Source organism: Staphylococcus sp. TE8, assembly GCF_000692055.1.
GTDB classification, from domain to species: domain Bacteria; phylum Bacillota; class Bacilli; order Staphylococcales; family Staphylococcaceae; genus Staphylococcus; species Staphylococcus capitis.
Genome location: NZ_JMGB01000002.1, coordinates 461,371 through 519,041, shown reverse-complemented (window position 1 = coordinate 519,041; position 57,671 = coordinate 461,371). Strand labels below are relative to the sequence as shown.

50 protein-coding genes and 2 pseudogenes (2 of these 52 only partly in view) are annotated in these 57,671 nt (G+C 33.4%); 37 read left to right on the top strand and 15 right to left on the bottom strand.

Annotated elements, in window-relative coordinates:
* The 3 genes in view from CM54_RS08840 to CM54_RS08830 are tightly spaced (at most 35 nt apart) and all read left to right on the top strand, a layout consistent with a single transcriptional unit that may run on beyond the window.
* On the top strand, window positions 1-320 hold the 3' end of the coding sequence (locus CM54_RS08840; protein WP_030062689.1) for an ABC transporter substrate-binding protein. It extends 721 nt beyond the left edge of the window; 320 of the gene's 1,041 nt are visible here — the last part of the coding sequence; the start codon falls outside the window, past its left edge; it ends in the stop codon at window positions 318-320.
* Between the two features lies 1 nt (window position 321).
* Window positions 322-1,971, top strand: coding sequence for an ABC transporter permease (locus CM54_RS08835; protein WP_037550685.1), 1,650 nt, complete (start codon window positions 322-324; stop codon window positions 1,969-1,971).
* Between the two features lie 35 nt (window positions 1,972-2,006).
* Window positions 2,007-2,624 carry a metallophosphoesterase gene (locus tag CM54_RS08830; RefSeq protein ID WP_030062687.1) on the top strand — a complete coding sequence of 206 codons (618 nt, stop codon included), beginning with the start codon at window positions 2,007-2,009 and terminating at the stop codon, window positions 2,622-2,624.
* 72 nt (window positions 2,625-2,696) lie between these two features.
* On the opposite strand, the gene CM54_RS08825 is transcribed toward CM54_RS08830, so the two are convergent.
* Window positions 2,697-3,125: an organic hydroperoxide resistance protein gene (locus CM54_RS08825; RefSeq protein ID WP_030062686.1), complete on the bottom strand. Its 429-nt coding sequence runs from the start codon at window positions 3,123-3,125 to the stop codon at window positions 2,697-2,699.
* Between the two features lie 251 nt (window positions 3,126-3,376).
* Between CM54_RS08825 and CM54_RS08820 the strand changes: the two genes are divergently transcribed.
* Together CM54_RS08820 and CM54_RS08815 are read left to right on the top strand one after the other, a co-directional pair.
* Window positions 3,377-5,341, top strand: coding sequence for a hypothetical protein (locus CM54_RS08820; protein WP_037550683.1), 1,965 nt, complete (start codon window positions 3,377-3,379; stop codon window positions 5,339-5,341).
* A 151-nt stretch (window positions 5,342-5,492) separates the two neighbouring features.
* On the top strand, window positions 5,493-6,053 hold the full coding sequence (locus CM54_RS08815) for an isochorismatase family cysteine hydrolase (protein ID WP_037550681.1): 561 nt from the start codon (window positions 5,493-5,495) through the stop codon (window positions 6,051-6,053).
* 165 nt (window positions 6,054-6,218) lie between these two features.
* Here CM54_RS08815 and CM54_RS08810 read toward each other — a convergent pair whose 3' ends face one another.
* Window positions 6,219-8,315: an amidase domain-containing protein gene (locus CM54_RS08810; RefSeq protein WP_030062683.1), complete on the bottom strand. Its 2,097-nt coding sequence runs from the start codon at window positions 8,313-8,315 to the stop codon at window positions 6,219-6,221.
* Window positions 8,316-8,607: 292 nt separating this feature from the next.
* Here CM54_RS08810 and CM54_RS08805 point away from each other — a divergent pair, with 292 nt between their 5' ends.
* Window positions 8,608-11,460 carry a YhgE/Pip domain-containing protein gene (locus tag CM54_RS08805; protein ID WP_037550679.1) on the top strand — a complete coding sequence of 951 codons (2,853 nt, stop codon included), beginning with the start codon at window positions 8,608-8,610 and terminating at the stop codon, window positions 11,458-11,460.
* Between the two features lie 67 nt (window positions 11,461-11,527).
* Here CM54_RS08805 and manA read toward each other — a convergent pair whose 3' ends face one another.
* The 3 genes from manA to CM54_RS08790 form a co-directional block, all read right to left on the bottom strand.
* Window positions 11,528-12,463 carry a mannose-6-phosphate isomerase, class I gene (manA, locus tag CM54_RS08800; protein WP_030062681.1) on the bottom strand — a complete coding sequence of 312 codons (936 nt, stop codon included), beginning with the start codon at window positions 12,461-12,463 and terminating at the stop codon, window positions 11,528-11,530.
* A 13-nt stretch (window positions 12,464-12,476) separates the two neighbouring features.
* Window positions 12,477-14,453 carry a fructose-specific PTS transporter subunit EIIC gene (locus CM54_RS08795; RefSeq protein WP_037550676.1) on the bottom strand — a complete coding sequence of 659 codons (1,977 nt, stop codon included), beginning with the start codon at window positions 14,451-14,453 and terminating at the stop codon, window positions 12,477-12,479.
* A gap of 79 nt (window positions 14,454-14,532) precedes the next feature.
* On the bottom strand, window positions 14,533-16,410 hold the full coding sequence (locus tag CM54_RS08790) for a BglG family transcription antiterminator (RefSeq protein WP_030062679.1): 1,878 nt from the start codon (window positions 16,408-16,410) through the stop codon (window positions 14,533-14,535).
* Window positions 16,411-16,758: 348 nt separating this feature from the next.
* Between CM54_RS08790 and CM54_RS08785 the strand changes: the two are divergent.
* Window positions 16,759-17,478 (top strand): annotated as a pseudogene (locus CM54_RS08785) (MFS transporter); the annotation flags it as partial.
* A 42-nt stretch (window positions 17,479-17,520) separates the two neighbouring features.
* Here CM54_RS08785 and CM54_RS12935 read toward each other — a convergent pair.
* The 3 genes and pseudogenes from CM54_RS12935 to CM54_RS08780 form a co-directional block, all read right to left on the bottom strand.
* Window positions 17,521-17,607: pseudogene (locus CM54_RS12935) on the bottom strand (recombinase family protein); the annotation flags it as partial.
* Window positions 17,608-17,722: 115 nt separating this feature from the next.
* Window positions 17,723-17,821, bottom strand: coding sequence for a type I toxin-antitoxin system Fst family toxin (locus CM54_RS12605; RefSeq protein ID WP_121909925.1), 99 nt, complete (start codon window positions 17,819-17,821; stop codon window positions 17,723-17,725).
* A gap of 162 nt (window positions 17,822-17,983) precedes the next feature.
* Complete coding sequence (locus CM54_RS08780; RefSeq protein ID WP_030062677.1) at window positions 17,984-18,343, bottom strand: hypothetical protein; 360 nt, start codon at window positions 18,341-18,343, stop codon at window positions 17,984-17,986.
* 167 nt (window positions 18,344-18,510) lie between these two features.
* On the opposite strand from CM54_RS08780, the gene CM54_RS08775 reads away from it, so the two are divergent.
* Complete coding sequence (locus tag CM54_RS08775) at window positions 18,511-19,290, top strand: (S)-acetoin forming diacetyl reductase (protein WP_030062676.1); 780 nt, start codon at window positions 18,511-18,513, stop codon at window positions 19,288-19,290.
* Between the two features lie 51 nt (window positions 19,291-19,341).
* Here CM54_RS08775 and CM54_RS08770 read toward each other — a convergent pair whose 3' ends face one another.
* Complete coding sequence (locus CM54_RS08770) at window positions 19,342-19,902, bottom strand: hypothetical protein (protein ID WP_030062675.1); 561 nt, start codon at window positions 19,900-19,902, stop codon at window positions 19,342-19,344.
* Between the two features lie 267 nt (window positions 19,903-20,169).
* Between CM54_RS08770 and isaB (CM54_RS08765) the strand changes: the two genes are divergently transcribed.
* The 16 genes from isaB (CM54_RS08765) to CM54_RS08680 all read left to right on the top strand — a co-directional run bounded on the left by isaB (CM54_RS08765) (window position 20,170) and on the right by CM54_RS08680 (window position 38,750).
* Entirely contained in the window at window positions 20,170-20,712 is a 543-nt protein-coding gene (gene isaB / locus CM54_RS08765) for an immunodominant staphylococcal antigen IsaB family protein (protein ID WP_023351002.1), read from the top strand.
* Window positions 20,713-20,774: 62 nt separating this feature from the next.
* Complete coding sequence (isaB, locus tag CM54_RS08760) at window positions 20,775-21,296, top strand: immunodominant staphylococcal antigen IsaB family protein (protein ID WP_037550674.1); 522 nt, start codon at window positions 20,775-20,777, stop codon at window positions 21,294-21,296.
* Window positions 21,297-21,739: 443 nt separating this feature from the next.
* A complete protein-coding gene (locus CM54_RS08755; protein ID WP_030062674.1) occupies window positions 21,740-22,978 on the top strand; it encodes an ArgE/DapE family deacylase in 1,239 nt (412 codons plus the stop codon).
* A 204-nt stretch (window positions 22,979-23,182) separates the two neighbouring features.
* Window positions 23,183-24,022 (top strand): M23 family metallopeptidase, encoded by an 840-nt coding sequence (locus CM54_RS08750; RefSeq protein WP_037550672.1) that lies wholly within the window; start codon window positions 23,183-23,185, stop codon window positions 24,020-24,022.
* 332 nt (window positions 24,023-24,354) lie between these two features.
* The gene (locus CM54_RS08745; protein WP_030062672.1) at window positions 24,355-25,875 is read left to right on the top strand and encodes a M4 family metallopeptidase; all 1,521 of its coding nucleotides are present in this window, start codon (window positions 24,355-24,357) and stop codon (window positions 25,873-25,875) included.
* A gap of 745 nt (window positions 25,876-26,620) precedes the next feature.
* Window positions 26,621-26,824 carry a hypothetical protein gene (locus tag CM54_RS08730; protein ID WP_030062669.1) on the top strand — a complete coding sequence of 68 codons (204 nt, stop codon included), beginning with the start codon at window positions 26,621-26,623 and terminating at the stop codon, window positions 26,822-26,824.
* A gap of 26 nt (window positions 26,825-26,850) precedes the next feature.
* Window positions 26,851-27,051 (top strand): hypothetical protein, encoded by a 201-nt coding sequence (locus CM54_RS08725; protein WP_037550670.1) that lies wholly within the window; start codon window positions 26,851-26,853, stop codon window positions 27,049-27,051.
* 201 nt (window positions 27,052-27,252) lie between these two features.
* Window positions 27,253-27,714: an arginine repressor gene (locus tag CM54_RS08720; protein ID WP_002436164.1), complete on the top strand. Its 462-nt coding sequence runs from the start codon at window positions 27,253-27,255 to the stop codon at window positions 27,712-27,714.
* 337 nt (window positions 27,715-28,051) lie between these two features.
* Window positions 28,052-29,287 carry an arginine deiminase gene (gene arcA, locus CM54_RS08715; protein WP_037550668.1) on the top strand — a complete coding sequence of 412 codons (1,236 nt, stop codon included), beginning with the start codon at window positions 28,052-28,054 and terminating at the stop codon, window positions 29,285-29,287.
* Window positions 29,288-29,411: 124 nt separating this feature from the next.
* Window positions 29,412-30,419, top strand: coding sequence for an ornithine carbamoyltransferase (gene argF / locus CM54_RS08710; protein ID WP_030059225.1), 1,008 nt, complete (start codon window positions 29,412-29,414; stop codon window positions 30,417-30,419).
* A 375-nt stretch (window positions 30,420-30,794) separates the two neighbouring features.
* Window positions 30,795-32,225, top strand: coding sequence for an arginine-ornithine antiporter (gene arcD / locus CM54_RS08705; RefSeq protein WP_037550666.1), 1,431 nt, complete (start codon window positions 30,795-30,797; stop codon window positions 32,223-32,225).
* Window positions 32,226-32,243: 18 nt separating this feature from the next.
* Window positions 32,244-33,188, top strand: coding sequence for a carbamate kinase (gene arcC / locus CM54_RS08700; RefSeq protein ID WP_037550664.1), 945 nt, complete (start codon window positions 32,244-32,246; stop codon window positions 33,186-33,188).
* 160 nt (window positions 33,189-33,348) lie between these two features.
* Window positions 33,349-34,035: a Crp/Fnr family transcriptional regulator gene (locus CM54_RS08695; protein WP_023351014.1), complete on the top strand. Its 687-nt coding sequence runs from the start codon at window positions 33,349-33,351 to the stop codon at window positions 34,033-34,035.
* Between the two features lie 304 nt (window positions 34,036-34,339).
* Window positions 34,340-36,187 carry a YSIRK-type signal peptide-containing protein gene (locus CM54_RS13080; protein ID WP_037550662.1) on the top strand — a complete coding sequence of 616 codons (1,848 nt, stop codon included), beginning with the start codon at window positions 34,340-34,342 and terminating at the stop codon, window positions 36,185-36,187.
* A 113-nt stretch (window positions 36,188-36,300) separates the two neighbouring features.
* Window positions 36,301-37,059, top strand: a complete 759-nt coding sequence (locus tag CM54_RS08685; protein WP_037550659.1) for an alpha/beta hydrolase — start codon at window positions 36,301-36,303, stop codon at window positions 37,057-37,059.
* Between the two features lie 542 nt (window positions 37,060-37,601).
* Complete coding sequence (locus CM54_RS08680; RefSeq protein ID WP_172969460.1) at window positions 37,602-38,750, top strand: CapA family protein; 1,149 nt, start codon at window positions 37,602-37,604, stop codon at window positions 38,748-38,750.
* Window positions 38,751-38,813: 63 nt separating this feature from the next.
* On the opposite strand, the gene CM54_RS08675 is transcribed toward CM54_RS08680, so the two are convergent.
* From CM54_RS08675 to CM54_RS08665, 3 genes are all read right to left on the bottom strand, one after another.
* Complete coding sequence (locus CM54_RS08675; RefSeq protein ID WP_002436243.1) at window positions 38,814-39,179, bottom strand: DUF4870 domain-containing protein; 366 nt, start codon at window positions 39,177-39,179, stop codon at window positions 38,814-38,816.
* 143 nt (window positions 39,180-39,322) lie between these two features.
* Window positions 39,323-39,592: a Txe/YoeB family addiction module toxin gene (locus CM54_RS08670; RefSeq protein ID WP_002436254.1), complete on the bottom strand. Its 270-nt coding sequence runs from the start codon at window positions 39,590-39,592 to the stop codon at window positions 39,323-39,325.
* The gene (locus CM54_RS08665) at window positions 39,585-39,842 is read right to left on the bottom strand and encodes a type II toxin-antitoxin system Phd/YefM family antitoxin (RefSeq protein WP_002436168.1); all 258 of its coding nucleotides are present in this window, start codon (window positions 39,840-39,842) and stop codon (window positions 39,585-39,587) included. Before CM54_RS08665 ends, CM54_RS08670 begins: the two co-directional genes overlap by 8 nt.
* Window positions 39,843-40,026: 184 nt before the next feature.
* Here CM54_RS08665 and CM54_RS08660 point away from each other — a divergent pair, with 184 nt between their 5' ends.
* A complete protein-coding gene (locus CM54_RS08660; RefSeq protein WP_002454139.1) occupies window positions 40,027-40,884 on the top strand; it encodes an ABC transporter substrate-binding protein in 858 nt (285 codons plus the stop codon).
* Window positions 40,885-40,993: 109 nt separating this feature from the next.
* Here the strand turns inward: CM54_RS08660 and CM54_RS08655 are convergent, their stop codons facing one another.
* On the bottom strand, window positions 40,994-42,634 hold the full coding sequence (locus tag CM54_RS08655; protein WP_030059216.1) for an alpha-keto acid decarboxylase family protein: 1,641 nt from the start codon (window positions 42,632-42,634) through the stop codon (window positions 40,994-40,996).
* A 172-nt stretch (window positions 42,635-42,806) separates the two neighbouring features.
* On the opposite strand from CM54_RS08655, the gene CM54_RS08650 reads away from it, so the two are divergent.
* From CM54_RS08650 to CM54_RS08640, 3 genes are all read left to right on the top strand, one after another.
* The gene (locus tag CM54_RS08650) at window positions 42,807-43,262 is read left to right on the top strand and encodes a MarR family winged helix-turn-helix transcriptional regulator (RefSeq protein ID WP_002436214.1); all 456 of its coding nucleotides are present in this window, start codon (window positions 42,807-42,809) and stop codon (window positions 43,260-43,262) included.
* Between the two features lie 372 nt (window positions 43,263-43,634).
* Window positions 43,635-45,215, top strand: coding sequence for a poly-gamma-glutamate hydrolase family protein (locus tag CM54_RS12775; protein WP_030059214.1), 1,581 nt, complete (start codon window positions 43,635-43,637; stop codon window positions 45,213-45,215).
* Between the two features lie 212 nt (window positions 45,216-45,427).
* Window positions 45,428-46,273 (top strand): poly-gamma-glutamate hydrolase family protein, encoded by an 846-nt coding sequence (locus CM54_RS08640; RefSeq protein ID WP_049427929.1) that lies wholly within the window; start codon window positions 45,428-45,430, stop codon window positions 46,271-46,273.
* 103 nt (window positions 46,274-46,376) lie between these two features.
* On the opposite strand, the gene CM54_RS08635 is transcribed toward CM54_RS08640, so the two are convergent.
* Window positions 46,377-47,003 (bottom strand): FMN-dependent NADH-azoreductase, encoded by a 627-nt coding sequence (locus CM54_RS08635; protein ID WP_037550654.1) that lies wholly within the window; start codon window positions 47,001-47,003, stop codon window positions 46,377-46,379.
* Between the two features lie 271 nt (window positions 47,004-47,274).
* On the opposite strand from CM54_RS08635, the gene CM54_RS12375 reads away from it, so the two are divergent.
* A complete protein-coding gene (locus tag CM54_RS12375) occupies window positions 47,275-47,376 on the top strand; it encodes an SE2200 family small protein (protein WP_016898541.1) in 102 nt (33 codons plus the stop codon).
* Window positions 47,377-47,559: 183 nt separating this feature from the next.
* Window positions 47,560-49,101: an NAD(P)H-binding protein gene (locus CM54_RS08630; RefSeq protein WP_023351027.1), complete on the top strand. Its 1,542-nt coding sequence runs from the start codon at window positions 47,560-47,562 to the stop codon at window positions 49,099-49,101.
* A 193-nt stretch (window positions 49,102-49,294) separates the two neighbouring features.
* Here the strand turns inward: CM54_RS08630 and CM54_RS08625 are convergent, their stop codons facing one another.
* A complete protein-coding gene (locus CM54_RS08625; protein WP_037550653.1) occupies window positions 49,295-50,779 on the bottom strand; it encodes an alkaline phosphatase in 1,485 nt (494 codons plus the stop codon).
* A gap of 326 nt (window positions 50,780-51,105) precedes the next feature.
* On the opposite strand from CM54_RS08625, the gene CM54_RS12770 reads away from it, so the two are divergent.
* The 7 genes from CM54_RS12770 to CM54_RS08595 form a co-directional block, all read left to right on the top strand.
* Window positions 51,106-51,258, top strand: a complete 153-nt coding sequence (locus CM54_RS12770) for a hypothetical protein (protein ID WP_002436229.1) — start codon at window positions 51,106-51,108, stop codon at window positions 51,256-51,258.
* A 30-nt stretch (window positions 51,259-51,288) separates the two neighbouring features.
* Window positions 51,289-51,954 carry a response regulator transcription factor gene (locus CM54_RS08620; protein WP_002436233.1) on the top strand — a complete coding sequence of 222 codons (666 nt, stop codon included), beginning with the start codon at window positions 51,289-51,291 and terminating at the stop codon, window positions 51,952-51,954.
* A gap of 5 nt (window positions 51,955-51,959) precedes the next feature.
* Window positions 51,960-52,856 (top strand): sensor histidine kinase, encoded by an 897-nt coding sequence (locus tag CM54_RS08615; RefSeq protein ID WP_037550651.1) that lies wholly within the window; start codon window positions 51,960-51,962, stop codon window positions 52,854-52,856.
* A gap of 109 nt (window positions 52,857-52,965) precedes the next feature.
* On the top strand, window positions 52,966-53,715 hold the full coding sequence (locus CM54_RS08610; protein ID WP_030059205.1) for an ABC transporter ATP-binding protein: 750 nt from the start codon (window positions 52,966-52,968) through the stop codon (window positions 53,713-53,715).
* A 1-nt stretch (window position 53,716) separates the two neighbouring features.
* On the top strand, window positions 53,717-55,732 hold the full coding sequence (locus CM54_RS08605; protein WP_037550649.1) for an FtsX-like permease family protein: 2,016 nt from the start codon (window positions 53,717-53,719) through the stop codon (window positions 55,730-55,732).
* Between the two features lie 225 nt (window positions 55,733-55,957).
* A complete protein-coding gene (locus tag CM54_RS08600; protein ID WP_037550647.1) occupies window positions 55,958-56,830 on the top strand; it encodes a DUF4064 domain-containing protein in 873 nt (290 codons plus the stop codon).
* 307 nt (window positions 56,831-57,137) lie between these two features.
* On the top strand, window positions 57,138-57,671 hold the 5' end (the start) of the coding sequence (locus CM54_RS08595; protein WP_037550645.1) for a solute:sodium symporter family transporter. The gene runs 1,059 nt beyond the window's last position; 534 of the gene's 1,593 nt are visible here — the first part of the coding sequence; the start codon lies at window positions 57,138-57,140; the stop codon falls past the right edge of the window.

Sequence of the window (57,671 nt, the reverse complement as noted above, 5' to 3'; positions counted from 1 at the left end):
TGGTATATGCAGCGAAAGCAAAAGGTGAACCGGTAGACATCAAATATCCTAAATCAGGGACAGCGATTTCACCGCGTCCAGCATTTATTCTAAAATCATCAAAACATAAAGAGTTAGCTAAAAAATATATGAACTATGTCACTAGTTCTAAAGGCCAAAAGCAAGTGGATGATCACTATTTAATTCCAGCAGACAAAACAGCAGAGAAGAAAAAAGGTAAAGCTAAACTTAAAGATATCAAAGAGTATAAATATGATTGGAATCATTTAAGTGATAAGAGTGAAAAAGTATTGAAAAAGTTCACGGAATTGATGAGATAATATGCGACATCATTCTTCATTCTATCGTGTGAACCAAGTACTAGCAGTCATTGTGTTGTTCCTCCTCATCATCTTGCCCTTATGTTTAATACTTTTTAAAGGGTTTGTGTCTAGTGAGGATGGCACATTTGGGGAACACATCCAACAACTAGGTCAACCTTACCACCTTAAAATATTATGGAACTCAGTTATTTTAGGTATTTCAGTCGTCATATTATGCACAATCATTGCACTACCACTGAGCTATATTATGACAAAGACGTCACTTTCTAAACATCAATGGTTAGATCTTGTTATTATGATTCCATTTATGACACCACCTTATATCGGATCAATGGGATGGATGCTAACAATGCAGAGAAATGGGCTGTTGGAACAACTCAGCCCCATTTTCTCACGTGTGACACCATATTTCTTTAGCTTTTTTGGGATGGTGTTGATCATGAGTTGCCACTTGACACCATTTTTATATATTATTTTGAAAAATGCACTCATGACAATTCATCAATCACAAGAAGAAGTAGCTGAAATTTACGGAGGTACATTCTTTTATCGTTTTCGTAAAATTATAGCGCCACTTTTTGCATCAGGATATAGTATGGGAGCATTGCTTATTTTCGTTAAAACAATCGGAGAATTTGGTACACCAGTCACAATGGGAAACAGAATAGGCTTTCAGGTATTAACCTCAGAAATTCATCATAGTGCTTCTATATGGCCGATTGATTTTCAAAGAGCAGCGTTATTATCTACTTTATTATTAGCTGTGAGTATGACAGTATGGGCATTTCAACAATGGTTTCAATCGCGAAATCACTTAAGTTCTAATGCTGGAAAAGGACATAAAGTGAAAGTTCATTCTCGCAGTAAGTGGAATATAATATGTTATGTATTTATTATTTGTGAAATTATCGTTACTATCGTTTTACCTTATGCAAGTATCTTTATGAATGCCTTTATGAAACAGTTATCGTCAGGATTTCATCTAAGTAACTTTACTTTGCAAAACTTTGTTAATGTATTATCGGGTAATGGTGGCATAGCTTTATTTAATAGCATCATGTTAGCTACTATTTCGGCTACGTTAGCAAGTTTAATTGGTCTATGGGTTGTATTAATCACACGAAGACGTAATTCTTTAGGTCGGGTGATTGACTTTTCAAGTTTATTACCAAACACAGTACCTGGTATTATTGTGGTTATTGGGCTAATCCTTTTCTGGAATAATAAACATAATCCCTTACCGGTTTATAATACAATCGGAATATTAGTCGTTGCTTACACAGTGCTTTATATTCCATACGCTGTTCAAAACATAAGAACGGTTGATCAACGTTTAAGTAAAAATCTTATTGAAGCAGCTCAGATTTCAGGTAGTAAAGGATGGACATTGTTCAGAACAATTACATTTCCTTTGTTAAGACCAGGCATTATTTCTGGATGGATACTTATATTTTGCATATCTATGAGAGAATTAGTTGCTTCGTTAATGTTGAGACCACCTAATACGGATACATCTTCAACGTTTATTTACCGTCAATTTGAGCAAGGAGATTCTGCCCAAGGTATGGCAATGGCAATAATGTCTATAGGTATTACTTCAATCATTTTATTCATATTAGAAACGTATCAAAGAAAGAAAAAGCTTTAAGAGTTCAGTAGTAGTGAGAGGAGCGTGATGCACAGATGCCTAAAAGATTATTAGCAGTATCGGACATTCATGGGCATGGTAAGTCTCTAGCGCGATTGCTGAAAGCAGCTCACTATGATGCAAAAGATGACCAACTAGTACTTATCGGAGACTATGTCAATAATGGTCCAGATTCAGTGGGGACATTAAAATTTGTAAAACAATTAGTAAACGACGGGGCTATCGCGTTAGTGGGGAATCATGAATTAAGATGGCTCGAACGTAAAGACAAACCAGCGATACAGTGGCATCAATTTATCAACGAACTTCCATATTATAAAGTCATTGGTCAATATATTTTTGTACATGCAGGAATTGATACAAGTAAGTCGATGCGCAAACAATCAAGAGCAGTTGTTACAGGCCATGCTCCAGAAAATTTAAACCACTTCTTACCTAAAAATAAAGTTATTGTTCACGGTCATGTGCCGAATTATAGATTAGGATATAAGAAAGATCACATTCATATTGAACCTCGTGTCATAGATATTGATACTGGCGCAGGTCATAATCAATACTTAACATTACTAGATTTAACATCGCAGAAACAATATTCTGTGAAGGTTTCTGATGATGATGCTAAAATTCAAGAGCGTCGCGTTAAATTAAAGTAGGATAAACAAAGAATCCCCTTACTACTGGTGATAGTAAGGGGATTTTTTAATGGCTTGGCTTTACCGTATTTTTTATTGTGCTGTTACTTCTAATTGCACGTCGATGTTACCTCGTGTTGCTTTAGAATAAGGACAGAATTGATGAGCTTGTTCTACATATTTTTCAGCGTCTTCTTGTGAGATATTTTCAAGTGTTACTTTGATATCTGCCGCAAGTTTAAAGCCATTGTCAGTGTCATCTTTAATTAATTCAATAGTGATTTCTACTTCTGGGTTAGCATCGTTTACTTTGTTTTGAGATAAAATTAATGATAAAGCACTGTTAAAGCATGCACTATATCCAGCAGCAAATAATTGTTCAGGGTTCGTGTCATTACCACCTTGACCACCCATTTCTTTAGGTGTGGCTAGATTTTGAACGAATGTATTATCAGGGCTAAATACGCGACCATCACGGCCACCATTTGAAATCATTGTCGTAGTATATAAAGGTTTTGCCATTTTGAGAACTCCTTACCTTATTTGATTACGCTTGATTAGATATTTTGTTTAACTAATCAAGGTTATAACGAAGTATAATACCATTTAAGTCAAACTTACAAGAAATGTGATTTTATATTTAATATTATTTTTAAATAATCTACAGAAATCTAAAAGAGTGTAATAAAAATGATAAGTGTATCTTTATGTAAAATGGTATATAATGGCATTGAATTGAGTAATTGGGAAATCTATAGAAGGAGAGTAAATATATGAAGAGAACACGTGTACACCAACTTAGCGGATATTTAAAAATCTCATGTACAGCACTACTTGTCAGCGGGACAATCATTGGTTATGGATTTACCCACAATACACACGCAGATTCTACAGAGACATCTCGTACGATGACACAATCGCAAGATCAAAATCATTCTTTAAGTAAACACATTAAAGAAGCTAAAGATAAATTAAATCACTTAAAAGACTTATCAAAAGAAGATATCAAAGATTATCAAACTCGTATAGATCGTGCCAAAGATGACTCTAAAATAGATGCTATTATTGAAGATGCGAGACAACATAATGAAAAGTTAGTAAATTCAACGGTCTCTAATGATAGTAACAACAATTCAAAAGCGTCTAAGGAGTTAGATCAATTTTTAGAAGATTTGGATGCCATTTCTAATAATGTTGATAACTATCAACAAAACAATGGTGTAAATGAAGACCATCCCAATAAAGACGCTATTCATAAAGAAGATACACAGAATACAGAAGCTAAAGACAATGATACTAAAGCACAGGCGAATGATACGACCATTTTCAAGAAATTAGACTCTATCAAAGATGATGTGGATTCTCTCCGCTCAAATGAAAGTTCTAGTACGAGTCAAAGTGATAAAAAGACTTCAAATCAATCTGATAACAAAGAGCGTCAAAATCAAATTGAGCATGATATAGCAACACTAAAATCAGAAGCTAATCAAAATAGGGATAATGCTGAGGATACGATTGGAAAAATCACTAAGGACTTACAAGGTAGTGATAAAATCACACATGCGCTTGCACAGAGACAATCACGACAAAATGATAATAATGAGAACTATCTAAGTCGTAAATTGAATGATTTAGGTGCTTTAGAAAGCAAAGTTAAGGAAGATAACCATTTATCCGACGATAATAAGCAAAAATTAAAACGTGAAATTGATCGAGCGCATCAAAAACTTGATGGACAACAAAACGCGATATTAAATCAACTTAAAAATGATAAAGATAAAGCTAAGACCACTGAAAATATACTTCATAGCATCATGAGTAACAATGAAGCTCAACGTGCATTGAAAAACATTAAAATTAAAGGTCAATCTGATAAAGACATTGCTAATCAAATCGCGAAGCAGATTGATGGCGTTGCCACTACTTCAAGTGATGATATTCTTAAATCAATGTTGGATCAATCACATAATAAAGAAAAATTGATTAAAGAACTATTATCTACGCGACTAGGAAACAATGAAGCTTCTCAAATAGCAAAGAAATTAGCCAATGGTCACTTTAGTCAATCTCAAATTGTTGATCAATTAAAACACTATTTTGATAAAAATGGTCACGCAACAGCAGATGATATTTTAAATGGCGTATTAAATAATGCTAAAAATAAAAAAGAAGCAATCGAAACGATATTAGCGACACGATTGAATCAAGATAAAGCGAAAATTTTAGCAAGTGTCATTACACGTATTCAAAATGATAAAACAGATGCGTTACAACTGATACAATCCGCTTTAGATGGTAAAGCAAATGACTTATTGCAACTTCAAAATCGTGTTAAACGAGCTAAAGGTGATTTAAATTATATTTTATCACCAATAAAAGATCGCCCATCATTACTTGATAGAATCCATGGTAATCATCACAACAGTAGTCAACTCGCTGATATATTAAACCAACTCGCAGGTTTAACAAATGGATCAGGTATATTAGATAATTTAAACTCTAAAGATTCTATACTAGATGGTATTGGTAATATGGATACACCATCCCCAGAGAACAATTTATCATTAGGTTCAGGTGATGGCTTATTGAGTGGAATATTAAATGACGACGGCAATATCTCTTTACCAGCTGCAGGTAAAGTTCTTAAATTGAGTGTTTTACCATTTGCAATCATTGCTTTAGTGATTGGAAGCACGTTGATTTGGGTAAGTCGCCGTAAGAAACATCATGCATCATAATTAATAAATTTAGTCACCCGGACGTCTTAAAATTGTTAAAATGTTTGGGTGACTTTTCAATGGAAATAAATATAAATAATTGGAGAATGAGTATCTCATATCGTTATAATGTAGAAACTGTTCATGAAAAAAGAGTTAAAGGAGTATGACTATGACAAATCAAACAGCTCTATTAGTGATGGATATGCAAAAAGGTATCGCAAATAATGTGCCACAAATTAATAGTTTAATTAAAGCAAATCAACGTGCAATAGAAGCAGCACGCGCACACCAAATTCCGGTAGTCTTTATGCGTGTTGCATTAGAGAAAAACTTTGCAGACGTTTCACCTCATAATCGTGTGTTCTCAAGTTTTAAACAACGCGGTATATCCATGACAGAGGATGATGCGTTTGAACAAATTCTTGAGGAATTAGAACCTGCAGAGGATGAACCAATCATGACTAAACGACGTTTTAGTGCGTTTACAGGTAGTGGTTTAGAGGTCTTCTTGAATGCGAATCAAATTAATCACCTTGTTTTAACAGGTATTTCGACAAGTGGAGTGGTGCTAAGTACCGCACTTGAAGCTGCAGATAAAGATTATCAAATCACAGTTTTAGAAGATGCTGTGGGAGATCGTTCAGATGATAAGCATGATTTCATAATAGAACAAATTTTAAATCGTTCATGCGAAATAGAATCAGTCGAATCATGGAGAAACCATTTATAGTAAAGTAACATCCTTATATAACGATGAAATACAAATTGAGCAATCCCTCCGTAAACATTGTTTATGGAGGGATTATTTTAAATACACATCAAACTCAACTATTTCCTGGAAAATAAAAAAGATAGCAAGCTCTATGAAGAGACATGCTATCTTGAGTAACTCTTATTATTTTCCTTGAATATAATCTAAATCATTGGCATCTTCTGCATCAATGGTTCTGTATGAAATAACGCCAAGACCTTTAACATTAGATTCTGAAATCACAATTGAACCATCGTCGTTGACTTTTTCAACGAAACCAACATGACCATATTGTGTATCTGCACCAAGTTGGCCAGCTTCGAAGACAACAGCAGTATGGTTTTTAGGTGACTGTGTTACAGTGTAACCTTCTCTTTCAGCGTGATTGTTCCAATTGTGTGCATCACCTAAATCACCAGAAATAGATGAGTCATATTGTTGCATACGTTGATAAACATACCACGTACATTGTCCTTGTGGATATGGAGAAGATCCACTAGCTTCAACAAATGGTTTGAAATCACTTCCTGAAGTTTCTGTTCCAATTGATTGAGTATATTTTTTCAGATTTGGCATACGTTTTTTATCAAATGCAGTTAAATTGTAATGTTTAATGATACTATTTAACTTTTTAGCATAATTCGGATCTGTCGCATAAGAATGTGATAAGTGTGACGTTGCCTCTTTATATGTTAATGCTTCGCTCTTCCAAGTAGGTTTATAAATTGTAGGATTGCCTTCAATACCATTTTTAATTAAGTCAGCATAATCTTGGAGTGAAGATTTCAAATTAGGATATTTACGGAATCCAGCGTTTATACTAAACATTTGGTTATCGCTACCAGCCTCTAGTGTATTGAAGTTCACAGATTCCCCATTATAACTGCCTTTAACACCGAATAAATTATAGTTAGGTGATTGAGCTAGACTACTTTTACCTGAGTCAGATTCCAAGATAGCTTGAGCCATCATAACAGAGGCATAAATCTTTTCTTTTTGGCCAATTTTATGTGCATCTTTAGCAATCGATTTAATAAATTTACGAGTATCTTGGCTGTCTACCACATTAAAGTTATCGTCTGACACTTTGCCATCTTCAATTTGTGGTACTTGTTGGAATAAACTTGTTGAACGCGTATTAGATTTTTTAATATCATTCTCAAACGATTGAACCGGTTTAGATTTATGTTTCAATTCATTCTCTGTAGGTAGTTGCGGATTATTATTTTGAGAAGACTGCGATGTGTTCTTCTGATGTTTAGATTTCTGCTCATAATTAGATTGGGTCTTCTTAGCATCTTCACTGTATTCATCAAGAATGGTATCTAGTGCTGAATCAGATACGCTTGAGTGGTTGTTGTCACTTGATGAATGTGATGTTGTTTGATTAGAAGATGATTGATGCGTTTGATTTGATGACTGTTTAGATTCATCTTGTTGAGACGATTGACCTTGTGACTGGGAAGTATTTTTATCATCGTCTTGTTCCCATTGAGATAATGCGTCACTCACCTTTGAATCATCTGTTTCTGCTTTAGAAGATGATGTACTACTTTGATGTGATTGATCTTCAGAATGAGAGGAATGACTTCCTTCAGAAGGAATGTCTGAATTAGTATTTTTATTCGATGTTACCTCTTTAGAATCATTGTTATCACTATCAGTAGAATCATCTCTATTTGAAGTGGAAGGTGATTGACTTGTATGATCGTCTGACTGTTCATAATTTGAAATATTAGAATCAAAGTTAAAAAGATTTTGAATTAATGTAGTTAAACTAAAGCTATCATCATATTTATCAGGTTTTAACAGGTCGTTCATATGAGACTGACTTTGAGCAACGTTATGGTAAAATTGGTCAACTAAATTTGTATTTTTTTGCTTATTTTGATCAGTAACTGCTGTTGTAGTTTGATGCGGCTGGTTAGAATTCTGATCTGACTGATTGGATGCTTTGTTTTTATCCGCTTTAACATCATTATCTTTTTTATGCGTTTTAGAAGATTTACCGTTCTCTTTAGAAGGAGATTTCTCAGAAGAAGCTTTTTCAGCTTGGTGCGCACGTTGATTGCTATCAGTTTGCTCTTGTTTATCTTCTTTCGACTGTGAACTTTTATGAGTTACCTTTGTTTGTTGATTCATGTCATCTGTATTATCTTTCGCAACGGCCGTAGGGGTAGTGAATGTTGGAAATACCAACGTAGTTGATAGTAAATAAATTAACAATTTGTTTTTCGACATCACATTTTTTCTCCCTCGAAAAGTTTAATTTTGGTGTGATAATAATTGAGAATTTGGTATAATTTAACTTATAACTTATATTGTTGATATCTATCAACGAAACGTAATGCGCCTTAATACATTTATTATACAAATCTTACTTGTAAAAATAAATTACTTTCCTAGAAATTTTATAAAATAATAGAAGTATCTCCTCAATGATCAAGTAATGATGGGGGAGTCATTTTCAAAAATAAAAATAGAGTTATTATAAAGAATGAATATTAAAGACCTTCTCAATAGGAGTGTGAATATGAAGAACGCACTAAAACTCTTTATCACGGATTTGAAGAGGGTAGCGAAAACGCCGGGTGTTTGGGTGATCTTAGCAGGTCTAGCTATTCTACCTTCGTTCTATGCATGGTTCAATTTATGGGCGATGTGGGATCCGTATGGTAATACAGGCCATATTAAAGTAGCAGTAGTAAATGAAGACAGTGGTGACAAAGTTCGAGGTAAAAAAATTAACGTCGGCGATACAATGGTCAAATCGTTAAAGAACAATGACAGTTTCGATTGGCAATTTGTTAGCAGAGAAAAAGCAGACCATGAAATTAAGATGGGTAAGTACTATGCCGGTATATACATACCAAGTAAGTTTACACATCAAGTTACTGGCACCTTAAGAAAGCATCCGCAAAAAGCAGACGTTAATTTCAAAGTGAACCAAAAAATTAATGCCGTAGCAGCGAAACTGACAGATACAGGTTCATCGCTCGTTGTAGAGAAAGCCAATGAGCAATTTAATAAAACAGTTACGAAAGCATTGTTAACTGAAGCAAATAAAGTCGGTCTAACATTAGAAGACAATGTGCCGACAATCAATAAGATTAAAAATGCGGTATATCAAGCGAATGATGCATTACCTAAGATAAACGACTTCGCTGACAAAGTTATTTATCTTAACAATCATCAAGACGAGTTAGATCAATATGCGAATAAATTTAGAGATTTAGGTAAATATAAGGCTAATATTACTGATGCTCAAGATAAACTCAATGCAGTCAATTCCGCTGTTCCCGCTTTAAATGAGAAGGCGAAACTCATCCTAGCACTTAATGATTATATGCCGAATATCGAACGACTACTCAATGTAGCTTCGAATGATGTGCCAGCACAATTTCCTAAGATTAATAAAGGTGTAGACATTGCTAGTGAAGGCATTGATGCAGCAAGTAGTCAATTAAACGACGCACAAGGATATTTAACTCAAGCGAAGCAGCGTGTGAAAGACTATCAAGAAGCTGCCGGTAGAGCACAAGAAGTGAATGGTGCTGTGAATAAAGATTTAAACAATCAGACAACGACACAGCAACAAAGTGTTACCCAAAGCCATAAAGATTTAGGGCATAGTTACTCTAATATAAAGACCAGTCAAATGAGTACGATGGGTGATTCATCTAACAATGATTCAGATTTAACACAAAACGACATTAAATCAATGAACACCGCCTTAGCAGAATCGTTATTATCATTATCAAATCAGACAGACAAACAAGCTCAAGCCACTCAACAAGATATTAAAGCGTTGAAGAACATGGCATATGGTATTATCGCATCAGATAAACCTACACAATTTAAAGAACCACTTGAGAATATTAAATCTCGATTGGAAAATGCTACTAAATATAATCAACAAATGATCGATATTCTTTCAGAACTAGAGAAAAGTGAAGATGTAGATTTATCATCAGAAATTAAACATATTAAAAAGGCGAATAACCAAATTAATGATAGTTTACGAACAACTAATCAATTAATTGATGCTTTATCAAATGGTAGTTCAGGCCAGTCTGAAGCAGTAAAAGTACTTCGTGGACTGCCAAAACTGAGTGATAATCTTGATAACTTCCGTTCATATATTAAAAATGAACTAAACAAAAATTTATTAGCTGTTTCAAACGAAATTACAGATCAATTAAATAAAGGTCAGAATACTTTATCTACAATTCAATCGAAATTGAACTCAATCAACCAAGTGATTAATGCAGGTCAAGATATCTTAAGTGATGGTAAAGAACGTATTGATACAATACAAAGCACTTTACCTGGTATTGAACAAACTTACATCAATGCCATGAAAACTGCTCAAGCTTACTTCCCAACTGTGAAGAAAGATGTTGCACAAGCCGCTAGTTTCGTGCGCAATGACTTACCACAATTGGAACAAGAATTAGCCAATGTCACTCAATCAGTAAACCAAAATTTACCGGCATTATTTAATCGATATGACAACGCTGTTAATTTATTAAATGAGAATCAACCACGCGCGAAAGAAGGTTTAGCTTCACTAGCTGACTTCGCACAGAATAAATTGCCAGACGTTGAGAAGGATCTTAAAAAAGCAGATAAAGTCTTCAAGAAACTAGACAAAGATGATGCTATCGATAAACTTATAGACACATTAAAGAATGATTTGAAAAAGCAAGCAGACACAATTGCAAATCCAATTAATAAAAAGACTACGGATGTCTTCCCAGTGAAAGATTATGGTTCAGGAATGACACCATTCTATACAGCGTTATCAATATGGGTAGGTGGCTTATTAATGGTAAGTTTACTTTCAGTAGATAACAAACATGAACATTTGCGACCTATATTAACAGCACGACAAATCTATATGGGTAAAGCTGGTTTCTTCTTCCTCTTAGGTATCATTCAAGCACTTATCGTGTCGATAGGTGACCTAGTGATACTTAAAGCGGCGGTGGAATCACCAGTCTTATTCGTAACCATCGCTGTATTTAGTTCACTCGTATTTAACTCAATCATCTATACATGCGTGTCCATGTTAGGTAATCCAGGTAAAGCTGTAGCGATTATCTTGCTCGTATTACAAATCGCAGGGGGTGGAGGAACATTCCCAATTCAAACGACACCACAGTTCTTCCAAACCATTTCACCATATCTGCCTTTCACTTATGCCATTGACGCCTTACGTGAAACTGTAGGTGGTATTGTACCTGAAATATTAATTACTAAAGTTGTCGTACTCACATTGTTCGGCCTCGGATTTATTATATTCGGTATATGTATGAAACCTGTGATGGATCCAATTATGCGTAAAATTGCTAAACGTGCAGCAGAAAGTAAAGTAACTGAATAATATACTAAAATCCCTCGAATTGTAAGATTCAATTCGAGGGATTATTTTAGTTATAAGCAATGCTTATTTAAGGATGGCTTATAATTAGATCCATGTGTCCATTAAACTGAATTGCTTTATCTTCTGTTGTTAAAATAAAATGCGTACCTTTTTGAACAGTGAATGTTTCGTCATCAACTGTTAATTGACCATCACCTTCAATGACTGATACTAAGCAATACGGATGAGGTTTCGTTAAAGTTAGATGTTCAGAAACATCCCATTTCTCTACTGTGAAGAACGTATTCGACACAAATTGCGTATAAGTGTTACCATCAATCTCTTTAGTATGTGGAGAAGTATTCGGCTGTCGATTAGAAATATCGATAACCTCTTTACTTTGTTCTAAATGTAATTCACGTGTGTTGCCATTTTTATCTTTTCTATCGTAATCATAAATACGATATGTGGTATCAGAAGATTGCTGTGTCTCTAAGATGAGGATGCCTGAACCTATCGCATGTACTGTACCAGCAGGAACATAATAGAAGTCGCCAGGTTGAACTGGAACATGAGTAAATAAATGGTCGAAGTCTTTATTATCAATGAGTTGTTCTAATTCTTCTTTTGTTTGTGCTTCTACACCATAGATGATTTCTGAGCCAGGTTCTGCATCAAGAATATACCAACACTCTGTCTTACCATATTCACCTTCATGTTTAAGTGCATAGTCATCATTAGGATGAACCTGTACTGAAAGTTGATCATGAGCGTCTAGAATTTTAGTTAGAAGCGGGAAGTGTGTTCTAGAATCGTTATCGAATAACGCACGATCTTCTTCCCATACCTCATCTAACGTCTTACCTTGATGTTTGCCATTTTCAATGACATTAGGTCCGTTCTGATGTGCTGAAATAGCCCAACATTCGCCAGTTTGATCACTTGGAATATCGTAACCAAACTGAGTTAAAGCATTGCCACCCCAAATGCGCTCTTGAAATACAGGCTTAAGAAACAATACCATATCTTACACTCCTTTATATCTCTTTTAAAATGTTGTAGATTTCATTTTTATCTTGAGCATGCACGAGGTTGTCTCTTGTATCATCATGCATTAAAGCTTTTGATAAGCGTTGCAATAATCTTAAATGCGTATCATTACTGTCATTTGGCACAGCGATAAGGAAGACCAATTGCGGTAATGAACCATCAAGGCTTTCCCACTGAATGCCTTTTCTATTTTGCATAACAGCTACGGCAGGTTGATTGACTGCACTTGATTTCGCATGAGGAATCGCCACATTCATACCAATGGCAGTAGTTGACTCTGCTTCTCGCTTAAGAATAGCTTCTTTAACTTCTTCAACATTAGAGATATAGTGATGTTCATTTAATTTAGAAATAAGCGTATCAATCGCATTGTCACGCGTAAGTTCAGTATTTGATATTTCAATAATATTCTCGGCAAATACTTCATGTTCTTTACTTTCATTTGTAGGCTCACTTTGTGGAGCAGTCGTTGCTACATTACTTTGTGTTGTTGTATCGTTTGCTGATGTAGAATCATTTTCAAGGGTAGGGTCAGTCTCGTGTGAATTCACTTCATTCACAGGTGTATGTCTCTTGAAAATTAAAACCGTCATCATTGTGACTAAACTACCGATAATGACAGCGATAAAGAACCAAAGGACCTTATCAATACCGCCAAGTACTGCTACAACTGGACCACCGTGGGCAACTCTATCTCCAACACCTCCCAGCGCGGCGATGACAGATGCTACCATAGCACCAATCATATTAGCTGGAATCGTTCTAAGTGGGTCTTGGGCAGCGAAAGGTATCGCACCTTCAGTGATACCGAAGAGACCCATTGTAAATGAGGCTTTACCCATTTCTTGTTCAGCTTTATTAAACTTACGTTTTTGAATAAATGTGGCTAAGCCTAAACCGATTGGAGGCGTACATACTGCTACAGCAACCATTCCCATCACTGCATAGTTACCTTCAGCAATTAATGCAGAACCGAAGAGAAAGGCAACTTTGTTAATCGGACCACCCATATCGAAGGCAATCATAGCGCCGATAATCAACGCTAGAATAATAATGTTTGCGCCTTGCATACCTTTTAACCATGTCGTCAATGCAGCAAAGATACTTGAAATCGGAGCACCGATGACAAAGATAAATATCAGTCCTACGATAAGTGAAGAAATAATAGGTATGATAATAATTGGCATAATCGGTGCCATCGCTTTAGGAACTTTAATTTGCTTAATCCATTTAGCGATATAACCAGCTAAGAAACCGGCAACAATACCACCTAAGAAACCAGCACCTGCAGTACTGCCATAGAGACTTCCGTCAGCAGCGATAGCTCCACCAATCATACCTGGAACAAGTCCGGGTTTATCAGCAATACTTACGGCAATATAACCGGCTAGAATTGGAACCATAAATTTAAAAGATAAGCTTCCAATATTTTCAATTGATTTCCAGAATGAATGCTCTGGAATGACGAGGCCTTTAGAAGTCGCTTCGCCACCTATAGTTAAAGCAATGGCCATCAGCAATCCACCTACAACGATGAATGGCACCATGAAAGAGACACCATTCATTAAGTGTTGATAGACCATTTGCATGCCACTTTTATGTTCATTATCTTCTTCAGAATTGTGGCTGTGAGTTTCTGAATCATTTCCATGATAGATACGGGCGTCTTGATCAATGATACGTTGAATTAATTGTTTTGGATGATGGATACCTTCACGCACGTTCTCATTAATGAGGCGTTTACCATTAAAACGTGAAAGATCAACTTGTCTATCAGCAGCGATAATGATGCCGTCTGCTTCTTTAATTTCTTTGGCAGTTAAAATGTTTTCAGCACCTACACCGCCTTGTGTTTCTACTTTGATATCTACGCCCATTTCTTTAGCAGCTTGTTCTAACTTTTCTTGAGCCATATATGTATGAGCGATACCGTTCGGACATGATGTTATAGCAAGTATTTTCATCGCTTTCACTCTCCTTTATTTAAAGTGTAAGCGTATTCAATGCTATATAAAAAAGAATAATTGCCGTTATTAGTGGCAATTATTCTCGAATTTGAGCGATTAACTTATTTTTAAAGTCATGGTTCTCCATCATACACCACTGATCAACCGTATGTTCATCAAGTTGGGCTAGTGACTGAATCATATTTTTCATCATTTGCGCATCCTTCTTCGCAATCGCTAGGAAGAATACTAACTTCACATCATGTTGTTTCCAAGGAATGGGGTGCTTGAATTTATAGACAATCACATGAGATTTCAGCACCTTCTCAGGATTACCGTGAGGAATCGCCATACCATTGCCTATGAAAGTTGAAGACTGACGTTCGCGTTCCATCGCAGATTCAATGTAACCGTCTAAAGTCGTTTGATGTTCTTCTAGAATCTCTTGAGTTCTCTTAAAGATTGAGAGTGCAATGGAAGGTTCATCTTGTTCGATGTCGGACTCAACCACAAATTCTATTGGTGACAGGGCATCTCTTTGTAACGTTGGGTTTTTAAACGTTTTAATTACATGTTCAACTTGGCGTTCATCATCTTTCGAAAATAATGGCGACACCTGAATCACTTTCGGAAGGTGTGATGAACGTTTGTGACTTAAGTCGATATCATGCGTTGTGATGAGTAAATCCACTTGCGCAAAGTCATATGTCTCAACATCTTCAAGTTTCAATGTATCAACAATTGATATTGAAGGACTTAATTTCTTAATTCTTTCAGCTAATAAAGTTGAAACCCCTAAGCCGTAATAGCACACAATGACGACGTTAATGGTCGAGTGCATTTGTCGTTCAATTGATGATTGAAAATGAATCGTCAAAAAGGCAATTTCATCTTCGCTAAGTTGTATGTCAGTGTCTTTAGATAACTGATGAATTACATCGTAAAGCGTGTTAAAGATAAAAGGATAGAGTTGTTTGATTTCAGATGTCAGCGGATTGTTGAGGTAAACATTGCGCATTAATCGTAAGTAGGTACGACTAAAGTGCGTATAAATATTTTCTTTTAGAATTGAATCTTTAGAAAAAGGAATATCTACATTCGTTTCCATCAATTGTATTAACCGTTGAATATAACTTTGAATAAAGAGTTGTTGGAAGCTTAAATCAAATTGATTGAAATGATAACTAATGAAGAATGAAAACAATTGACTCGTTTCATCAGTTAGCTGGTAACCTAGTTGTTGATTAATATCTTTAATACACTGTCGTGCTATGGCTAGAGAAGTTGGATTCGACTCCCAATCTAACTCCTCAGAGTTAGAGCGCTTAATAATTAAGATTAAATGCACAAGTAATTGTCGCACTTGATTATCTGACGTTTGAAGCTCGGAAGCTTGAATATGTTTCTTAATAATATGATGAATACGCTGAATATGTCCCTGTGGTAATTCTTGCAGAATCAAATCTTCCACTTTAATTTCATTCGAAGAGAGTTGATTCAGATGAAGAACCGCATTACTTAAATCCGAACCACTAGCATCGATAATGATGCCTTGTTTCCTTTTCAAAGTGATGGTGACATCAAATTTTTCACACCAAGTTTGGATACGTGTGACACAATCGAGTACATCTGCCTTTGATAGATGAAAATGTGATGCAAGCTCACTCAAAGTATATGTATGATGATCCATCAATAATTTATAAGCAATCGTAATTAATAACTTTCTCTCTTTAAGAATACTGTCATTTAATTGTCCCTCAATAAAACTAATAGAATATGCATCTAAATTTAATTGATAGCCTCTAGATTTAACACTCACTATAAGATTATCAATGAATGTAGAATTAATAACTTTAATATCATTCCTAACTGTGCGATTAGACACATTTAAATAAGCCGAAACTTCATTCCCGCTAATGTACGTTTGAGCGTTATTGATTAAGAGTTGAATGAGTTTAATCTGTCTGTTTATCATAGTCCATCTCACTTCTCCCACAAAGTTTGATTAGGAAAACGCTTACTCCACAATCAAAGTTTACTTGTTAGCGAGGAGATAGGCAAGTAGGTATGATAATCAACTTTGAAGAATTAAGTACGAAATTATCGATCATTGTAATCAAACAATTAATAGACTCCAAGTCTCCGATATTCAAGACAACGAACTTCCAAATTTAAATCATTACATTAGAACAATTGACTCAACAACTACTCCCATCAAACATTAATTTTAATTGACTTGCTCAAATAACAGTTTCTTCATTATATTGTTAAGCAAAATGTTATATGGGTATGAGTAAATTAGTTAGATGAGGAGGTATTATAGTTGAACATTTCTTCTAAATATTTTGATTATTTAGTTGTTTTTACCGCAGGCATAGGAATGTTTTTATCTACCTTAGATAGTGGGATTATTAACGTTGCATTACCTACTTTATCGAAATCATTTAATGTTGATACATCATTGATAACATGGAGTGTCACTTTATATACTTTATTATTGACGGGAACGATTATCATATTTGGAAGATTGAGTGACAAATTTAGTCGAATAAATATCTATAGTATCGGGCTTATTGTGTTTTTAATAGCTTCAATTTTATGTGGTTTTTCAAGTAATATTATCCAATTGATCACATTTCGAGGTTTGCAAGGCATCGGAGCAGCAATGTTGCAAGGCACTGCCACTGCTATTATTACAACTAGTATTCCTGAAGATAGACAAGGATCGGCCCTAGGAACGCTAAGTATACTTTTAGGAATAGGACCAGTTTTAGGACCTAGTGTAGGAGGGAGTTTACTCTCTTTAGGAAGTTGGAGATGGATATTTTGGATGAATATTCCCTTTATCGTAGTAGGGTTAGTTGGCTGTTTAATATTGAAGAGAAATATTAAAGAAAATAGAAGTACATCTATTCACCTAGATTTGCGAGGAAATATATTGTTATTTCTATCTATATTTTGTTTATTAATCAGTCTAACTGCATGGTCTCATAATTCTATTAAAAGTTTACTCGTTTATGGGAATTTAATAACTTTTATCATACTATTTAGTTTGTTTGTAGTATGGGAATTAAAAAATAGTCTTCTCTACAACTCTATGATAGACAATACGTTTTTGAGGATTTTTCGCATTAGGTGAGTATAATATAGGACGTCCTTTATACACACTTTTTGCATTTCTTCACTCACCAGTGTTATAATTTAGGTAACGAAAATAAGTATTCACTTATACACCAATCCCCCACTATTGCGAGTAGTGAGGGGATTTTTGTTGGTGTGGCTATATGTCACCTATTTTTATTGCGTTTACTTAGCCAATGAGTAAAAAACGCAATGGCACAGCCACTGATGACTGGTGCTATGATGTGAACGAAAATAAGCATCACTCTATACACCTCCTCTCTACGTCAAATTGACGCCTGAGGGATAGGCGACCTATATATTATATCATCCCCGAATATACGATGAGAGTTAACTTCCGATAAGTCATTTATGTTAACTAAAAAGACTCTAGTACAATTTGATATGTATTAGAGTCTTTTTGTTAGTTAGTCATTTAATTCTACTGATTTTATTTTTGGTTTTTCTGGTAGTAATGCATACTTAATTTTAACAGTTAGAGTAGCTAGTTTGTCATTAATATTCACTTGATAATAACCTATATGACCGCTACCTTGATTATCTGATTGTCCATTAATAGAAACTTTATCTTGGCTTTTTAGAAATTGATAAGTTTTATTATCTTTAGCAATTTCTTTTAAGTTTTTAGTATCTTTATTTTTAATAGAGGTATTTAATTGTTTTTCACTGGAATACATAACCCATTTATCAAAAAATAAGAAATTTAGAATCATATAACAAATGGCTACTACTATAATTACAAGAGCGATATAAATTAACTTTTTCAACGTTAAACACCTTTTTAAAATTATTTATAATTTATGATAACTCATAAGTATATGTAATTGCCAAATAAGATATAAAATTTAAATAAGTATTCACAATCTCTACAAATCATTCTTATATCTTAGTGATAATATAATAATTGAATATATTATCTATAGGAGTGATTTGGATGAGTAATTCTAAAAAAGTAGCTGTTGTTACTGGAGCGGCTCAAGGTATTGGTTTGAAAATTGCTGAACGTTTATTTAAAGATGGATTTAATTTAGCCATAGTTGATTACAATGAAGAAGGTGCTAAAAATGCTGCGTCATCTTTAACTACAAATGAACAAGAGGCAATTGCCTTTAAAGCTGATGTCTCAAATCGTGATGAAGTCTTTTCAGTATTAAGAAAAGTGGTCGAGCACTTTGGAGAGTTTAATGTATTAGTTAACAATGCAGGTTTAGGTCCAATGACGCCAATTGATACAGTGACACCTGAACAATTTGATCAAGTTATTGGAGTCAATCTAGGTGGCGTATTCTGGGGAATACAAGCTGCATTAGAACAATTTAATAAGTTAGGTCATGGCGGTAAAATTATTAATGCTACTTCTCAAGCTGGTGTAGAGGGTAATGCGGGATTATCTTTATATAGTAGTACTAAATTTGCTGTTAGAGGTTTAACACAAGTTGCTGCTCGTGATTTAGCTGATAAAGGTATTACAGTTAATGCGTATGCACCTGGTATTGTTGAAACACCAATGATGGAAGGTATTGCAATAAAATTAGCTAAAGAGAACAATCAACCCGAAGAGTGGGGTTGGAAACAGTTCACTGATCAAATCACTTTAAAACGTCTTTCAAAACCGGAAGATGTGGCTAACGTTGTCAGCTTCTTAGCAAGTAGTGATTCAGACTATATTACAGGACAAACTATCATTGTTGATGGTGGTATGAGATTCCATTAATAAAAAATAAAAACGTTTATGCATACATCTGTTTGCATAAACGTTTTTTTATTACTCGTGTTTATTTTGTGTGCTGTTGTTATTGTTTTGTTGGTTACTTGGTTTGTTTTCAGAGTTTTGTGAGCTAGATTGCTGGTTGTTAGGTTTCTCTGATGTTGATGGTTGTGTAGAGTTCTGACTATTTTGTTGTGAATGGTTATTGTAGTTATTATTGCTCGTGTTATTTTGCGTGCTTGGTTTGTAGTTGTTCTTAGATGGTTTATCTTTAGTTTCGTTTGTTTTGGTTTGTTGTTTATCGTTTTGATACTGATTATTGCTAGGTTGCTTAGTTGTGTTGTTGGAATGATTGATATTAGAGTTTCCGTTATATGTGCCAGATGCTGGTTCTGATTGCGCATTTTCTTGGCTTTGGTTAGCGTTATTATTTCCATTATATTGATCGCTGTCTTGATTAGATTTATTTTTCTTCTTATGTTTCTCTTCAGTTTTTTGATTGTCTTTATTTGAGTCTGTATTAGAAGATTTGCTTTCATGCGTCATTGCTGCATAAATTGAGAAGCTTAATGCAGCGACAAGAAGGATCACTACGATGCTTGCTAATATCTTTTTCAAATGGTTGTCCTCCGTCCTTATTAAATTTTTCTGTATTCTATTATAATCGTTTTCGGGTCATAAGTAGAACTATTTTGAAATAATAAGTTACATATATCATACCAATTATTTTTGAAAATATAAAAAATCACAAGAATGTAATAAAAAACATTAAAGAAAAATTTGCACTTTATGTAATCGTATTGTAATATTGTAATTGAATCGTAATATCCCATCTTTGTTGTACATAAATAGCGATTCCAATAAAAACAGAGGAGAGATCCATTTATGAACAGAACTACAAAAGTAATCTTATCGTCAATGTTAGCAGCCGGAACAGTATTTGGAGTTGGCCTTTCAACAGATACGCCACCAGTGAATCAAGCCCATGCAGCAACAGCACCTTACTACTCATTTACAGGATATGCTGGTAATCATGCCTCATTTGTTTTAAACCAACTATTTATTAATTCGTTAAAGTATGACACTTTTAGAATGAATGGAATTAAAATTCCTTACACAACTGGTAAAAATCATGTGAACAAATATAAAGGCACGGTTAAGAAATATGACCAAAGCTTTAGTGGAGTTAATACTAAGAAAACGAGAGCAGGTAGCGTAGAGTTTAAAGTTACAAGTCATCTATCTGTGAAACAACTTAAAGAAGCTTATGGTAAAGGTTTGAGAGCTTTACCTAACAAGCACAAAGGCACTAAAACGTATGCTTATAGCCCAGGAAATAAACACTATGGTATATCATTTACTACTAAGAATAATAAAGTAACTAAAATTACAATCGGAACACTAGGTGTGACTGGAGAAAAATTCTAGCTAATCATTTATTAATACGTAATGAACAAGCAACATTAAATTTAGAAAAGAGATAGCTTATCATGAGAAAACTAACTAAAGTATTTGTAGCATCAACTATCGCAATGGGAACATTAGTAGGAGTGGGTGTTTCTACGGCTTCACCAGTTAATGGCATTGCTCAAGCTACAAACTCACATTACTATACGTATCAAGGTTACGTTAAAGGAAATGGATCATTCTTAATTAAAGAGCAATTTATTAAAGCCGTTAAGAGTAATAATGTGACATTTAATGGAATTAAATTGAAACATTCGACTGGTACTAAAATGGTCGATAAGTATGATCAACATTTCGAAGGTGTCGCAAATGATGGGATTAAGGCTAAACAAGTCCAATTTACTGTGACTAAAGATTTAACCTTAAATCAGCTGAAAAAAGCTTATGGCAAAGATTTAATTAAGAAAAGTCATAATAAAAACAAGGATGGCGGTATTTTTTGTTATACACCTTCAGGTAAAGGTTTAGGTGTATTGTTTGTAGTAGATAATAGTCGTGTCGTAGCAGTGACGATTGGCTACTCACTTTCTACACCAAGTAAATAAGATTTATAGGTGGAGGCTGTAACATAGATAATTGTCTCAACCTTAATTAACATATTGGCAGTAGATATCTGAATTGAAAGTGCACTTATGCTAAGCTTCTTTCAATCTTAGTCATCCTTGCCGGAGTGGTACAAAGAAATTAATTTTGACAAATTATATTTCTGTGCCACTCTTTTTTATTTAGTGGAGAAATATTTATTCAAATCTATAAAATTAGAGTAGGGAAAACTGATATGATGAATAGAGAGACACTGATAAAGGTCAATGATGATGATATCCTCCCCCTTATTAAAGTGCACCAGCGCTTAAGAATTTTAATTTTCCTTATACGTAATTTAAGTTGTATCAATGAAATATTAAAATTTGATAAAGTTCACTTTCTGTCGGAAAATTAATTTTCAAAGTGAGTGGGTATAGAAGTCATGGAAAGGTGGTAATCATTCATGAGTGTATTAACAAATGAAGAGAGAGTCAAAATTCTATCGGATATCGTCGCAATCAAAACAGTGAACGACAATGAATTGGAAGTAGCGAAATACTTACAAAAGTGGTTCGACAAGTATGGAATTGAATCAGAATTAGATGAAGTTTCAGAAGGACGTGCCAATTTAATTGCCACTGTTGGTTCAGGTCAACCTGTCATCGGTATTTCAGGTCACATGGACGTGGTCGCTGAAGGAAATCATGATGACTGGACTTACGATCCATTTGAATTGACTGAAGATAATGGTTACTTGTATGGACGCGGTGCTGCTGATATGAAATCAGGTTTAGCAGCATTAGCCATTGCGTTAATCGAAATTAAAGAAAGTAACCAGTTAAATAAAGGTACAATTAAATTTATGGCGACTGTTGGTGAAGAAATGGAACAAGCAGGTTCTTCACAATTATATGAAAAAGGCTATGCAGACGATTTAGACGCGTTACTTATCGCTGAACCGTCTTATCCAAGTTTAGTCTATGCGCATAAAGGTTCTATGGATTTCCGAATCACTTCTAAAGGTAGATCTTCACATAGTTCAATGCCATTCTTAGGTGAAAATGCGATTAAACCACTACTCGAATTTATTCAAAATATTGATAAAGAATATGAAGAACTTACGCAAACTGTTAAAGGTGAGTCTTTAGACTACAGTAATATGGTGAATAAGTTAGCAGGTCAATTACCTGAAAATGTCACTAAAGAACAGGCTAAAGATTTAATTGAAGGTTTAGTCATGACAAATAGTATCTTTAACGGTGGTTCACAAGTCAATTCTGTACCGGATAGTGCGACTGCTGAATTTAACGTGCGTACTATACCAGAATATAATAATGACAAAGTTAAAGAATTATTTAATAAATATTTAAAACAAGCTAACGAAAATGGTTCAAGTTTATCTCAAGAAATCTATCTTGATTTAGCGCCTGTTGTAACAACTGGTAAAAATAGATTGGTAGAACTTGGCCATGAGAAAGCACAAGCACATTTCCCTAATGAGGAAGGTTTAATTATTACGCCGACTGTTGCGGTTACAGATGCGTCTAACTTACTTCGTGGTAAGGATGAGCACTTCCCATTCTTAATGTTCGGCCCTGGTATTAGACCTCATCAAGTTGACGAATGTGTTGAAAAACAAAATTATCTTGATTTTGTTGATTATTATATCGATTTCTTAACGTCATTTACTGATGAATTTTAAGTATTAATTGATAAGGTGAAAGCCCATCTCGCTAGAAAAAGTGAGGTGGGCTTTTTTGTGCATTTTTGATTGAATGGATATTTTTAGTGAATTCATAGGCTTTTATTTGTAAGGGTCTAATTTTTATATATAAAGATGAAATATGATAATTATATATAAATTAGGGAATATATATTAATGTATAGGACATCTGGGGGGATGAAAATGGACTTAAATAAATTAATTACTCTAATCGAAAATAAAAAGCACAATGAGTTATATAGGATGTTTTCTAAAAGTTTTAAGCGCTCTATTAGTAAACGCATGTTAAAGGAAACATTAGATCTATATATGAAATATGCGAAGAAACATACTTTGTATGTTGATATAGGTAATGAAAAGAGTGGCGAAAAAATCTGGCTAGATGAATACCAAAATTATGGTATTTTCGTGTTATTGGAAAATGATGTTATTTATAGTTTAATACTGAAACCCCTCTATTATTTTAAAGATAAATGGACGAAACAGACTTATGATCTTCCTATTAAAGATGAATGGCTAATATATTGGGGTGGAGATAACGAATTATTTAATTACCACTATAACTATGAAACGCAACGCTATGCATATGATTTAGTGAAACTAGTCAATGGTAAAACGATGTATGATGGTGGTCAATTTTGTTCAAATTATTATAGTTTTGGGGCGAATGTGGTTGCACCGATTTATGGAGAGGTTGTCAAAGTTGTGAACCATATTAATGATAATACGCCTGGAAACACAAATGAGAGTGAGCCATATGGAAATTATGTAATGATGAAGCATGGCGATCATGAGTATAGTGTTCTTGCCCATTTAAAGAAGCATTCGATTACTGTACATGAAGGGGATTTAATTTATGCGCAAGAAGTGATTGGCCAGTGTGGCAATTCAGGAAACTCTACCGAACCTCATTTACACTTTCAAGTTATGAATGCCCCTGATTTGGAAAATGGTCAATCATTGAAGATTCAATTTAAAGATTATAATAATCCTATTAAAGGTGAAATATTAAAAAATGATTGATGGAAATTACTCGATTGAATGTCGAGTAATTTTTTTATGTTTCAAAACCCTTGATATCAAAGGTATTACGCACAATACACTTTCGCTTAATTTCATTATGCATAATATAATTATTAATTTTATTGCAGTTTAATTAATAAAAATAAATAAATACAGTTTATCAAAGTTTAAATACTAACATAAGTTTTTGACATAATGAACATATTATTTATACAAATAATTTATAAATGAAAAGTATGTGAATAAAATGCAGTTTCCATTTACTTAACAGAAAATTAAAATTACGATGGCACCGTAAGTTGCTTTTTCAAAAATTTATAGGAGGTTACGAGATGAAAAATTTTTCAAAATATGCACTTACAAGTATCGCAGCACTTACGGTCGCAAGCCCCTTTGTCACTATGGATGGCCATGCTAAAGACAAGTCAGTAAAACAAGACATTGATGCGAAGGTTACTCAACAGACTGACGCACCAAAAGCACTTAAAGCATTGCCTGGTTCAGAAAACGTTAAGAACCATTATAAAGACTATGTTGTCACTGATGTAAAAAAAGACAACAAAGGATTTACGCACTACACTTTACAACCTAAGGTAGGTAACGTCTTTGCTCCTGATGAGGAGGTTAAAGTACATGTGAATACTGAAGGCAAAGTTGTATTAATTAACGGTGACACTGACGCGAAGAAGGTGAAACCAACTAATGAGGTGTCGATCAACAAAGAACAAGCATCTAAAAAAGCGTTTGAAGCGGTTAACCTTAATCCTAAAAAAGCGAAAAATATGAAAGAAGACGCCGTCAAAACAAATAAAGTAGAAATCGATGGTAAAACAAATAAGTATGTTTACAATGTAGAATTGATTACCACAATACCTAAAATTTCACATTGGAATATCAAAGTTGATGCAGAAACAGGCCAAGTTGTCGATAAACTAAATCTCATCAAAGAAGCAGCGACGACAGGTACCGGTAAAGGTGTGCTTGGTGATACGAAACAAATTAATATCAATAGTGTAAATGGAGGATATGCGTTACAAGATTTAACGCATCAAGGACAATTAGCAGCTTACAATTATAGTGATAACACTGGCCAACATTCGCTCATCAAAGATAACGATAAAAACTTCACAGATGATAATCAACGTGCTGGTGTTGACGCTAATTACTACGCTAAACAAGTGTATGACTACTATAAAGATACTTTCGGTCGTGAATCATATGATGATAGAGGAAGTTCAATTATCTCTCTAGCCCACGTAAACAAATTCCAAGGTTCTGATAATAGAAATAATGCCGCATGGATTGGCGATAAGATGATATATGGGGATGGAGACGGACGAACATTTACAGCACTATCTGGTGCAAATGACGTTGTAGCTCATGAAATCACACATGGTGTAACCCAAGAAACAGCGAATCTTAATTATCGTAATCAATCAGGTGCTTTAAATGAAAGTTTCTCGGATGTCTTCGGTTACTTTGTCGATGATGAAGATTTCTTAATGGGTGAGGATGTGTATACACCAGGACAAAATGGAGATGCACTAAGAAGTATGTCCAATCCCGAACGATTTGGACAACCATCTCACATGGATGATTATGTAAATACACAATCAGATAATGGTGGTGTACACACTAACTCTGGAATTCCTAATAAAGCAGCTTACAATACAATACGTAGTATTGGAAAGGGTAAAGCACAACAAATTTACTACAGAGCGCTCACAGAATATTTAAGTTCAAATTCAAACTTTAGTGATGCTAAAGAAGCGCTGTATCAATCAGCTTTAGATTTATATGATAAAAACACAGCTAACCAAGTAGCAGATGCATGGGACGACGTTGGTGTATAAATAATTGAAACTTTAAATCGTTTAAATCAGCCATAAACAATCTATCAACGAACATAATCAACGCCTTAATAAACAAGAATTAATGTTAAACACTTACAAATATTAAACGCCTTAATAAATGATGATCAAACAATGTTTGGCTTCATGTGGCCCTTACTCTAACAGTAGAGTAGGGGCTTTAAAATATTCTTAGGGAGGAGACTGCGGGTTGTCTAGCCGAAGTGAGACGGCAGTCTATTGATTGAAACTATTAATAGATATTCTTAACTCTACCTAACCTTTTTATTCTATCTTATAAATGTTATAAAGAGTGAAAGAGACAATACAAATGAGGGGTTATAAACACGAATGATCCAATGAAAGATTTTAATTTAAGAGACGTTATAGGAATATTGATTATGGGATTCGTTAGTTTTTTTAAGTTGCCTTTACTAAATGTCGTATTATTAGCATTGCTTATGATTATTGTGACATCTTTTATAAATGAAAAATTATGCTCTAAAAGCAATATTACTAGGAGAGAAGAGGATGAAAAAGATAAAACAACTTGAAGTTATTGATATTCTGTTAATCATTATTAGTTTATTAGCCGTTTTAATTGGAGTTTTGCAGATATTTAATTTAATACACGTATCGCCAATCATTACGTTAATACTTCTTATAATCATTGTCGTCCTTAATCTGTTTAAGTCATTGGATGAACATAAACATTCCAAATAGAAAATAAAGTGTTAGGAGATAAGAAGTGCGTAAATTATTAAAGAAGTTAACTAAAAAAGATTTCGTATTGATTGTCATTTTATTTATAGTTGCAGTGATGTGCTTCTTAAATACCTTTGACATAGTAAAGTTGTCAGAAAGCCAATCTAATTATGTTGCCACTATTTATACCATTATCGTTTTTATTAGTTTGATTCGAATAAATAAGAAAGATAAACACGATCAATGATAGAAAGGTTTAGGAGTTGATTGGGGTTGAATAAATCTGAGCAAGGTCTGAATATTATAGATTTCATTTTATTTACACCACTAATCATTCTTTTCTTCATTAATATTTTAATATTCACTCATTTGATTCACGTATCTGCATTTTATTCTAACTTATTATCAATCATTAATTCGGCTTTATTAATGATTGGATGGATTAGAATGATTTATAAAGATAAGACATCTTAGACATTGTACAAATGATTGTTCAATGTCAGTTATACATTAAAGTGATGTATAGTACTACCTGTGTTACTCAATATTTGTCACAAAATTTTACATACTTTCTCATATATTTTTAACATTAGAATGATAAATTATTATTAAATAAAAAGAATTATTAAAGTTTAAATGAATTTAAATTAGATTTAGTGAGGAGTTTATCATTTAATGAAAAAGAGTAAACGTCAGGATTTAGTAACCATGATTGTTAAACAAAATCACATCTATAAAAAAGCAGATATCATTGATTATATTGATGATCACTTTGGCATTCGTTATAGTATGACAACCATTGCGAGAGACTTGAGAGAACTTAATATTTTTCGTCTGCCAGCTGAGAGCAAACAATTTGAATACAAAATTTTAAATAATCAATCGCAAATCGACGCTAAAATTAAGCTAGATGATTATCTAGAAACAGAAATCATTAGTACCGTGATTAAAGAATCATATATACTTATAAAGACGTCACCAGGATTTGCGCAAAGTATCAATTATTATATTGACCAATTACAACTTAAAGAGATTGTTGGTACTATAAGTGGCAACGACACTATTATGATACTTACTCATTCTAAAGCAATGGCTGAATATGTGTATTACAAAATATTCAATCATAATTATTCATAATCTCTCATATCTGAATAATGAATCGAAAGGCCTGGTAAACGTATTGCATGCGTTTGCTAGGTCTTTTATATTACTAAAGTTATTAATTCACATATTGACTAACTATTCATTTAAGTGAATAAAAAACTTTTTATCGAAACATTCATTATTTCATATTAGCTGAATATTCATTTTCCATACGAAATAACAATACAAAAATGTATAAACAATCATATAAATGTATTGAATAACCAAATTGTACAAAACTTTCTACATTGAACTTGTGAATATAATCACATAAATATATGTGAAATCACTATATACTCATGTTGAAGTTACAGAAAAGGAGGAAATGAATATGGCAGATGGACCCATTCAAGTAAACAGTGAAATTGGTAAACTTAAAACCGTTTTACTTAAACGTCCAGGTAAAGAGTTAGAAAATTTAGTTCCAGATTATTTAGGTGGTTTACTATTTGACGATATTCCTTATTTGGAGGTTGCTCAACAAGAGCACGATCGGTTCGCCAAAGTGTTACAAGATGAAGGAGTAGAAGTACTATACTTAGAGAAACTTGCTGCAGAAAGCATTGAAGATTCAGATATTAGAGAACAATTCATCAATGATGTGTTAGCAGAATCTCGTAAAACAATTCTTGGTCATGAGAAAGAAATAAAAAAATTATTCTCAACATTATCTAATCAAGAGTTGATTGATAAAGTTATGGCTGGTGTGCGTAAAGAAGAGATAAAATTAGAATCTACGCATTTAGTTGAGTATATGGATGACAAGTATCCATTCTATTTAGACCCAATGCCTAACTTATACTTCACTCGTGACCCACAAGCATCAATAGGTCGAGGTATTACAGTGAATCGTATGTTTTGGAGAGCTAGACGTAGAGAATCAATCTTCATTTCATACATTTTAAAACATCATCCTCGCTTCAAAGATGCGGATGTTCCGGTATGGTTAGACCGTGATTGTCCTTTCAACATTGAAGGTGGGGACGAACTTGTACTTTCTAAAGAAGTACTAGCAATTGGAATATCAGAACGTACGTCAGCTCAAGCTATCGAACGCTTAGCACGACGTATATTTAAAGATCCGTTATCCACTTTTAAAAAGGTAGTAGCAATTGAGATTCCAACTAGCCGTACATTTATGCACTTAGATACAGTTTGTACAATGATTGATTATGATAAGTTCACAACGCACTCTGCAATCCTTAAAGCTGAAGGTAATATGAACATTTTCATTATTGAAAATGATGAAGCTAGTGATGACATTAAAATCACTCATTCAAGTCACCTTAAACGAACATTGGAGGAAGTACTTGGTGTTGATAATATCGAGTTAATCCCAACTGGTAATGGTGATGTGATTGATGGTGCACGTGAACAATGGAATGATGGTTCAAACACATTATGTATCCGTCCAGGTGTAGTAGTCACATATGATCGTAACTATGTATCAAATGATTTGTTAAGAAAACGCGGTATTAAAGTAATTGAAATTCCTGGAAGCGAACTAGTTCGCGGACGTGGTGGCCCAAGATGTATGAGTCAACCATTATTCAGAGAAGATTTATAGAATAGTATTCAAACACCTGTTATAGTGTAGTTGAAATCGCTTTCAATTTTAAGACTAATCATATTAAGTTTTGAAGGCGCTGATGATTTACACTGCGACTAATTAGATGAAAGGGGCGTATATTATGGAAAAAATCCGGAAACCATTTGACTTAAAAGGAAGATCACTACTTAAAGAATGTGATTTTACCAAAGAAGAATTTGAAGGTTTAATAGATTTTGCCATGACGTTAAAAACGTATAAACAACAAGGCACACCGCATCGTTATTTAGAAGGTAAAAACATTGCATTACTTTTTGAAAAAACGTCTACACGTACGCGTGCTGCATTCACAGTCGCATCTATTGATTTAGGTGCACATCCTGAATTTTTAGGAAAAAATGATATACAATTAGGAAAAAAAGAATCTGTTGAAGACACTGCGAAAGTATTAGGCAGAATGTTTGATGGTATAGAGTTTAGAGGTTTCTCACAAGAGAAAGTAGAACAACTTGCAGAATTCTCTGGTGTACCAGTTTGGAACGGATTAACAGATGATTGGCATCCAACACAAATGTTGGCAGACTTTATGACAGTAAAAGAAAACTTCGGACATCTTGAAGGCATTAATTTGACTTATGTCGGTGATGGACGTAATAACATGGCACATTCATTAATGGTAGCTGGTGCGATGCTTGGTGTAAATATTAGAATTTGTACACCACAAGCACTAAGTCCTAAAGATGCTTATGTAGAAATTGCTAGAGATTGTGGCTCTAAATATGGTGGTTCCGTGTTAGTCACTGATAAGATCGAAGAAGCAGTTAAAGATGCCGATGTTATTTATACAGATGTATGGGTATCTATGGGCGAAGAAAGTGAGTTTGAAGAACGCATTAATTTATTGAAGGACTATCAGGTCAATAAAGCGATGTTCGAATTAACTGGTAAAGACAGTACAATCTTCTTACATTGTTTACCAGCATTTCACGATACACAAACAGAATACGGTCAAGATATATATGATAAATATGGCCTCAGTGAAATGGAAGTTACTGATGAAATCTTTAGAAGTGAGCACTCTAAAGTATTTGATCAAGCCGAAAATCGCATGCACACAATTAAAGCTGTTATGGCTGCTACACTAGGCTAGATTAAATCTACACAACATCATGAGGAACTATAGACTTACAACATACAAAACAAATTGAGCCACTCCAAGTGTATGAAGTCAAATGAGTGATTGTGTTTATCATATTCGAGCAGTGATGAATCAAGATTAAACGTTCATCATCATTAAGTCGTTACGAATTGACCGTTATCAATCCGTCCGTAGTCACATGTTTACTAACCCGTTTAATGTAACGGTCGTAACTATCTTTCACACCTTTCCACAACACCCACTCTCGCATACTGACTTAATGACAGGATATGAATGAAAGAAAATACACTATTAGTTTCAGCACAATGATAACAATTAAAGGGAAAAGTAAGTCTATAGATTCCTACTTCTAAAGGAGAAATGAATATGAGCGAACAAGGAGAAAATAAGTTAAGTCGATCATCATTGATAGGTCTTGTAATAGGATCAATGATAGGTGGCGGTGCATTCAATCTCATGTCTGATATGGGAGGACAAGCTGGTGGTTTAGCCATTATTATAGGATGGGTTATCACAGCCATAGGCATGATTTCATTAGCATTCGTTTTCCAAAACCTTACAAATGAACGACCGGATCTTGATGGCGGTATATACAGTTATGCCCAAGCTGGTTTTGGCGATTTTATCGGCTTTGCAAGTGCATGGGGATATTGGTTCTCTGCATTTTTAGGGAACGTCGCGTACGCAACATTACTAATGTCTTCCATCGGTAACTTTTTCCCAATTTTTAAAGGTGGTAACACATTCCCAAGTATACTCGTTGCTTCAATTTTATTATGGGGTGTTCACTTTTTAATACTTAAAGGGGTAGAAACTGCGGCGTTTATTAATAGTATTGTTACGGTTGCCAAGTTAATACCTATATTATTAGTCATTATATGCATGTTAGTTGCCTTTAATTTTGAAACTTTTAAAGAAGGATTCTTCGGAATGAATGCACATGGTGCACTACCATTTAACTTTGGAGACACAATGTCTCAAGTGAAAAGTACAATGCTCGTCACTGTATGGGTATTTATCGGTATAGAAGGTGCTGTCGTCTTTTCAAGTCGTGCCAAAAGTAAGAAAGATGTAGGTACTGCAACAGTAATAGGATTAATTTCAGTGTTACTCATCTATTTCTTATTAACTGTATTAGCACAAGGTGTTATCATTCAAAACCATATCTCTCAATTAAACGCACCATCTATGGCACATGTCCTTGCTTACATCGTAGGTGATTGGGGTTCAACACTTGTAAACATCGGACTAATTATCTCAGTTTTAGGTGCATGGTTAGGTTGGACACTACTTGCCGGAGAGTTGCCTTTTATCGTTGCGAAAGATGGATTATTCCCGAAATGGTTTGCTAAGGAAAATGAAAACGGCGCACCAGTCAATGCATTATTAATCACTAACATATTAGTTCAAATTTTCTTGATTAGTATGTTGTTCACTGACAGCGCGTACCAATTTGCATTTTCATTAGCATCTAGTGCCATTTTATACCCATATATGTTCAGTGCCTTTTACCAAGTTAAGTACACTATTGAACATAAACAACACGCGACACCTAAACAATGGACAATAGGTATACTCGCCTCATTATACGCAGTATGGCTAGTCTATGCTGCAGGATTTGATTATTTATTATTAACAATGTTGCTTTACATTCCTGGTCTTATCGTTTATTCAATCGTTCAAAAAAATAACCAAACACGCTTAACACGCATTGACTATATCTTCTTCGCTATCATTATCATTCTATCTATTGTCGGACTTATACGACTATGTAGTGGCGCGATTAACGTGTTCTAGAAAAAGGAGCGAACTGTTATGGATAAAAAAATTGTCATCGCATTAGGTGGTAATGCGATTCAGACGTCTGAAGGTTCAGCAGAAGCACAACGACGGGCTATTCGCATGACCATGCAAACACTTAAACCACTATTTCAATCCGATAATGATATTGTCATTTCGCATGGTAATGGTCCTCAAATAGGTAATTTATTGATTCAACAATCTCAATCTGATAGTGAACAAACGCCCGCTATGCCACTTGATGTATGTGGGTCTATGACACAAGGTATGATAGGCTACTGGTTAGAAACAGAAATTAACCGTGTACTATCTGAGATTGGCAGTGACAGAGCTGTCGGTACTATTATTACTCGTGTAGAAGTCGATAAAGATGATCCGAGATTTGATCGACCAACTAAACCGATTGGTCCATTTTATACTGAAGAAGAGATGCAAGAATTGAAAGAAGCGCAACCTGAGGCTATCTATAAAGCAGACTCAGCTGGTCGTGGTTATAGAAAGGTTGTCGCATCACCTTTACCAATTTCAATACTTGAACATAAATTGATAAGTACACTTGTTGAACAAAAAAATATCATCATTGCATGTGGTGGTGGCGGTGTACCTGTTATTAAGAAAGATAATACTTATGAAGGTGTTGACGCCGTCATTGATAAAGACTTCGCTAGCGAGAAGTTAGCTGCCTTAATTGATGCGGATACGCTAATGATTTTAACCAATGTAGAGCACGTGTATATTAATTTTAAAGAACCTAATGAAGAAAAGTTAACAGATATTGATGTTGAAACTTTGAAACGTTACGCGAAAGAGGGTAAATTCGCTGAAGGATCAATGCTACCTAAGATAGAAGCGGCGATTGATTTCGTTGAAAGTGGGGAGCATAAAGAAGCGATCATCACTAATTTGGAAAATGCTTATCAAGCGTTCGACAAGCAAGCAGGTACACATATTCATAAATAATGAATGATTATGCTATTGGAGATTTAAGAACGATGGCCCCTAATCAAAAAATATAACATCTTTGAAGCGGTTCTTCTTTGACACTTACCCCGTTAACAACTTGTAAAAGATGTTTGGTTGTTCCTCTATCCAATAGCTTAGGTAGTAAGGAGTTTATGTTATGGCTGGAAATCAAATGTTTTGTAGAGAAAATGAACTTGATGAAAGTTTTAAACAATTAGCGTCATATATTCATATACCTGTAGGTGTCTTACTTCCATTTAAAAGCCAATGCTTTGTGAGACATTATAGTAAGGGTCAGGTAATTTACTTTTCGTCAGATGAAACGACGCATATCTATTTATTAATAGAAGGGAATATAATGAGAGAAAACTTTAATCTTAATGGTGATGTGTATCGTTATTTAAATAGAGAAAAAGTGTTATTTCCCTTAAACAATTTATTTCAAGATAAGGCGCCAAATGAAATGTGCACCGCATTGACGAATTGCGAAGTGATTGGCATACCTAAAGATTTAATTGAATATCTTTGTAAAAATCATGAGGATATCTTTGTAAGGTTATTTGAATTATTGAGTGCAACACAATGCCAACACATTGAATATAATATGGCGTTAACCAGCAAGCTTGCGAAAGAACGCGTAACAAAGATATTACGCTATCTTTGCCAAACAGTTGGTTATGATAATGATGAATTTTATGAAATTAAGCAATTCATGACGATACAACTGTTGAGCGATATGGCCGGTATATCTAGAGAAACCACAGGTCATATCATTAATGAACTTCGAGAGGATAAAGTTCTATTCAAAAGTAATAAAAACTGGTTAATCAGCAAAGATTTATAATGACACTTAAAAAATTTAATATTTCATAATTACTTTAGAGCGTTAGTTAAATGATATTCATATGAATTATTTAACTAACGCTTTTTGTTTTCTTAAAAAATTTACTAATATAAAAATAATACGTTGAAACGCTAAATATTCTGAAATAAAATTGAAATTCAAAAAATAACACCAAAAACAAATTTCATATATTTTGTGAATTATTAATAACATTTTAATTAACTCTTTTATATAAAAAGAAATTGTAGTATTATATTCTGTGTGATTATATAAATCACAAAATTTTTTTAGGGAGAGAAGTAATTTGAGAAAAAGAATGGATTTCGTGCCTAACAGGCACAATAAGTATGCCATTAGAAGATTTACAGTAGGAACGGCATCAATATTAGTTGGTGCAACATTAATATTCGGAGTGAATCATGAAGCTAAAGCGGCTGAGACTTCAACTGAATTAACTCAGGCACAAGTGGATGAAGATTGTTCGGGTATTACTGATCAAGGCCAGCAAGAAGAAATGTTAACAGAAACTCAAAACACACAAAACGACTATAACGAGCAACAACCAACTCAGCAAATAGACAACGATTGTATTATTGATGAAGTTCCTATGAACGAAGTTGAATATAGTGATGATGCATCATCCAAAGCCCAAGAAGAAGATGCTACATCATTAGAAAATGTTTCAACAGATATTAACACACGTAATACGGAGAATGAATCAGTTGACGCCCAATCAACTGATAACTGCATTGCAAATGAACAAACTTTTGACAACGAATCAGTGCAAGAACAAACAGATAACCAAGTGAACAACGACAATAATATAGATGAATTACAAAAAGCCCAAGAATATGAAACTCAAGAAGAAAATAATGATGCTAATCAATCATTGTCAGAATCAGCAGACTGTGAAAATGGTATTCAAGCAGGTTCTAACAATTACGATATAGAAGCAATAAGTGGTGTTTCCGAAAATAATAATGATGATTTAGATAATTCATCTGATGTCTCAGCTAATGGAGACGTTGCTGAAAATGTTTCAGCTTTAGATAGCAACTCAGATTGCGATTTATACGCGGATCGTAGCTTAGACTATGACACTGACTCAACAAGCAATGATTACAACACAGATAGTGATTACAATACAGATTGTGACTACGGCTCGGATCGTAGCTTAGACTATGATACTGATTCAACAAGTTATGATTACAACACAGATAGTGGTTACGACACAAACAGTGAATATAATACTGATTGTGATTACAACACAGATAGTGATTACAACTCAGACTGTGATTATAGCTCAGATAGTGATTCAGGCTTAGATTATGATTCAGATTCAAGCTATGATTCAGACTCAAGCTACGATTCAGACGCAAGCTATGATTCAGACACAGACTGTGATTACAACTCAGACTGTGATTCAGACTCAAGCTATGATTCAGACTCAAGCTACGATTCAGACACAGACTGTGATTACAACTCAGACTGTGATTCAGACTCAAGTTATGATTCAGATTCGGACTATGATTCAGATTCAGATAGTGATTTAGATTCAGATAGCGACTCAGATTCAGACTGTGGTTCGGATTCAGACTGTGACTCAGACTCAGACAGTGATTCAGACTCAGATAGTGACTCAGATTCAGACAGCGACTCAGATTCAGACAGCGATTCATACTCAGATAGTGACTCAGATTCAGATAGCGATTCAGACTCAGACTGTGGTTCGGATTCAGACTGTGATTCAGACTCAGACAGCGATTCAGACTCAAGCTATGATTCAGACTCAGACTGTGGTTCGGATTCAGACTGTGAATCAGACTCAGATAGCGATTCAGACTCAGACAGCGACTCAGATTCAGATAGCGACTCAGACTCAGATAGTGACTCAGATTCAGACAGCGGCTCAAATTGTGATTCTGGTTCAGAACATAAAGTACCAGTAGTACCAACACAGTATCATGAAATGACATCTCATCATGACTCAAACCATCATTATAATAATCTAGTGATGGAGCAGCATCATAAGCAAGAACTACCAGATACTGGTTATGATGTGGCAAATAATGGTACGTTATTTGGAGGTATTCTTGCAGCATTAGGATCATTACTTTTAGTAGGAAGCAAACGTAGAAGTAAGAAATACTAAACCATCATTTACTATTTAATTTTTAAACCCGAGCTTTGTTGCTCGGGTTTTTCTATGAAATAAAACAAAGTAAATGTAAAATAGAATTGAACACGAATGAAGGAGTGAAGCACATGGCTTTAATGACATTGAATTATAGTTCACCGACAATAGGTATGCATCAAAATCTTACAGTCATCTTACCGGAGGACTCAACTTACTTTGATAACTCCACTTCACCTAAACAACTTAAATCATTATTACTTTTACATGGTTTGTCGAGTGATGAAACCACTTATGTGAGATACACAAGTATTGAGCGATATGCTAATGAACATCAGCTCGCAATTATTATGCCTAATGTAGATCATAGTGGTTACGCTAATATGGCCTATGGTCATAGTTATTATGACTATATTTTAGAAATATATGAGTATGTACATCAAATTTTGCCACTCTCTAAAAAACGTGAAGATAATTTTATCGCGGGACATTCAATGGGTGGTTATGGAACGATTAAATTTGCGCTTACCCAACCAGATAAATTTTCCAAAGCAGCACCATTGTCTGCTGTATTCCAAGCGCAAACTCTCATAGATTTGGAGTGGATAGATTTTTCTGCTAAAGCTATCACTGGAGAGAATACTGATATTAAAGGTACAAATCTAGATACGTATCATCTTTTAGAACAAGCAATTGTTTCAAATGCGCAATTACCAGAACTTCTTATTATGTGTGGAACTGAGGATTTCTTATATGAAGATAATTTAGAATTTATTCGCACGCTTGATGAAAAGGGTATTGGTTATACATTCGAGGATAGCCCGGGTGAGCATAATTATGCATTTTTGGATAAGGCGATTAAAAGGGCCATTGAATGGTTTGTAGAATAATTAAAGTTGAATATTAAAATTTAACGATTATCTAAATATATTGAAATTTATATGAACTCAAAGCGCTTTCAGTTTGAAAATTCTACTCTGTGGTAGACACACAATATCCTAGTCATAATAAGATATTGTCTTATTGTATTAAGACAATGAATGACTTAGGTATAACTTTAGAAACACATATCGTATTAAGTATGACTCTAAAGATTTTGTCAGTCGCTACTCTTATTTTCTTGAAATTGATATAAAAGATTATATGATTACGCAAAGATATTTAGTTTATAACCGTAGTAATCTTATTTCCTAGAAAATAATTTATTTACCCCGTGTCATGATTAATTTGACGCGGGGTATTTGTATATAAGATTTTTACCTTGGAAAATTCAAAACCAAACGACTAAACCTAACTTTTAAAATGTAAAGAAAATGTAAAATTTTATAGAAAACTTAAAATAATTTACATTATATTGTTTTAAAATCTTGCTAAGTTTAAAATAAGAGTAATATATATTAGATGTTTTGAAGATTGGATTCTTTAACTAGGAGTGACGCCATTGTTGAAATACTATATTTCTACAGTTATATTCTTTATTGCTTTTTTATGTGTAAGTGGATTAACATTAGCTACTAATCTAGAGTCAGAAGCATCTGTTGTAGCTGTAGGTGATAACTTGATCCACCCTGAAGTCTATAATGATGCGAAAACAGGTAAAAATAGTTTTGATTTCAAACCTATGTATGAGCCTGTTAAAAAAGATATTCAAAATGCCGATATTGCATATGTTAACCAAGAATCTCCACTTGGTGGCGATGATAGACCTTATCATGGATTTAAGCGTTTTAATACACCAAGTAGTGTGGCTCAGGACTTAGTAGATACAGGCTTTAACTTTGTAAATGGCTCTAATAATCACGCAATGGATCAAGGTGAATCTGGTATAAACAACAGTATACATACATGGGATAAATTTAAAGACAAAGTTTTATTTACAGGTGTTTTTAACTCTCAAGAAGCTCGAGATGAGATTCCAACAAAAACAGTTAATGGTATAAAAGTATCAATGTTAAGTTATACATTTGGCACTAATGGTATTAAACCTTCCCATCCATACACAATTAATACATTTGATGAAACACAAATTAAAAAGGATGTTAAAGAGGCTAAAAAGCAAAGTGATGCAGTGATTGTATCAGCTCACTGGGGCAACGAAGGTCATCATATGGAAAATAAAACTCAAGAAAGATACGCAAAAGTCTTTGCAGATGCAGGAGTTGATGTAGTGTTAGGAATGCATCCTCACGTTATCGAGCCGGTGAAATGGGTGAAAGGGAAAGATGGCAATAAAACACTTGTTGCATATTCACTTGGTAACTTTTTAAACGGCCAAGCTACAGGTAATGAAAGCAATGATTTATTAGGGCGTCTTAATTTTAAATTAGTTAAAAATCCAAAAGGCGTTAAAGTGGAAAACGTGAAGTGGAGAAGTATGGTTAATCATTACGAATTAGCCAATGTATATGATAAGAATTCTAAAAAAGATTTTAAAATATATCCTTTACATGACTATACTGACAAATTAGCAGAGAAACATGGTTTACATTATGTTAATGGAGCAAATATGACAAAAGAAAGATTGCAAGACATTACTAAAGAAGTTATTGATAAAGAATTCTTAGATGATGAAAGTTTATAGAAGATATAGAAGTGCGCTTAAACGTCAAAACGTTTAAGCGCCGTTTTTATATAGTAACTTAAATTATTTAATGAATTCTATTGTAAAAGGCACGACATAGTCTTCACCTTTGAGTACAAATATGATTGCGACGATTGAATAAATGATCATTGCTATACCAAGGATGAACAATAAGACGACGCCTATAAGTACAAAGACTAAAACGGATGCAATAATTGTATAAATAAGATAACTAATTAAGTAATTAAGATAATTTTTACCTTGTTGATCGATAAAAGCAGAATCATCTCTTTTTAATACCCAAATAATGAGTGGCCCTAAGAAAGTTGTGAAAAATGATAATAACCAAATGACCATAGCAATCGTAGTTTCATTATCAGAAACATCTTTAAATGCATGAGGATTTTTAGATTGATTCACCAATTTCATATATCATTTAGCCCCTTTTTGTATGATTTACTTTAAATATATACATTTTAATTATTAAAGTAAATGACTAAATAATAGTAACTAAGGGTTATATTGTTCAAAGTAATTTTAATTATGTAACTGTTTCACGCGAAACGGTTACTTTATTGATAATGAAATCTGCAAGACACTACGAATATTGAATCATCCTTAATTTTGTATATTAATCGGTGTTCTATTGAAACTCTTCTACTGAAATAGCCTTCGTAGTTTCCTTTTAATGCTTCTGGTTTTCCAATACCATCGACACAACCATCTCTTGCAATACTTTTAAGTAAAGCATTCACTTTTTTAAAATAATTTTGATTGTGTTGTTGCCAATATTGATAATCTTTAAATGCTTGAGCTGTAAAAGTTACACTAAACTTACTCATTATCATCAATCTCTATTGTAATTGTTTGGTTATGATTCAATTCCATAATTGATTGATTTAAGTGAGACACATTAGCGAGATTGGATTGAAGGTACATCGTTTCCAACATCGCATTATAATCCTTTTCAGCTAAAATCACTGCATTTTCATTTTCCTTTGTCGTAATAGTGTAAGCCACACTATCCTCGTTCACTTTAGTAATAAGTTCTTTGAAATTCTGTCTAGCGTTTGAATAATTAACTGAAGGCATATTAACAGCTCCTTTAAACATTGTACAATTTATTGTACAATGCGTCCGCTCTGTTGTCATCAATATTTTTTGTCTATAAATCATATTGATGTTTAAAAATGATAAATTCGGACATACATCATATGTAACCATTTACAAAAGCACTTAATAGAACTAATCATTAATTTTTGGAGGAATGTTTCGCATGACTAAAGAAATTAAACAAAATGTTGGCACAGTTGAAGTTCCTGATACAGTTGAATCTGCAGTTGCTTTAGAGTATTCATTTGTAGAAGCATTAGTGAAATTAGACGTAAATGTAACTGGTATTGCAGATGATAACAATGTAGACAATTTAGACAGTGAAACTCGTAAAAATGTAGGTAGTTATCAATCAGTTGGCCATCGTCAAACACCTAGTGTTGATGACATTAAAAATGCTGAGCCACAAGTGATTTTCGCAGATGAGGATAGACATAAATCTATCTTTGAAGATTTAAATTCAATTGCACCTACAGTATTAGTTAAAAGTTTTGATGCAGACTATAAACAAAACAAAGAATCATTCGATTATATTGCGAAAGTTGTTTCTAAACAAGATGAAGGTAAAACAATTTTAGATAATCATGAAAAAGAAATTAAAGATTTAAGTTCTAAAGTACGTATAGATAAAGATGTTGCTACAATCGCTGGCGTTGTTACTGATCAAGATTTAATCATTCATGCTTCTAAATCTTATGTTGGTCAATTATTAGAAGATGTAGGTTTTAAAGCTGGTATTTCTAAAGAAAATGAAAATGATTTACCTGGATATATGGGTGCTGATTATCATAAATTACCTATTAGCAAAGTTGCTGAAGTTAATCCAGAACGCTTAATTGTTATGGTAGATGAAGATAACCAAAAAGATTTCAATAACTTTAAAGAGTCAGATGTATGGAATCAATTAGATGCTGTTAAAAACAATCGTGTTCATGAAGTTAATCGTGAAACATGGGCTAAACATCGTGGTTTAGTAGCAGCAGAACAAATTTTAGAAGACATTACACAATTTACTGAGTAATAAAACGTTTAATTGCTCAAAACAATAAAGCTTAAAGAAAATGCCCTCTTATCAATACATTGATAGGAGGGCATTGTTATGTCTCATTCAATTACAATGAGTATGAAATTTATTTATTTTGAGAAGCAAATGCTTTGGCAATTTCACTTAATTTTACTGGTGCATCTTCCACTGCCATTTTTACTTCTACATAGTGCATACGATCGCTATTTGAATTAATTTTTTCAAATGCACGCTTTAATTCCTCTGACGTGTTAACATCGTGTACTTCGACATTGTCTCCGCCAAATACTGCAGGTAAAGCTTTATAATCCCACATGCGTATATCATTATATGGTTCTTTCATACCATGAATCATTCTCTCAACAGTGTAGCCATCATTATTGATAACAAAGATAACAGGTTTCAAGTTTTGACGTATCATTGTAGATAATGATTGTACCGTTAATTGTAATGAACCATCGCCAATGAGTAAGACATTTCTACGTTGAGGGTCAGCAATTTGAGTACCTAATGTGGCTGGTAACGTATAACCAATTGAACCCCAAAGTGGTTGACCTATAAATGTATTATCTTTATGCATTGCTAAGTCATATGCACCGAAGAAAGATGTCCCTTGCTCTGCGATTAAGATATCGTCTAATTGTAAGAAATCTTGAATCATGTTGAAATATGTTTCTTGAGTTAATGGCTGATCACTTAGTTCATAATTATTCTTTTGTGGTCTTTCATATTGAGGGTAGTCGTTTTTATTTTCAAAATGAAGATCCTTCAAACCATGTACTAAGCTAGGTAATGTAACGTCATTCGCAACTGTATCATTCATCTTGAAGTTCTTATGATTAATCATCACGACATCATCAATGTCGAATTCGTAAGAGAAGCCAGCTGTTGCTGAGTCAGTTAATTTCGCACCGATATTTAAAATCGCGTCACTGTTATTCACATAATCTTTAATCTTATCTTCAGCAATTTCACCATCAAATACTCCAATATAATGAGGGTTTTCTTCATTAAAGGCACCTTTACCTAGTGATAATTGAGCGACTGGAATATTTGTTTGATTAACAATCTCTTCTAACTCTTTATGCAAGTTGAAACTATTAATTTCATGTCCTGCAATAATAAGTGGTTGGTTCGCTGATTTCAATTTATCTTCAATCATATCAATATATTTTTTAACATCTTGATGAGGCACGTCTTCAGGTTGGAATGTTTCTGAAACTTCGATTTCAGCTAATGCAACATCAATTGGTAAGTGTAAGTGAACTGGTCGACGCTCTTGAATTGCTGCATTGATCAATCTAGGAATTTCAGTTGTTGCATTTTCAGGAGTAATGTAACCTTGAGCAGTTGTAATAGGTTCGAACATCTTTCTGTAATCATCAAATGTACCTTCACCAAGTGAATGGTGTACAAACTTTCCAGCTTCTTCTACTGCACGAGTTGGTGCGCCTGTGATAGCTATTACTGGTACACGTTCGGCATAAGAACCTGCAATGCCATTTACTGCACTAAGTTCACCAACACCAAATGTAGTGACCATAGCACCTAAACCATTGATACGTGCATAACCATCTGTGGCATAACTCGCGTTTAATTCATTCGTATTGCCAATCCATTCTATATGTTCATGTGAAATAATATCGTCTAAAAAGGCTAGGTTAAAATCCCCGGGAACACCAAAGACTTTATCTACTCCGGCTGCATAAACTGCGTCCATTAAATATTGTCCTACGCGTTGTTTCATATTCAACTCCACCTTTGTATTGTATTTATATTACATCTAAAATATTATCTGTTATAATAATTAAAGTCAATAAACTTGACCTTTATTGAAAAGTTAAAAAAATCTGAAATTGATGACGAATAGCATTATTTTTATTATAATGACGATATTGAAGAGAAGGGAAAGTACACAAATGTCGATGAATAAAAATGATTATGAACACATGTTATTTTATTTCGCGTACAAAACTTTTATTACAACGGCAGATGAAATTATTGAAGAATATGGTATGAGTCGTCAACATCATCGCTTTTTATTTTTCATCAATAAATTACCAGGCATTACTATTAAAGAATTATTGTTAACTCTAGAAATATCTAAACAAGGCTCTCATGGAACGTTACGTAAATTGAAAGAAGAAGGTTTGATTTATGAAGAAACGTCTGAAGTGGATCGTCGTGTAAAAAAATTATATTCTACACAAAAAGGCGATGCGTTAATTCATAAGTTGAATAAAGCACAAGATGATTTATTTCATCAGACCAAGCAAAATGTTGGTAATGACTGGTATGCCATAATGGAAGAATTAGCGAATTATCGTGAAGGATTTAAAACAGTAGAACATTTAAAGGAAACTGATAAAAGCTGAGACTGTATGAATGACGGTCTCAGCTTTCTTTGTTTTCAAAATATATATAATGATGATTATTGGCTATTCTTTTTAATTAGACTTACAACTAATGCAATAAAACCTACTGGGATTAATAAAATAAGTAATGCAATTAACCCTAAAGCACCTAATACCATTGCGATTCCTCCTCATTTGGTTTAGTTACTTAATTCTAGGTTAATTAGGTAATAAGTGTTATTCAATGATTTGTAGGTTAACTTTCAATAATGTAAGAAATAAAAAAGGTAAGTATGTTTTAAATGTTTACTACAACTAAATAAAAAAGTATTGCTTTTAACAGAAAATGGTATATTATTGTTTTATATTAATTCATTTTTAAGGGGAAATGGTATGAAAATATTAGGACATACTCGTGCATTTTCATTTAGAAAAGTGACTTTGGGAGCAGTCACTGCTTTAATTGGATTAGGCACTATAGGCGCAATGGGTAATCAAGCTCAAGCTAGTACGCACTCGAGTTATTCACAATCTCATCGAACAACGACTAATGGTAAAAGTACATCAACGCAATCGAGGGTTAAAACAACTACAGTTAAACCGATAGTAACATCTACAAAGGTAGTTAAGCCAGTTCATCAGACAAGCAAAGTTCAAACTACTAAGAAAGTCGTACCTACTAAACAATCGACTAAGAGTATAAAACCTGTAGTTACGAAAGCACCAACTAAACAAGCTACGAGTAGTAAAACTTCAGTTACTGTATCCAAAGCACCCACAACTTCTACGGGTAAAACGACAACTACTAAGTCAGTTACTACTCGACCAAAATCTACATCAGCAGTAAAATCTACATCTACTAAGCCGACAGCTAAAACTTCAAGAACATCATCAACATCTAAAAAATCAACTACTACGACTAAAGCAACAAAGTCTACTACAACTACGAAACGTACGTCGTCATCAACATCGGGAAGTAAGAGTGGAACGACAACATCTCGCACAACAACTCCAAGTAAGTCGACCGCTACTCATACAAGCACATCTACTCGCACAAGTTCGACTAAAAAGTCTACAACATCTACAACAAAGCCATCAACAACAAAATCAACTTCAACGTCGACAAAGCCTATATCATCAACTAAGAAATCAACTACGACAACGACTAAACCTACAACTTCAACAGCGAAGTCTACAACTTCAGCAACAAAATCAACTACGATACCGACAAAGCCATCAACATCAACTAAGCAGCCTACAACAACACCGGCAACTACCGTGCCTACCACTAATCAAACAGATAATAATCAAGAAATGATTGGTACTGCACCAGAAGGACATATAAAAGATAAGTATCAATCGATGACACAACTTGAGAGTGAAACGGTGGAAGGTGTAGATTGGAAAAAAGATACAAGAGATAATGGTACGAAAGTACTTATTGTTGCACCTCATGGAGGAAACATTGAACAAGGAACGACAGAAGCAACGAAAGCTTTGGCGAAAAAAGGAAATTATGATTATTTCTCTTTTGAAGCTATAAGACCTAAAAATAATACTGAATTACACGTTACTTCAACGCATTATGATGATCCTACTCTTAACCAAATGATTCAAAATCGCACAGCTACAATTTCTATTCATGGTGCAGCTGGTACAGATCAAATTATTTATTTAGGAGGACCACCTTCCACTTTAAGAGATGAAATGGAAACACAATTAAAAAGTAGTGGTTTTACAGTGATGGCTCCACTTGATTATATCGGAGGAGTAAAGAAAAATAACTTTATAAACAGAGAAGAAAACAATACAGGCGTTCAACTTGAGCTAACAACTGCACTCAGAAAAGCTTTCTTCAATAATGGTGATACAAGTACTAAGAATCGTTCTAATGAAAGTAATTGGACGCCGCTGATGCAGACATTTGTTGATGCGTTATATACGAGTATCAACAATATTTATCCAAATCATTAATTTTGTAGAAGTAAATTAATTCAAAAACTATATAACAATATTGTCATAATAGGGCTAAAGGATGATTTCGATAGCCCTATTATTTTTTATATTTATAACTAATAGAAATTGTTCAAATTTAATAAATTGATTTGAAATACTTCTTTTATAAATGGTAAGAAGGGAAATGTTTGATTTTGAAAAAGAGAATATCAATAAGTACCTCAAGTAAAATGAAATTATCAATACTTATTTGCTTAGTCATTTTAATTATAGGAATCACTAGCGCCTGTGCTATAACACATGAACATAAGAATTCTGCAACGCATCACTCAAAGTTGCATCATGTACCACTGATTGTAGGTCAAGGAGAAGATAAGGGACAGGCATCCACTGTCAATCTTGAGCCTTCAGAATCAGCACAAGAAGATGTACATCATAAAGACCGTTTTAAATCTATGACTGATTTATTTAAGCATACAAAACGGAATGTGGATTGGAAGAAAGAAGTTAAAAAAGTAGGAAGTCATGTATTAATTATTGCGCCTCACGGAGGAAACATTGAAGCGGGTACCACAGAGTTAACTAAATTAATAGCTAACGATAATCACTATGATTATTTTTCATTTACCGTTTTAAGAAAAAAACATGCTGAAGATTTGCATGTCACTTCAAGTCATTATAATGATCCTACATTATTAAATATGGTTAAATCTAAAGATTATGCAGTTTCCATACATGGTGCTAAAGGGGATAAACCTGTCATTTATCTTGGAGGATTAGATACACCTTTAAAAGAAGCAATTAAAAAACAATTAGTTAAACATCATTTTGTTGTTAAAATCGCACCAACTTATTTAGGTGGAGACTTAAAAGAAAATTTCATTAATGAAGATATCAAAGGGAAAGGTGTGCAACTTGAATTAACGACAGCTTTAAGAAAATCTTTATTTGTGAATGAAAAACTATCTGCGAAATCTAGAAATAATAGAAGTAATTGGTCACCGGCGATGTATCGTTTTTCAGATGCCATTGATAAAGCCGTACAACAAGTTGATGAATCAGGAAAAGATAGATAAAGTGTGGCTATATGAAAGAATATTAAATGCAAAAATTAAAATAGTAGAAAATAAAAAATCTCAGAATCGCAAATGCTTTTCTGAGATTTTTCGCTAATATATTTTAGAAAGTTTTAGCTAGTTCTTTTGCTTCTTCAACGCCGGCTAATTTGATTTCTTCAGCCTTTTCAGGTTCAGCGTTATGACCTTCAATAATAACAGTTTCGTATGAAGGTACACCTAGGAATGTCATAATGTTTCTTAAATATCGGTCTCCAGATTCAATTTCTGCAGTCGGTCCTTCGCTATAGTATCCGCCTCTAGATCGAATGTGAAGTACCTTTTTATCAGTGAGTAAACCTTGAGGTCCTTCTGAAGTGTATTTAAATGTTTTACCTGCTACTGTAATTGCATCGATATAAGCTTTTAAAACAGGTGGGAATGATAAGTTCCACATTGGGCTAACAAATACGTATTTATCAGCTTCTAAAAATTCATCAAGAATGGCTCCTAAACGAGTAACTTTTTTACTTTCTTCAGAAGTAAGTTCTTCGCCTTTTGCAGCTTTTCCCCAACCAATTAATACATCTTTATCAATATGAGGAATATCTTCAGTAAATAAGTCGATGTGTTTAACTTCATCTCCTGAGTGATTATCTTGATAAGCGTCGATGAAAGCTTTGCCAGCTGCCATAGAATTTGAAACGAGTTCATCGAGTGGATGAGCTGTAATGTATAATAATTTTGCCATTTTTTAGTTCTCCTTAAAAATGTTGTATAGTTGATATAATAATTATACTTAGTCAGGGAGATTTCACAATATGTTAAATTAAAAATCATCCTAATGGACTATAAAATAATTTTATATGTGCCTATTTCTACAAGTACACAATTTATTTTCATGAAATTAATATTATCTGAATTTGAAGTTTTTAAAATTAACTTTAAAAAGTGTATAATAGTATTAAAGATTTGAACAGCTTACATGTTCATATTAAGCATCCTAGAAAGGAGTGTAACAGATGAAAAAATTAGCAGTTATTTTAGCATTAGCTGGCGCAGCTTATTATGGTTTTAAAAAATACCAAAACCATGTTAACCAAGCACCAAATATCGAATACTAAAATTTACTTATCAAAGTAAGTGATTATATTGAAGATAAAAGACAAAATCCATTTGGATTTTGTCTTTTTTTGTAAATTTCGGGTATATATATTGATATAGGAAATGAATATCAACTTATTGAAGTAGGGGGCTTTCATTTTCAAAAGCATCAAGAATCCACAATAGTTAAGAGGGGTGGAAAGATGTCTAAAATTTTATTAACTGGGGCCTCGGGATATATCGGTGGTCACCTTAAAGATAAATTAAAAGATCAACATGAAATCATCGCGATTTCTAGAAATACGAGTAACAAACAGAATGAGGAGAATGTTACTTGGAAATCTGCAGATTTATTTGATTTAGATGAAATTACTGAAGTAATGGAAGGGATCGATACAGCCATTTATCTCGTCCATTCAATGATGCCATCAGCAAAGTTAACACAAGCTAACTTTGAAGATATGGATGCACTGCTTGCAGATAACTTCGCACGTGCAGCGAAAAAGCAGGGTGTTAAACATATTGTCTTTATGAGTGGTTTGATTCCAGATGACAATCATTTATCAGCTCATTTAAGAAGTCGTCTTGAATGTGAAAAGATTCTTGGTGATTATGGTATTCCGGTTAGTACATTACGCGCTGGATTAATTATTGGTGCGAAGGGAAGTTCTTATCCGATACTTAAGCGTTTAGTTGAACGTTTACCAGCTATGGTATTACCTAGTTGGGCATATAACATGATAGCACCAGTAGCGATAGAAGATGTCATAGATGGGTTAGCAGCACTTGTTGAACGCTCTCCATCTGAAAATGAATCTATCGATATTAGTGGGCCTGAGACAATGAATTATAAAGAGTTGATTCAGCGAACAGCTAAAGTATTAGACAAACCATTACCTATGCTTGACTTGCCCATTATACCGATAATTGTAAGTCGTTATTGGGTTCAATTGATTTCAAGTGTACCGAAAGAAATGGTTTATCCGTTAATGAATAGTTTAATTCATGATATGGTACCGCATGATAAACGCATCGTACCTAAATTGTCATTAGGAAATATTACATTTGAAGATAGTGTGAAACGTGCTTTAGACGAAGAGAAAGAAGAGAAAAAGAAGAAGGCGAAACAAAGTTCTAGTCACTCTAAATCTAAGAAAGAAGAAATTAAAGATGTGCGCGCCATCACACGATTTGAAATTCCTGATGGATATAGTATTAAAGATGTGACAACGGAATATGCTCGTTTCATAAATAATATTACATTGCACTTAGTGAAAGGTACGATTAATGAACATGAATTCAATATGAATGTACCATTTATTAATAAATTTATTTTGAAAATGAAAAAAGATGAACATGACTCAAGTGAAGAAATGGCAGTTTATCGCATTGTCGGTGGCGATTTAGCACATGCGGATAATGGAGGAAATGCACGTTTCGAATTTCGCAGATTGAGAAATACAAATGAAGGGATTATTGCCCTTCAAGAATATGAACCAACATTACCATGGGTCGTTTATAAATTAACACAAGCGAAAGCCCATAAAACGGTAATGAACATATTTAAGAATAGAATGGCAAAATTATCAAAACAAAAGAAAGGATTAGGTGAGCAAGATATGACAAGAAATATTATTATTGGTGTTTCAGTAGCAGTTGCATTAGTGGCAGGAGGAGCAGGAGCGTTTGCTTTAATTAAGCGCAATCAAATGAAAAAAGAAAGTATGTCAAACGCAGAATTATAAATAGTTGGTAATGACAACTTATTGTACTTCTATCCAGATGAAAATGATCTAAATAGCGTAATGAAAAAATATAAAGCAAACTTAGATTAATAAGCATATCAACCAGTTAGGACACTAAGATGTTCTAACTGGTTTTTCATTAAAAAAGACGACCTGGCATATACCAAGTCGTCTTTATCATTAAATATCTGAATTATTGTTGATTTTGATTAGATGTTACATCATTTTTGAAAAAGTCGAAGATGTTTTGAGCACTCTTAGTGTTTTCCATGTTGCCTTTAAACTTGCTAGATCCTGGACCGTAAGCGTAAGTATTCACATCTTCACCAGTATGACCGTTTGTAGTCCATCCAGTGTGGGACGCATCATTAATTGGTTCTTGGATGGCATTTTGTAATTTTGTAGTAGCTTCTGCTACTTTAGGATCTTTATCATCTTTACCTTCTTTTTGAAGTTTGCGTAAATCTTTGGCAGCTTGTTTCACTTTATCCATTTGTTTGCTAGGGAAGTCAATGCCGTAACCTTCGTTGATGACTTTTTCAGGGTCTTTTCCTGCAGCAATTTCTTTAGTCATATACATACCAGAATGTTTCATTTTATGAATAGCTTCTGGATTCCATTTGTAATCTTTACCTTTAGCAATCGTCATACCACCAGTTGAATGGTCAGCTGTTGCCACAACTAAAGTATCTTTATGTGTTTTCGCATAGTCGATAGAGTTTTGGAATGCTTTTTCAAAGCCTCCCATTTCTGACATTACACCAGTAACATCATTTGGATGTGCAGCTTTATCTATAGAAGCACCTTCAACCATTAAGAAGAAGCCTTTATTGTTCTTATCTAATTTACTTAATGCACTTTGTTCCATATCTACGAGTAAAGGATTTTTAGATGGTGCATCAATTTGAAGAGGCATATCTTTCTCAGAGAAAGTTCCTAATACTTTGTCACTTTGAGAATTAAGAAGTTGTGTTTTATTACTTACTAAATCATAACCCTCTTTTTTGAATTTTTTATCAAGGTTGCCATTTTCTTTACCGAAGTATTTAGAACCGCCACCTAGGAGAACGTCTACTTTATGTTGACCGTTAATTTTATCATTATAAAATTGTTGAGCAATTTCATCTTTTTTATCACGAGAGTCAACATGTGATGCGTAAACAGCAGGAGTTGCATCAGTAAGTTCAGCCGTTGTAACTAAACCAGTTGATTTACCTTGCTCTTTAGCTTGTTCTAAAACAGATTTTAATGCCTTTTTATTATTATCAACGCTGATTGCGCCATTGTATGTTTTATGACCAGTCGCGAAAGCAGTTCCGCCCGCAGCTGAATCTGTTACGTTTTCTTTTGGATCATTAGGATATGTACGATTTGTACCTTTAAGGTATTTATCAAATGCAGTTGCATTCATTTTTTTAGCGCCAGGTTGATTTTTATAATAACGATATGCTGTATTGAAAGATGGGCCCATGCCATCGCCAACCATGAAAATAACATTTTTAGGATTCTTAGTATTACCAAATGCTACTGCATCATCTTGTCCTTGCTGTCCTTGAGCATTTTCACCTGGACCCGCACCACTTCCTGAAGCATGTGATACATTTGAAGCACCTATTACAGATGCAGCTACAATAGAACTTGCTATCGTTGTTTTACCAAATTTATTAATGAAACTCATAATTAATGTGCCCCCTAAATAAGTTATGTATTGCATTTTTAAGTATAGGGTATGAACTTTGATTAAAAGTAATTTTTAAGTAAATGAATTGTAAATGTATATAAATTTGAAAAGAATTTAAATTCTAATTGCTTAAAATTAAATTGAGTTATTATACTAAAAGATACAGAGATTACCTTTTTTCATTCAATATTTTAGGACAAAAAATTGTATGAATCGTGTTTATTTAAAAATGTATTTTTTAGATACAAACATGTAAAATAGTGATAAATAGAAATTTTATTATAAAACGATGAGGACGAAACAACCTCAAAGAAGGTGAAATAATGATACTTGTTATGTTATCTCCAATATTGATTATTGGATTTATAGCTTTAGGTATTTTTGAAGAAAGAAGAAGAAGTAAAAAAGCTCAAGATCAAAAAGACCAAATTGAAAAAGATAAAAATAAAGTTTATGATTCAGAAGAGAACAAATAGTTAAAGTATGTCGTTGAAAGGTGAACAGTTATGAAGATTCTCATAGTCGAAGATGATTTAGTTATTGCTGAGAGCTTGGCTAATGAACTTTCAAAATGGAATTATGAAGTGAATGTTGTTGAAAACTTTGATCAAATTATGGAAGATTTTCGTGAAACAGAACCACAACTAGTATTGTTAGATATCAATTTACCTACACTCAATGGATTTCATTGGTGCCAAGAAATGCGCAAAGAATCTAATGTTCCTATCATGTTTATTAGTTCAAGAACCGATAATATGGATCAAATTATGGCTATTCAAATGGGTGGCGATGACTTTATTGAGAAACCGTTCAATTTATCGCTAACAGTAGCGAAGATACAAGCGTTACTTCGCCGTACATACGATTTATCCGTATCAAATGATGAATTAGATGTGAAAGGTTGCAAGTTGATTCTTGATGAGGCGAAACTCGTAAAGGATGATGACGCTGTTCAATTGTCATTAACAGAACTTCAAATTTTGAAAATGTTATTCCAAAATGAAGGAAAATACGTGAGTCGTACAGCATTAATTGAAAAGTGTTGGGAATCTGAAAACTTTATTGATGACAATACCTTAGCAGTTAATATGACTAGATTACGCAAGAAGTTATTATCTATAGGCGTTGATGATTTTATTGAAACTAAGAAAAATGTCGGATATAGGGTTTAATGATTATGTTACTATCTTTTATAAAATCGATTCGAAATGAGATTACAATTATATTTTGTATATTTTTATTATTTGCATTAATATTTTACTTATTTTCATTACCATTTAGTGCCTTCGGTCTTGCGTTAGGAATCGTATTACTCATCATTGTTATTCATTGGTGGGTAAAGTACCTTGGATTTAAGAGAAATGAGGATCTTAAAGAGAAGGTAGATAATTTGGAAAATGAATTAACTGAAGTAAAAAATCGCCAAGTAGAATATCGTAATGATGTGGAAAGTTACTTTTTAACATGGGTACACCAAATTAAGACACCTATCACAGCGTCACAACTATTACTCGAACGTAATGAAGAAAATGTTGTCAATCGCGTAAGACAAGAAATTGTTCAAATTGATAACTATACAAGCTTAGCATTGAGTTATTTAAAATTACTCAACGAAGAATCTGATATGACAATTTCATCAGTGACAGTGAATGAACTAATACGTCCGTTAATCATGAAATATCGAATTCAATTTATCGAACAACATACTAAAATACACTATGAAAAGTGTGAAGCAACTGTTTTAACGGATGCACAATGGGCGTCTATTATGATAGAACAAATTTTAAATAATGCTTTGAAGTACGCGCGTGGAAAAGACATTTGGATTGAATTTGATTCTGCTAAACAAACATTAATCATTAAAGACAATGGTGTAGGTATTAGTAAAGCAGATATTCCTAAAATATTTGATAAAGGCTATTCTGGTTACAACGGCAGACTTAATGAAGAATCAAGCGGCATAGGATTGTTCATTGTTAAGCATATTTCTAATCATTTGAATCATGAGGTCGATGTAGATTCAGGACTTGGTGAAGGTACGACATTTAAAATACATTTTCCCAACGAAGATTAGCTAACTTTCAAAATTGTAAGTTTGCCAACAATATTTGTAAGAAATTATGAATGTTGTTGGCACTTTTTTATTTTATGATATTAAGTGAAATGAGAAAGGGGCATTCGTGATGTTATTAGAAGTGAAAAATGTAAAAAAAGTATATGGAAGAGGACTTAACTCAACTACCGCATTAAATAATATGAATTTAGAAATTGATGACGGCGAGTTTGTAGCTATCATGGGTGAATCTGGCTCGGGAAAATCTACGCTACTCAATCTCATTGCGACATTCGATAAGGTAACAGAAGGTTTTATTTCGCTTAATGGAACCGCAATCAACAAACTGCGAAATAAAGAAGTTGCCCGTTTTCATAGAGAAACTTTAGGATTTGTCTTTCAAGATTTTAATGTCTTAAACACTATGACCAATAAAGACAACATTCTAATGCCACTTGTCCTTTCTAATGAACGTCCTAAAACAATGAATGAACGACTTGAAACAATAAGCACTCAATTAGGTATTAATGATTTGTTGGACAAATATCCATACGAAATCTCAGGCGGGCAAAAACAGCGAATTGCTATAGCACGCGCACTCATCGCTCAGCCTAAATTATTACTAGCCGATGAACCTACTGGAGCACTAGACTCCAAAACTTCTAAAAACCTTATGAAATTATTTCGAGAAATTAACCAAAATAATCAAACTATCTTAATGGTGACACATTCTAATATCGATGCGTCATATGCCGAAAGAGTTATTTTTATTAAAGATGGGAAACTTTATCATGAAATCTATCGTGGTGAAGAATCTCGAGATGAATATCAGAAACGGATTGCAGATAGCTTAGCTATCCTAAATGGAAGAGGTGATTAGTGTGACATTCAAGATGATATGGAAAATGATAAAACGTGGGTATGTCACACAACGTCATATTATTATTCCGTTTATTATTGCTGTGAGTATCATGTTTGGTATTGAGTATATATTAATATCGATAACTCAAAATACGTATACTCAGCGACACAGCGTCACGCTTCCGCTATTTGCTGTTTTAGGTAATGTACTCATGTCTATGTTGACGTTAATATTTGTTGTATATGCTAATAACTTTGTAATTAAAAGAAGGCAACGAGAGTTTGCTGTATACATGATTTTAGGGATGGAGAAAAAACATATAAAAGTTTCTTTGGTTATTGAATCTTTGATCAATTTCGTAATTATTAGTTGTATAAGTTTAATTGGGGGATACTTGTTCGGTTCTTTATTTTTTATGCTTATAAGTAAAATATGGATAGGGAAGAGTGCAAGTTTAGTTGATTACCCGTTTGATATTAGAGCAATGTGGATAACTTTAATCATGCTAGTGGTAGTTTTAATCGTGCTTAATATTATAAATATTATAAAGGTAACCTTTCAAAGTCCACTTAAATTAGTTAACCAAAATAGTAAAAAAACTGGAAAAACGTCTAAAATTTTTACTTACATTTCATTGTTATTAGGAATTCTTCTAACTGGGTTTGGGTATAGTATTGCCTTACAGAACAATACTATGATTGGTTCATTAGCAAGTATATTTGTAGCTATGCTTAGTGTTTTTATAGGAACATACTTCCTCTTTATATCTTTAAGCGTATTAATATTAGATTGGTTAAAAAGAATACCTAACTTTTATTACAAGACTAATAATTTTTTCACTGTATCTAATTTGAGAAGTAGATTAAAATCTAACGCAGTAAGCTTAGCTACTATATCATTATTAGCTACATTCCTCATAGTTACTTTAGGTATGACAATTCACACTTATAGAGGTTTCAATGAACGAATAGATCAAATATGGCCAAATGAATATTTTATCAGCGTGAGTGGAGACGTTCATAAAGATAAAAAAGTAAAAAAAATAATGGATTCATTAGAAAATGATATTCAAAGGCACGTTAAAACCGATACCTTTAAAATGTATAGTCTAAAAAGCAATAAGGCTGAATTTGTAAATAATAAAAATAACACTATATTAAGGCCGAACTCAAAAAAGTTTGATGGTCGATTATTCTATTTATCTAAAGAAGTACCTCACTATATTACGACATATTTTATGACACTTAATGATTATAATAAATATCACCCTAACTTAAGTCTTAAAAGTAATGAGATAGCAATTAATACAGATAATTCCGTTTTAAATAAGACAGATAAAATAAAAATCAATGGAACTGAATATAGGTTGAAGCATATTAAGAAAATGAATATAAATACGCTATCAAATTTTATGGACGGTGCTTATTTAGTAACGAAAAATAATAAAATTAAAGAAAAGTTATATAATTACCTAAATAATTTTTCTAAAGATGATGACTACTATCCACGATCTTTTTTAGAATTCAATGTTATGGGGGATAAAAAACTCAGTGCTTCTCAAATAAATAAAATAAATAAAAATAGCAATAATGGAGCGTTTGTAGAGGATAGACCCAGATTTGAAAAGGAGTGGACTGGCGTTAATGGCGGATTGATATTTGTCGGGACTGTGGTATCCTTCGTATTATTCATCGCTATCTTCCTAATGATGTATTACAAACAAATTTCTGAAGGTTATGATGATAGACGTGAATATGAAGTAATGAGAAAAATTGGACTTGAACAAGACTTAATTAAGAAAATTATCAATAAACAAATTATATGGATATTTTCAATACCTGTTATTGTAGCAATTATCCATACCTTAGTTGCTTCCAAAATTATTTTTAATCTTCTTGGATTTATAACACCTAAAAATAGTGGAGTATTTGCTACAAGCTTTATAGGAGTTACTTTAGCATTTATCGCTATATATTCTCTTATGTACTGGGTAACTTCACGTATTTACTATATGATCATTAATAATAAACATTAATATTTCAAAGGCTAAGACATGCTTATCGTGTCTTAGTCTTTTTTATACACTATAAAACTTGTATTTCTAGTGCTAATATTGTTTTAAATTTAATTGAAATGACCTTTATATTTTCATGAAATTAATAACTTCAAATAAAATGTTAAATTCTTTTTTTAATTTTTAAGAATAAATCTAAATTTTTAGGGTATTAAACAAATATCTTGCAAAGGAGGAATTATAAACATGATAAAACGTACTGTTGAAAAAGTTCTATCTTGGATAGGAAATATACTCCATCTTTTATACTTAGGTTTTATTGCTTTAATGGTTTCAATGATGGGTAATAAAGATTTTAAACATGAAATGATTCATAATACTCAAGATTCAAATCAAGGTGTATCATCTGACCAACTTAATCAGTCATATGGAATGTTATCAAGTATGGGTACATGGTACATCATTGGTTTTATAGTATTATTAATTCTTGCAATTATTGCTACATTATTAATCAGTAAAAAATCTAAAATTGCAGGTATCATCTTATTAATCGTAGGTGTTATTGCGTTACTTACTTCAAGTTTCTTAGCAGGTATTTTATGGATAATTGCAGGTATCATGCTATTAGCACGTAAACCTAAAAATGATCCAAATCATCAATACAATGATAATCACAATGCCTATGCAAATAATGAGCACCATAGAAATAACAACCACAATGAATATGACAGAAACAATAATTACAATAACAATCATAATGAATATGATAGAAATCATAGTCACGACGACAATCATCATAATCATGATCACCATAATGCTCATGATAATACACATTCTCATGACAATTATCAAAATAATGAGCACTATGAAAATGGTAACAGACAAGTTAATGAGAAGAATAACTCATTTATTTTATCTGGTGATGACAAAAAGCAAGAACAACAAGAAATTAAAGATCAATATTCACACAATAGTGACAGAGAGTCTCGTGATTTAAACAATCATTCAAAAGATAATCATCATGATTTTAATTCTAATGACACTAAACGTGATGATTTTATTAAAGAAGAAGAGCGTCATCGTAAAAACGAAAAAGAAGACAATCCATTTAAATATTAAATTAATAACTGTATAAGTTTATTAAGTACAAAGACCGATCCACCAAAATGAGTGGGTCGGTTTTTTCAATATCTATAAATATATGATGAACGAGTTTCTTCCTATTATATAATATAAAACTTTGAACAGATTTATTATCGAAAATGAAATTTACATACAACTATTGAAAATGTTAATGAATTAGTCTAGAATTTTTCGATGCACACAATTCAATGTACATTTAAAAACGAAGTTTAAATGATTATATTTAAGTCTATATATTTTTGCATGCTAATGTTCAAAATGATTGAGGGAGGAATTATTGAGGATGAATTGGATATCGATACTCTTATTCATTCTGGTAGTAGGTGGTATTTCATTATACGCTTATCTACAATCGAAAAAAGTTAAAACAGATAGTTCAGATGGTTACTTTATGGGAGGTAACAGTCTGACAGGATTCACAGTTGCTTCGACGATTATTATGACTAATTTATCTACGGAGCAAATCGTGGGACAGAATGGACAAAGTTATTCACAAGGTATGGAAGTTATGGCATGGGAGGTTACTGCAGCTGTAGCGGTTGTACTATTAGCTTGGGTCTTCTTACCTAAATATTTACAATATGGTGTTACGACTATATCTGAATTCTTAGAATTAAGATATGATACTTTTACTAAGCGATTTGTATCTATCTTATTTATTTTCACATACGTCGTTTCATTCTTACCCGTTGTACTTTACTCTGGTTCACTCGTGTTCAACAAAATGTTTAACATTGATAAATATTTAGGAGTAAGCAGTACAACTGCCGTTATCATTATTTCCTTGGTCATAGGCGTTGTAGGAATCATCTATTTA

Coding starts and splice junctions, on each gene's coding strand:
- CM54_RS08835 (WP_037550685.1), top strand. CDS start 322: ATGCGACATCATTCTTCATTCTATCGTGTGAACCAAGTACTAGCAGTC.
- CM54_RS08830 (WP_030062687.1), top strand. CDS start 2,007: ATGCCTAAAAGATTATTAGCAGTATCGGACATTCATGGGCATGGTAAG.
- CM54_RS08825 (WP_030062686.1), bottom strand. CDS start 3,125: ATGGCAAAACCTTTATATACTACGACAATGATTTCAAATGGTGGCCGT.
- CM54_RS08820 (WP_037550683.1), top strand. CDS start 3,377: ATGAAGAGAACACGTGTACACCAACTTAGCGGATATTTAAAAATCTCA.
- CM54_RS08815 (WP_037550681.1), top strand. CDS start 5,493: ATGACAAATCAAACAGCTCTATTAGTGATGGATATGCAAAAAGGTATC.
- CM54_RS08810 (WP_030062683.1), bottom strand. CDS start 8,315: ATGTCGAAAAACAAATTGTTAATTTATTTACTATCAACTACGTTGGTA.
- CM54_RS08805 (WP_037550679.1), top strand. CDS start 8,608: ATGAAGAACGCACTAAAACTCTTTATCACGGATTTGAAGAGGGTAGCG.
- manA (WP_030062681.1), bottom strand. CDS start 12,463: ATGGTATTGTTTCTTAAGCCTGTATTTCAAGAGCGCATTTGGGGTGGC.
- CM54_RS08795 (WP_037550676.1), bottom strand. CDS start 14,453: ATGAAAATACTTGCTATAACATCATGTCCGAACGGTATCGCTCATACA.
- CM54_RS08790 (WP_030062679.1), bottom strand. CDS start 16,410: ATGATAAACAGACAGATTAAACTCATTCAACTCTTAATCAATAACGCT.
- CM54_RS08775 (WP_030062676.1), top strand. CDS start 18,511: ATGAGTAATTCTAAAAAAGTAGCTGTTGTTACTGGAGCGGCTCAAGGT.
- isaB (WP_023351002.1), top strand. CDS start 20,170: ATGAACAGAACTACAAAAGTAATCTTATCGTCAATGTTAGCAGCCGGA.
- isaB (WP_037550674.1), top strand. CDS start 20,775: ATGAGAAAACTAACTAAAGTATTTGTAGCATCAACTATCGCAATGGGA.
- CM54_RS08755 (WP_030062674.1), top strand. CDS start 21,740: ATGAGTGTATTAACAAATGAAGAGAGAGTCAAAATTCTATCGGATATC.
- CM54_RS08750 (WP_037550672.1), top strand. CDS start 23,183: ATGGACTTAAATAAATTAATTACTCTAATCGAAAATAAAAAGCACAAT.
- CM54_RS08745 (WP_030062672.1), top strand. CDS start 24,355: ATGAAAAATTTTTCAAAATATGCACTTACAAGTATCGCAGCACTTACG.
- CM54_RS08720 (WP_002436164.1), top strand. CDS start 27,253: ATGAAAAAGAGTAAACGTCAGGATTTAGTAACCATGATTGTTAAACAA.
- arcA (WP_037550668.1), top strand. CDS start 28,052: ATGGCAGATGGACCCATTCAAGTAAACAGTGAAATTGGTAAACTTAAA.
- argF (WP_030059225.1), top strand. CDS start 29,412: ATGGAAAAAATCCGGAAACCATTTGACTTAAAAGGAAGATCACTACTT.
- arcD (WP_037550666.1), top strand. CDS start 30,795: ATGAGCGAACAAGGAGAAAATAAGTTAAGTCGATCATCATTGATAGGT.
- arcC (WP_037550664.1), top strand. CDS start 32,244: ATGGATAAAAAAATTGTCATCGCATTAGGTGGTAATGCGATTCAGACG.
- CM54_RS08695 (WP_023351014.1), top strand. CDS start 33,349: ATGGCTGGAAATCAAATGTTTTGTAGAGAAAATGAACTTGATGAAAGT.
- CM54_RS08685 (WP_037550659.1), top strand. CDS start 36,301: ATGGCTTTAATGACATTGAATTATAGTTCACCGACAATAGGTATGCAT.
- CM54_RS08675 (WP_002436243.1), bottom strand. CDS start 39,179: ATGAAATTGGTGAATCAATCTAAAAATCCTCATGCATTTAAAGATGTT.
- CM54_RS08670 (WP_002436254.1), bottom strand. CDS start 39,592: ATGAGTAAGTTTAGTGTAACTTTTACAGCTCAAGCATTTAAAGATTAT.
- CM54_RS08665 (WP_002436168.1), bottom strand. CDS start 39,842: ATGCCTTCAGTTAATTATTCAAACGCTAGACAGAATTTCAAAGAACTT.
- CM54_RS08660 (WP_002454139.1), top strand. CDS start 40,027: ATGACTAAAGAAATTAAACAAAATGTTGGCACAGTTGAAGTTCCTGAT.
- CM54_RS08655 (WP_030059216.1), bottom strand. CDS start 42,634: ATGAAACAACGCGTAGGACAATATTTAATGGACGCAGTTTATGCAGCC.
- CM54_RS08650 (WP_002436214.1), top strand. CDS start 42,807: ATGTCGATGAATAAAAATGATTATGAACACATGTTATTTTATTTCGCG.
- CM54_RS12775 (WP_030059214.1), top strand. CDS start 43,635: ATGAAAATATTAGGACATACTCGTGCATTTTCATTTAGAAAAGTGACT.
- CM54_RS08640 (WP_049427929.1), top strand. CDS start 45,428: ATGAAATTATCAATACTTATTTGCTTAGTCATTTTAATTATAGGAATC.
- CM54_RS08635 (WP_037550654.1), bottom strand. CDS start 47,003: ATGGCAAAATTATTATACATTACAGCTCATCCACTCGATGAACTCGTT.
- CM54_RS12375 (WP_016898541.1), top strand. CDS start 47,275: ATGAAAAAATTAGCAGTTATTTTAGCATTAGCTGGCGCAGCTTATTAT.
- CM54_RS08630 (WP_023351027.1), top strand. CDS start 47,560: ATGTCTAAAATTTTATTAACTGGGGCCTCGGGATATATCGGTGGTCAC.
- CM54_RS08625 (WP_037550653.1), bottom strand. CDS start 50,779: ATGAGTTTCATTAATAAATTTGGTAAAACAACGATAGCAAGTTCTATT.
- CM54_RS12770 (WP_002436229.1), top strand. CDS start 51,106: ATGATACTTGTTATGTTATCTCCAATATTGATTATTGGATTTATAGCT.
- CM54_RS08620 (WP_002436233.1), top strand. CDS start 51,289: ATGAAGATTCTCATAGTCGAAGATGATTTAGTTATTGCTGAGAGCTTG.
- CM54_RS08615 (WP_037550651.1), top strand. CDS start 51,960: ATGTTACTATCTTTTATAAAATCGATTCGAAATGAGATTACAATTATA.
- CM54_RS08610 (WP_030059205.1), top strand. CDS start 52,966: ATGTTATTAGAAGTGAAAAATGTAAAAAAAGTATATGGAAGAGGACTT.
- CM54_RS08600 (WP_037550647.1), top strand. CDS start 55,958: ATGATAAAACGTACTGTTGAAAAAGTTCTATCTTGGATAGGAAATATA.